The 56,852-nt window shown below is 73.4% G+C and carries 52 protein-coding genes (1 of these 52 running past the window's edge); 32 read left to right on the top strand and 20 right to left on the bottom strand.

The window, feature by feature from the left end:
• From IRQ30_RS14580 to IRQ30_RS14565, 4 genes are all read left to right on the top strand, one after another.
• A protein-coding gene (locus IRQ30_RS14580) for an ABC transporter substrate-binding protein (RefSeq protein WP_193613711.1) crosses the window boundary here: on the top strand, window positions 1-989 show its 3' portion. Its footprint begins 10 nt before the window's first position; the window shows 989 of its 999 coding nt (coding positions 11-999); the start codon falls outside the window, past its left edge; its stop codon occupies window positions 987-989.
• Window positions 986-1,753, top strand: coding sequence for an ATP-binding cassette domain-containing protein (locus IRQ30_RS14575; protein ID WP_193613709.1), 768 nt, complete (start codon window positions 986-988; stop codon window positions 1,751-1,753). Before IRQ30_RS14580 ends, IRQ30_RS14575 begins: the two co-directional genes overlap by 4 nt.
• Window positions 1,750-2,547 carry a class I SAM-dependent methyltransferase gene (locus tag IRQ30_RS14570; RefSeq protein WP_193613708.1) on the top strand — a complete coding sequence of 266 codons (798 nt, stop codon included), beginning with the start codon at window positions 1,750-1,752 and terminating at the stop codon, window positions 2,545-2,547. Before IRQ30_RS14575 ends, IRQ30_RS14570 begins: the two co-directional genes overlap by 4 nt.
• Window positions 2,548-2,691: 144 nt before the next feature.
• Window positions 2,692-3,336: a hypothetical protein gene (locus IRQ30_RS14565; protein WP_193613706.1), complete on the top strand. Its 645-nt coding sequence runs from the start codon at window positions 2,692-2,694 to the stop codon at window positions 3,334-3,336.
• A 115-nt stretch (window positions 3,337-3,451) separates the two neighbouring features.
• Here IRQ30_RS14565 and IRQ30_RS14560 read toward each other — a convergent pair whose 3' ends face one another.
• Window positions 3,452-4,387, bottom strand: a complete 936-nt coding sequence (locus tag IRQ30_RS14560) for an endonuclease/exonuclease/phosphatase family protein (protein ID WP_193613704.1) — start codon at window positions 4,385-4,387, stop codon at window positions 3,452-3,454.
• Window positions 4,388-4,544: 157 nt separating this feature from the next.
• On the opposite strand from IRQ30_RS14560, the gene IRQ30_RS14555 reads away from it, so the two are divergent.
• Window positions 4,545-6,056, top strand: a complete 1,512-nt coding sequence (locus IRQ30_RS14555) for a helix-turn-helix domain-containing protein (protein ID WP_193613702.1) — start codon at window positions 4,545-4,547, stop codon at window positions 6,054-6,056.
• A 254-nt stretch (window positions 6,057-6,310) separates the two neighbouring features.
• Window positions 6,311-10,531: an RCC1 domain-containing protein gene (locus IRQ30_RS14550; protein WP_193613700.1), complete on the top strand. Its 4,221-nt coding sequence runs from the start codon at window positions 6,311-6,313 to the stop codon at window positions 10,529-10,531.
• A gap of 42 nt (window positions 10,532-10,573) precedes the next feature.
• Here the strand turns inward: IRQ30_RS14550 and IRQ30_RS14545 are convergent, their stop codons facing one another.
• On the bottom strand, window positions 10,574-13,474 hold the full coding sequence (locus tag IRQ30_RS14545; protein WP_193613698.1) for a proprotein convertase P-domain-containing protein: 2,901 nt from the start codon (window positions 13,472-13,474) through the stop codon (window positions 10,574-10,576).
• Window positions 13,475-13,721: 247 nt separating this feature from the next.
• On the opposite strand from IRQ30_RS14545, the gene IRQ30_RS14540 reads away from it, so the two are divergent.
• Genes IRQ30_RS14540 through IRQ30_RS14510 form a run of 7 tightly spaced genes read left to right on the top strand, consistent with a single transcriptional unit; the run spans window position 13,722 to window position 18,275 of the window.
• Window positions 13,722-14,969 carry a TadA family conjugal transfer-associated ATPase gene (locus IRQ30_RS14540; protein ID WP_193613696.1) on the top strand — a complete coding sequence of 416 codons (1,248 nt, stop codon included), beginning with the start codon at window positions 13,722-13,724 and terminating at the stop codon, window positions 14,967-14,969.
• A complete protein-coding gene (locus IRQ30_RS14535; RefSeq protein ID WP_193613694.1) occupies window positions 14,969-15,823 on the top strand; it encodes a type II secretion system F family protein in 855 nt (284 codons plus the stop codon). The genes IRQ30_RS14540 and IRQ30_RS14535 overlap by 1 nt, the downstream gene beginning before the upstream one ends.
• Window positions 15,820-16,761: a type II secretion system F family protein gene (locus IRQ30_RS14530; RefSeq protein WP_193613693.1), complete on the top strand. Its 942-nt coding sequence runs from the start codon at window positions 15,820-15,822 to the stop codon at window positions 16,759-16,761. The genes IRQ30_RS14535 and IRQ30_RS14530 overlap by 4 nt, the downstream gene beginning before the upstream one ends.
• 20 nt (window positions 16,762-16,781) lie before the next feature.
• Window positions 16,782-16,976 (top strand): hypothetical protein, encoded by a 195-nt coding sequence (locus tag IRQ30_RS14525; protein WP_193613691.1) that lies wholly within the window; start codon window positions 16,782-16,784, stop codon window positions 16,974-16,976.
• Complete coding sequence (locus tag IRQ30_RS14520; RefSeq protein WP_193613689.1) at window positions 16,976-17,380, top strand: TadE/TadG family type IV pilus assembly protein; 405 nt, start codon at window positions 16,976-16,978, stop codon at window positions 17,378-17,380. Before IRQ30_RS14525 ends, IRQ30_RS14520 begins: the two co-directional genes overlap by 1 nt.
• Window positions 17,377-17,823, top strand: a complete 447-nt coding sequence (locus IRQ30_RS14515; protein ID WP_193613687.1) for a hypothetical protein — start codon at window positions 17,377-17,379, stop codon at window positions 17,821-17,823. The genes IRQ30_RS14520 and IRQ30_RS14515 overlap by 4 nt, the downstream gene beginning before the upstream one ends.
• Window positions 17,823-18,275 carry a pilus assembly protein TadG-related protein gene (locus tag IRQ30_RS14510; RefSeq protein ID WP_193613685.1) on the top strand — a complete coding sequence of 151 codons (453 nt, stop codon included), beginning with the start codon at window positions 17,823-17,825 and terminating at the stop codon, window positions 18,273-18,275. The genes IRQ30_RS14515 and IRQ30_RS14510 overlap by 1 nt, the downstream gene beginning before the upstream one ends.
• On the opposite strand, the gene IRQ30_RS14505 is transcribed toward IRQ30_RS14510, so the two are convergent.
• Window positions 18,219-19,049: an SGNH/GDSL hydrolase family protein gene (locus tag IRQ30_RS14505; protein ID WP_193613683.1), complete on the bottom strand. Its 831-nt coding sequence runs from the start codon at window positions 19,047-19,049 to the stop codon at window positions 18,219-18,221. The two genes, IRQ30_RS14510 and IRQ30_RS14505, sit on opposite strands and share 57 nt — an antisense overlap.
• Window positions 19,050-19,193: 144 nt before the next feature.
• On the opposite strand from IRQ30_RS14505, the gene IRQ30_RS14500 reads away from it, so the two are divergent.
• A complete protein-coding gene (locus IRQ30_RS14500) occupies window positions 19,194-19,778 on the top strand; it encodes a QsdR family transcriptional regulator (protein WP_193613681.1) in 585 nt (194 codons plus the stop codon).
• 12 nt (window positions 19,779-19,790) lie between these two features.
• On the opposite strand, the gene IRQ30_RS14495 is transcribed toward IRQ30_RS14500, so the two are convergent.
• Complete coding sequence (locus tag IRQ30_RS14495) at window positions 19,791-20,705, bottom strand: LysR substrate-binding domain-containing protein (RefSeq protein WP_193613679.1); 915 nt, start codon at window positions 20,703-20,705, stop codon at window positions 19,791-19,793.
• A 135-nt stretch (window positions 20,706-20,840) separates the two neighbouring features.
• On the opposite strand from IRQ30_RS14495, the gene IRQ30_RS14490 reads away from it, so the two are divergent.
• From IRQ30_RS14490 to IRQ30_RS14445, 10 genes are all read left to right on the top strand, one after another.
• Window positions 20,841-22,064 (top strand): CaiB/BaiF CoA transferase family protein, encoded by a 1,224-nt coding sequence (locus IRQ30_RS14490; RefSeq protein ID WP_193613677.1) that lies wholly within the window; start codon window positions 20,841-20,843, stop codon window positions 22,062-22,064.
• Window positions 22,054-23,070 carry an ABC transporter permease gene (locus IRQ30_RS14485; RefSeq protein ID WP_193608245.1) on the top strand — a complete coding sequence of 339 codons (1,017 nt, stop codon included), beginning with the start codon at window positions 22,054-22,056 and terminating at the stop codon, window positions 23,068-23,070. Before IRQ30_RS14490 ends, IRQ30_RS14485 begins: the two co-directional genes overlap by 11 nt.
• Window positions 23,067-24,611, top strand: coding sequence for an ATP-binding cassette domain-containing protein (locus tag IRQ30_RS14480; RefSeq protein WP_193613675.1), 1,545 nt, complete (start codon window positions 23,067-23,069; stop codon window positions 24,609-24,611). The genes IRQ30_RS14485 and IRQ30_RS14480 overlap by 4 nt, the downstream gene beginning before the upstream one ends.
• 40 nt (window positions 24,612-24,651) lie before the next feature.
• Window positions 24,652-25,731, top strand: coding sequence for a sugar ABC transporter substrate-binding protein (locus IRQ30_RS14475; protein ID WP_193613674.1), 1,080 nt, complete (start codon window positions 24,652-24,654; stop codon window positions 25,729-25,731).
• 62 nt (window positions 25,732-25,793) lie between these two features.
• Window positions 25,794-26,336 carry a cupin domain-containing protein gene (locus IRQ30_RS14470; protein ID WP_193613672.1) on the top strand — a complete coding sequence of 181 codons (543 nt, stop codon included), beginning with the start codon at window positions 25,794-25,796 and terminating at the stop codon, window positions 26,334-26,336.
• A complete protein-coding gene (locus tag IRQ30_RS14465; RefSeq protein WP_193613670.1) occupies window positions 26,333-27,463 on the top strand; it encodes a zinc-binding dehydrogenase in 1,131 nt (376 codons plus the stop codon). The genes IRQ30_RS14470 and IRQ30_RS14465 overlap by 4 nt, the downstream gene beginning before the upstream one ends.
• Complete coding sequence (locus IRQ30_RS14460; RefSeq protein WP_338089712.1) at window positions 27,460-28,959, top strand: aldehyde dehydrogenase family protein; 1,500 nt, start codon at window positions 27,460-27,462, stop codon at window positions 28,957-28,959. The genes IRQ30_RS14465 and IRQ30_RS14460 overlap by 4 nt, the downstream gene beginning before the upstream one ends.
• Before the next feature lie 58 nt (window positions 28,960-29,017).
• The gene (locus IRQ30_RS14455) at window positions 29,018-29,524 is read left to right on the top strand and encodes a hypothetical protein (protein WP_193613669.1); all 507 of its coding nucleotides are present in this window, start codon (window positions 29,018-29,020) and stop codon (window positions 29,522-29,524) included.
• Entirely contained in the window at window positions 29,521-30,903 is a 1,383-nt protein-coding gene (locus tag IRQ30_RS14450; protein WP_193613667.1) for a tripartite tricarboxylate transporter permease, read from the top strand. The genes IRQ30_RS14455 and IRQ30_RS14450 overlap by 4 nt, the downstream gene beginning before the upstream one ends.
• A 5-nt stretch (window positions 30,904-30,908) precedes the next feature.
• Window positions 30,909-31,841, top strand: a complete 933-nt coding sequence (locus tag IRQ30_RS14445; RefSeq protein ID WP_193613665.1) for a hydroxymethylglutaryl-CoA lyase — start codon at window positions 30,909-30,911, stop codon at window positions 31,839-31,841.
• Window positions 31,842-31,845: 4 nt separating this feature from the next.
• Here IRQ30_RS14445 and IRQ30_RS14440 read toward each other — a convergent pair whose 3' ends face one another.
• From IRQ30_RS14440 to IRQ30_RS14395, 10 genes are all read right to left on the bottom strand, one after another.
• Window positions 31,846-32,460, bottom strand: coding sequence for a response regulator transcription factor (locus IRQ30_RS14440; protein WP_193613663.1), 615 nt, complete (start codon window positions 32,458-32,460; stop codon window positions 31,846-31,848).
• Complete coding sequence (locus IRQ30_RS24240; protein ID WP_338089711.1) at window positions 32,457-33,578, bottom strand: sensor histidine kinase; 1,122 nt, start codon at window positions 33,576-33,578, stop codon at window positions 32,457-32,459. Before IRQ30_RS24240 ends, IRQ30_RS14440 begins: the two co-directional genes overlap by 4 nt.
• 20 nt (window positions 33,579-33,598) lie before the next feature.
• Complete coding sequence (locus IRQ30_RS14430) at window positions 33,599-34,381, bottom strand: ABC transporter permease (RefSeq protein WP_193613661.1); 783 nt, start codon at window positions 34,379-34,381, stop codon at window positions 33,599-33,601.
• Entirely contained in the window at window positions 34,378-35,322 is a 945-nt protein-coding gene (locus IRQ30_RS14425; RefSeq protein ID WP_193613659.1) for an ABC transporter ATP-binding protein, read from the bottom strand. The genes IRQ30_RS14430 and IRQ30_RS14425 overlap by 4 nt, the downstream gene beginning before the upstream one ends.
• 77 nt (window positions 35,323-35,399) lie before the next feature.
• Complete coding sequence (locus IRQ30_RS14420) at window positions 35,400-36,155, bottom strand: TSUP family transporter (RefSeq protein ID WP_193613657.1); 756 nt, start codon at window positions 36,153-36,155, stop codon at window positions 35,400-35,402.
• Window positions 36,152-37,120 carry a 2-hydroxyacid dehydrogenase gene (locus tag IRQ30_RS14415; RefSeq protein ID WP_193613655.1) on the bottom strand — a complete coding sequence of 323 codons (969 nt, stop codon included), beginning with the start codon at window positions 37,118-37,120 and terminating at the stop codon, window positions 36,152-36,154. The genes IRQ30_RS14420 and IRQ30_RS14415 overlap by 4 nt, the downstream gene beginning before the upstream one ends.
• Window positions 37,117-38,442: an enolase C-terminal domain-like protein gene (locus tag IRQ30_RS14410; protein WP_193613653.1), complete on the bottom strand. Its 1,326-nt coding sequence runs from the start codon at window positions 38,440-38,442 to the stop codon at window positions 37,117-37,119. Before IRQ30_RS14410 ends, IRQ30_RS14415 begins: the two co-directional genes overlap by 4 nt.
• Window positions 38,439-39,926: an aldehyde dehydrogenase (NADP(+)) gene (locus IRQ30_RS14405; RefSeq protein ID WP_193613651.1), complete on the bottom strand. Its 1,488-nt coding sequence runs from the start codon at window positions 39,924-39,926 to the stop codon at window positions 38,439-38,441. The genes IRQ30_RS14410 and IRQ30_RS14405 overlap by 4 nt, the downstream gene beginning before the upstream one ends.
• A 32-nt stretch (window positions 39,927-39,958) precedes the next feature.
• A complete protein-coding gene (kdgD, locus tag IRQ30_RS14400) occupies window positions 39,959-40,873 on the bottom strand; it encodes a 5-dehydro-4-deoxyglucarate dehydratase (RefSeq protein ID WP_193613649.1) in 915 nt (304 codons plus the stop codon).
• Between the two features lie 115 nt (window positions 40,874-40,988).
• The gene (locus IRQ30_RS14395) at window positions 40,989-41,897 is read right to left on the bottom strand and encodes a LysR family transcriptional regulator (RefSeq protein ID WP_227467613.1); all 909 of its coding nucleotides are present in this window, start codon (window positions 41,895-41,897) and stop codon (window positions 40,989-40,991) included.
• Between the two features lie 121 nt (window positions 41,898-42,018).
• Between IRQ30_RS14395 and IRQ30_RS14390 the strand changes: the two genes are divergently transcribed.
• The 5 genes from IRQ30_RS14390 to IRQ30_RS14370 are packed head-to-tail and all read left to right on the top strand — an operon-like array spanning window position 42,019 to window position 46,823.
• Window positions 42,019-43,023, top strand: a complete 1,005-nt coding sequence (locus tag IRQ30_RS14390; RefSeq protein WP_193613646.1) for a Bug family tripartite tricarboxylate transporter substrate binding protein — start codon at window positions 42,019-42,021, stop codon at window positions 43,021-43,023.
• A 46-nt stretch (window positions 43,024-43,069) separates the two neighbouring features.
• Entirely contained in the window at window positions 43,070-43,603 is a 534-nt protein-coding gene (locus tag IRQ30_RS14385; protein WP_193608227.1) for a tripartite tricarboxylate transporter TctB family protein, read from the top strand.
• Window positions 43,604-43,621: 18 nt separating this feature from the next.
• Window positions 43,622-45,169 carry a tripartite tricarboxylate transporter permease gene (locus IRQ30_RS14380; RefSeq protein WP_193613644.1) on the top strand — a complete coding sequence of 516 codons (1,548 nt, stop codon included), beginning with the start codon at window positions 43,622-43,624 and terminating at the stop codon, window positions 45,167-45,169.
• Window positions 45,166-45,561 carry a universal stress protein gene (locus tag IRQ30_RS14375; protein WP_193613642.1) on the top strand — a complete coding sequence of 132 codons (396 nt, stop codon included), beginning with the start codon at window positions 45,166-45,168 and terminating at the stop codon, window positions 45,559-45,561. Before IRQ30_RS14380 ends, IRQ30_RS14375 begins: the two co-directional genes overlap by 4 nt.
• Window positions 45,558-46,823: a glucarate dehydratase family protein gene (locus IRQ30_RS14370; protein WP_193613640.1), complete on the top strand. Its 1,266-nt coding sequence runs from the start codon at window positions 45,558-45,560 to the stop codon at window positions 46,821-46,823. The genes IRQ30_RS14375 and IRQ30_RS14370 overlap by 4 nt, the downstream gene beginning before the upstream one ends.
• Before the next feature lie 2 nt (window positions 46,824-46,825).
• Here IRQ30_RS14370 and IRQ30_RS24235 read toward each other — a convergent pair whose 3' ends face one another.
• A complete protein-coding gene (locus IRQ30_RS24235; RefSeq protein WP_193613638.1) occupies window positions 46,826-47,521 on the bottom strand; it encodes an FCD domain-containing protein in 696 nt (231 codons plus the stop codon).
• Complete coding sequence (locus IRQ30_RS14360; RefSeq protein ID WP_193613636.1) at window positions 47,518-48,639, bottom strand: L-talarate/galactarate dehydratase; 1,122 nt, start codon at window positions 48,637-48,639, stop codon at window positions 47,518-47,520. The genes IRQ30_RS24235 and IRQ30_RS14360 overlap by 4 nt, the downstream gene beginning before the upstream one ends.
• 72 nt (window positions 48,640-48,711) lie before the next feature.
• Here IRQ30_RS14360 and IRQ30_RS14355 point away from each other — a divergent pair, with 72 nt between their 5' ends.
• From IRQ30_RS14355 to IRQ30_RS14345, 3 genes are read left to right on the top strand one after another with little or no spacing between them, the layout of a single operon-like run.
• Complete coding sequence (locus tag IRQ30_RS14355) at window positions 48,712-49,947, top strand: alpha-hydroxy-acid oxidizing protein (protein ID WP_193613634.1); 1,236 nt, start codon at window positions 48,712-48,714, stop codon at window positions 49,945-49,947.
• Window positions 49,948-49,957: 10 nt separating this feature from the next.
• The gene (locus tag IRQ30_RS14350; protein WP_193613633.1) at window positions 49,958-50,866 is read left to right on the top strand and encodes an AEC family transporter; all 909 of its coding nucleotides are present in this window, start codon (window positions 49,958-49,960) and stop codon (window positions 50,864-50,866) included.
• A 21-nt stretch (window positions 50,867-50,887) separates the two neighbouring features.
• A complete protein-coding gene (locus tag IRQ30_RS14345) occupies window positions 50,888-52,375 on the top strand; it encodes an FAD-binding oxidoreductase (protein ID WP_193613631.1) in 1,488 nt (495 codons plus the stop codon).
• Here IRQ30_RS14345 and IRQ30_RS14340 read toward each other — a convergent pair.
• From IRQ30_RS14340 to IRQ30_RS14325, 4 genes are all read right to left on the bottom strand, one after another.
• A complete protein-coding gene (locus tag IRQ30_RS14340) occupies window positions 52,257-54,383 on the bottom strand; it encodes an MMPL family transporter (RefSeq protein WP_193613629.1) in 2,127 nt (708 codons plus the stop codon). The two genes, IRQ30_RS14345 and IRQ30_RS14340, sit on opposite strands and share 119 nt — an antisense overlap.
• 75 nt (window positions 54,384-54,458) lie before the next feature.
• Window positions 54,459-55,121 carry a response regulator gene (locus IRQ30_RS14335; RefSeq protein ID WP_193613627.1) on the bottom strand — a complete coding sequence of 221 codons (663 nt, stop codon included), beginning with the start codon at window positions 55,119-55,121 and terminating at the stop codon, window positions 54,459-54,461.
• Complete coding sequence (locus IRQ30_RS24230; RefSeq protein WP_193613626.1) at window positions 55,118-56,287, bottom strand: histidine kinase; 1,170 nt, start codon at window positions 56,285-56,287, stop codon at window positions 55,118-55,120. Before IRQ30_RS24230 ends, IRQ30_RS14335 begins: the two co-directional genes overlap by 4 nt.
• A 61-nt stretch (window positions 56,288-56,348) precedes the next feature.
• Window positions 56,349-56,852, bottom strand: a 504-nt coding sequence (locus IRQ30_RS14325; RefSeq protein WP_193613624.1) for a PH domain-containing protein, incomplete at its 5' end; no start/stop codon positions are given.

Genomic DNA, 56,852 nt, shown 5'->3' with positions numbered 1-56,852 from the left:
ACCTCCGCCTGCCCGTCCTCGCGCCCGCCCTCGCGCTGGCGCTCGCGCTGCCGCTCGCCGGTTGCGCCGCCGACGCCGACGACGACCAGGAGTCGTCCGGCTCCAGCTCGGCCGTCGAGATCCAGAACTGCGGCCACACCGTCACCGTCGAGGCGCCGCCCGAGCGGGTCGTCCTGGTCAACAACGACCCCGTGGCCAACCTCGAGGCCCTGGGCGCGATCGACCGCGTCGTCGCCATCACCGCGGACCTCCAGGAGGGCCTCTACGACGACGCGACGTACGACGCCCTCGGCTCCCTGGAGCTGCTCTCGACCGAGACCAACGCGACCGGCGGCTCGGTCGTCTCGCAGGAGGCGCTGCTCGGCGCCGCGCCCGACCTGGTCATCGCCCCGGAGAACGCCGTCGACCGCGCCGCGCTGGAGCGCGCCGGCATCCCGCTCTACGTGCCGACCGCCTACTGCAACGACCCGGGCCCCGAGCTCAGCGAGACCGCGACCTTCGACCGCGTCTGGACCGAGGTGCGCGACCTGGGCACGATCCTCGGCGAGTCCGAGCGTGCCGACGAGGTCGTCGCCGACGGTGAGGCCGAGCTGGCGGCCGAGACCGCTCCCGACGCCGGCACGGCGGTCGCCCTCTACGTCTCCTCCGGCGGCAGCGTGCTCTCGCCGTACGGCGGACCGAGCATGGTGACCCCGGTCTTCGAGGCCGCCGGCCTGACCAACGTCTACGCCGACTCCGACGAGCGGGTCTTCGACGTCAACGTCGAGGACGTCCTGTCGCGCGACCCGGGCACGATCGTGCTGCTCTACTCCGGCGGTGACCCGCAGGAGACCCTCGACGCCTTCGCCTCCGCCCCCGGCGTCGATGACCTCGACGCCGTGCGCGACGGCCGCGTCGTCGCCCTGCCGTTCTCCTACACCGACCCGCCGTCGGTGCTGAGCCTCCAGGGCCCCGCGCAGCTGCGCGAGCTCCTCGCCGGCCTCGGGTGATCGAGCTCCGCGGCCTGACCGTCCGCGCCGGCGCGACGGTGCTGCTGCACCCGACCGACCTCACCGTCGCGACGGGCGCCCTGGTCGCGATCGTCGGCCCCAACGGCAGCGGCAAGTCCACCCTGCTGCGTGCGGTGGTCCGCGCGGGGCAGCGGTACGGCGGTCGGGTGCTGGTCGACGGCGCCGACGCGACGTCCCTGTCGCGCCGGCGCCTCGCCAGGCGGGTCGGGCTCGTCGCCCAGCGCGGCGACGCCGACCCGTCGCTCACGGTCGCCGAGGAGGCCGGCCTCGGGGCGCTGGCCCGTGCCGGCGGTCTCGTGGGCCGCCCGCGGCGCACCGACGAGCTCGTCGCCGAGGCGCTCGACCGCGTCGGGCTCGCCGACCGCGCCACCTCGCGGGTCGGGGTCCTGTCCGGCGGCGAGCTCCAGCGGCTCGCGATCGCCCGCGTGCTCGTGCAGGCGCCCGGTCACGCGCTGCTCGACGAGCCGACCAACCACCTGGACCCGCGCCACCAGCTCGAGGTGCTCGGCCTGGTCCGCGACATCGCGCCCACGAGCGTCGTGGTCCTGCACGACCTCGACGCCGCCGCCCGCTGGGCCGACGTCGTGGTCGTCATGGACCACGGCCGCGTGGTCGCGGACGGGCCGCCGGCAGAGGTCCTGGTGCCGTCCGTGCTCGACCCCGTCTACGGCGTGACCACCGCGGTGCACGCCGGCCACCATCCGCACTTCGAGTTCACCCTCCCCACGAAAGGAACGGCATGACCACCACCACCGACACCACGAGGCTCGACACCGCCCGCGACCTGGAGCGCCGCTGGTCGGCGCAGCAGACGGCCTACATCCGCCACCGCGCCGAGCGCTTCGCCACCATCGCCCGCGTCGTCGCCGACGTCTGCTCCGACGTGGCGCAGCCGCGGGTCCTGGACCTCGCGGGCGGCACCGGCTCGCTGGCCGCGGCCGTCCTCGCCGAGCTGCCCCACGCGCAGGTCGTCGTGGTCGACAAGGACCCGCTGCTCACCGCGATCGCCGAGGACCTCGTCCCCGACCGTCCCGGCTCCAGCGTCGCGTGCCTCGACCTCGACGACCCGGCCTGGGTGAGCGACGCCCGCGTCGCCGGCGCGCCGTACGACGCGGTCGTGAGCTCCACCGCCCTGCACTGGCTCCAGCCCGGCGCCCTCGCCCGCGTCTACTTCGAGCTCGCCGGCCTCGTCCGCCCCGGCGGCATCGTCCTCAACGGCGACCACCTGCTCTACGACGAGGCCACCGAGCCCACCCTGCTCGGCATCGCCGCCCGTGACGACGAGCGCGTGCAGTCTGCCGCCTTCGGCTCCGGCGGCGTCGACACCTGGGACGCCTGGTGGGACGCCGCGGAGTCGGTCCCGCACTACGCCGACGCCGCCGCTCGCCGCCGCGAGACCTGGGGGCAGGAGCTTCACACCCCGCCGCCCAAGGTCAGCCTCGGCTTCCACCTCGAGACCCTGCGCAGCGCCGGCTTCCGCGAGACCGGCACCGTCTGGCGCTACCTGGACGACATCGTGCTCTACGCCGTGCGGTGACCCGTACCGGCTTGTTCCCGAACTGTGGACGAATCGTGGAACGGATGTTGCCGGCTCCCGCATAGTGTCTTCCTCAGACCCGCCTACGGACCCGAGACCGTGGGCGGGTCTTTCCATTTCCTCGAGCCGCCCGAGGTCCCCCGCATGCGCCTGCGCACCATCGCCGCGGGGCTGCTGCTCCTGCTCGGTGTGGCGATGACCTTCCAGGGTGGCTCCGACCTCGCGACCGGCTTCGCGATGACGAGAGCGCCGGTGTGCGCGGAGTCCGAGCCCGCCGACGGGTGCCTGCGCGCATCGCCCGGCACGCTCGACTTCGACCGGCACGAGGGCAGGGGAGGGGCCGACCTCTGGACCCTCACCCGCCCGCGCCGGCCCGACACCTCCGTCACCGTGCTGGACTCCCGCGGCCTCGAGGGCGGCCCGGCCACCGCCTACCTCTGGGACGGCTCCGTGGTCCAGCTCGAGGGCGCCGACGGCGAGCGGGTGCCCACCCTCGACTGGGGTCCACGTCGTGCCACCGGACCGCTGGGGGTGGCGCTCCTCGGCCTCGGTGGCGCGCTGCTGCTGGGCGCTCCGCACTGCTGGGCACGCCGCTCGCGTCCCGCCGGCTCCGGCCTGGTGGTCGCCGGCATGAGCCTCGGACTCGTCGGGCTGGCCGGCGGCTGGTGGGCGGCGGCGGTCATGGCCGCGGTCGCGGGAGTGGCGGTGGGCTTCGGCGTCGCGCTGGTGCGACCTGCCCCGACGGGCGGCGGATCCGACGCCGACGTCGACGCCCCACCCGGCGGGTGACGCGCCGAGGCCTCACGAGTCGCGGGAAGCGCTCGTCGGCTCCCCGACCCGACGAACGCCGCCACACGGTCGCCACCCCGACTGCTGAGGCGCGATGCCTCTGGCGCGACTGGGCTCAGCAGGACTGTCCGGCCGACACCTTGAACGTCGCCATCACGGGCTTGTGGTCGGAGGGGAAGTCGTCGTCCGGCTCCGTGCCGGGCACGTCCGCGTAGACGGCGCGGGCGTGCTTGAAGAAGATGTAGTCGATCCGCTTCTTCTTGCCGCCGGACTCGAAGCCGTTGGTGTAGCCGTTGCCCTGGGCCGCCTTGGTCTTCCAGACGTCGTTCAGGCGGCTGGTCAGGACGTTGTACGTCTTGCTGCCGGGCACCCGGTTCATGTCGCCGGCCAGGAACGTCGCGCAGGACGGCCGGCGGATGACGTTCTTGCGCAGGAACCGCGCCTGCTCGTAGGGGACGTCCAGGGTCGTGGGGGCCGCTCCGTTGTAGGGGCACTTCTGGCGCGGCTCCCGGAAGTCCAGGTGCGTGGAGCCGACGACGATCCGCTTGCTGCCGATGCCGATCTTGGCCCCGATCACTCCCCGCTCGTAGCAGCTCACTCCCTCCCTCGGCTGGAGACGTGTCTTGCCCACCTTGCCGACGAAGTCGTAGTTCTTCCGGATCAGGATGGCGTTGCCCCTCCAGTGCTTCCCCTCCTTGTGCTCGATCGGGAAGTAGCTGGCCTTCATGCCGACGAGCTTGGCGAGGTAGACGGCCTGGTTGCACTCCCCGCCCTTGCAGTCGGGGAGGTTCCGATCGACCTCGTTGAGGAGCACGACGGAGGGCTTGTAGTGATTGATCACCCCAGCGATCTTCCCCAGGTTCTCGCCCTCCTTCTCCTCACCGCCGTACTGGATGTTGAAGGTCATGATCCGGACGGTGGTCGCTTTCGCGGCCGCCGCAGGTGCGGGCGGGGCCGCGCTCGTGGGACCAGGCACGGTCGCGACGGCCAGGACCGGGAGCGCGAGAGCGAGGGCGGTCAGGGCGACGCGCAGCGGGCGGCGGTTCTTCACGGGCACTCCTCGAGTCGGATGCGTGATGTGCGGGGTGTGTGGACCTTCTACCCACCTGCCCGCGCCTGAACCCCGCGTCCGCGCGGGGCCACCCGACCTCCCGTGAGCGCCGGGCCGCAGCCCCGCCCCCGGCCTGCGGCCGACGTATGTTTCACCCATGGTCGACGAGGCTCAGCACGAAGCAGGCGGCACGCTGACCCTGCTGAGCGAAGCCGCTGCCCAGGGGAGCTGGGAGCGCCTGGCGGCGATGGTCCCGCCGCCACCGGGGTCTGAGCGCCCCTGGGCTGATCCGCTCGACGGCGTACGCCGGCTGCTGGCCACGCGACTTGCCGAGGAGCCGGCCGACGCTGCTGACCTGGCGTCAGCCGTCGGATGGGGCCTGGCGGAGCAGGGTCGATGGGCGGAGGCGCACGAGTTCGTCCTGGTCGCGGCGCAGGCGTTCGACGGCGTGCGCGCCGAGAAGGGGAGTCCGCGGTCTCGTGCCTGGTTCGACACCATGGCGACGTCCACGCTGGTCGAGTGGCACACGCTCGGCACCACGCGCGCCTTCGACCGGCTCTCCCGCGAGCTTGCGGGGCCCCGGGCTGCCAACAGGATGACCTCCGTCCACGCTCGGGCGCTGGTCGCACTGGGACGCGTGCACCTGGGACGGCAGGAGTCCGGGAGCGCTGTGGTCTCGTTCTCACGGGCGCTGCGCCTCTCGTTCGAGGGCACGCTCGACCGGGCGAACGTCGTGGCCGAGCTGGCGCTCGCGCGGTTCCGGCACGGCGACTGGCGAGGCGCCCGGCAGGACTCCTCCCTCGCCGCGACGCAGGCGGGCTCGACCCCCTACGTCGCGGGCGCCAGCGCGGGGATGGCGGCCGACGCCATCTGGCCCGCGCTCTCCGGTGACGTGGGCACGGCGCGCGACCTCGTCGACCGGGCCCGGAGAGCCGTGACCGAACGACCGAGCGTGGCCGCGGACATCGTCATCCTCCATGCGCGCATCGCCCTCGCCATGAACGCCGGTGACTGGAAGGAGATGGTCCGGTGCCTCGCCGAGTTCGACGACTCCGGCTACCGCCGCATCTACGACCAGGACGAGTGGTTCGCGCTCAAGGCCATCGCGCTGCGCAACGCCGGATCGACGGACGAGCACCGTGAGCTCCTTCTGCGGTGGGAGGGCACCTCGCCGGGCACGAACGCGGCGTACTACTGGGCGCACCAGGGTCTGGCCGCCCACGACGCCGGGCGCGGCGCGGACGCGTTGTCTGCCGCGGCGCGGGCCGGAACGCTGATCAACGACGAGCAGGACGCGCTCGGACGAGGGTGGACGCGCATCGTCATCGGCACGCTCACCTCGTTCCACGGGGACCCCACCTCGGGGATGGATTACTACGAGGCCGCGAGGGAGGAGTTCCGCGGGCTCGGGGCGGACGGGTTCGTCAAGCGCTGCAACGAGATCCTGCAGGCGACGGCGGAGCACCTCGCCAGCCAGTCCACCGACCCGCTGGCTGCGCTGACCGCGAAGCAACGGGAGGTCGCTCGGCTGGTCGCCGAGGGCTACACCAGCGCCGAGATGGCCACCGTCCTGGGGCTCTCGAAGAAGACCGTCGACTTCCACGTGGCCAACATCGTCTCGCGACTGAGGCTGTCCGGCCGCCGGGACATCCGGCGGCTGCTCGCCTGATCAGGGCGTACTAGGACGAAGTACCAGGGTCGTCCGCGTCCCATTCCCCGCGTGTCCACACACACCTAGCGTTGCTCGTCACTGCGTGTCGGCGCAGGACTGAGCGATGAGGCGGAACAGGGATGACGACGGTTCTCGGGGTGGCTTCCCGCTGGGTCTCGAGGACAGGGGTGCTCGTCCTGACGGTCGCCCTGATGCTGGGGGCAGCGGTCGGTTCGTCACCAGCGGCCCAAGCGCAACCCGCGGGAGGGTCGGTGGCCCTCGAGCAGGGCGATCAGGTCACCGCGTGGGGCTCCAACGCCTCCGGCCAGAACGACGTGCCGGCCTCCCTGACCGGCAAGACCGTCACCGACATCAGTGGCAGCTACCACTCCCTGGCCCTGACCAGTGACGGCAAGGTCACGGCGTGGGGTAAGGACGACGACGGACAGGCCACGGTCCCGGACTCGCTCACCGGCTCGACCGTGACGGCGGTGGTCGCCGGAGGCCGTCATTCTCTGGCGCTGACGAGCGACGGGACGGTGACGGCCTGGGGCAACAACACCTACGGGCAGAGCGACGTGCCGAACTCGCTGACCGGCAAGACGGTCACCGCCATCACTGCCGGTGCCTACCACTCCGTGGCGTTGACCAGCGACGGGAAGGTGACCGCTTGGGGGTACAACTACCCCGGGCAGCCCGACGTACCGGACTCCCTGGACGGGAAGGTCGTCACCCTCATCGCGGCCGGGCCCTACCACTCGCTGGCCCTGACCAGCGAGGGAGAGATCATCGGCTGGGGGAACATCGGTGACGGCCAGGCAGACGCGCCGGAATCACTCAGTGGGAAGACCGTGACGGCGCTCGCCGCCGGGCTCCACCACTCGTTGGCCCTCACGAGCGACGGGGTCGTCACCGCCTGGGGGGACGAAGGCCTCGGAGAGATCGACCCGCCGGCATCGCTGACGGGGAAGACGGTCACCGCGATCGCCGCGGGGTGGTACCACTCGTTGGCCCTCACGAGTGAAGGTCAGGTCACAGGCTGGGGGGCCGAATTCTACGGCGAGACCGACGTGCCGGACTCGCTCGCCGGCAGGAGGGTCACCACGATCGCGGCGGCCATCTTCCACTCCCTGGCCGTCAGCTCGGTGTTCGCCGCCGACGCCGCACCGGCCATCGGGGGCGTGCCGCAGGTCGGTGGTGCGCTGACCGCCGTCCCGGGCACCTACAGCATCGCGCCCGACGGCTTCGACTTCGCCTGGGAGGTCGACGGCACCCCGGTCGGGACCGACACCGCGACGTACCGTCCCACGCGCTCGGACGTCGACAAGACGGTCACGGTCACGGTGACCGCGCACCGGGACGGCTACCCCGACGTGGTGACCACCTCCGCCCCCACCGGGCCCGTCAGCGGGGGCGGCCAGGTCACGGCGTGGGGTAGCGACTTCTTCGGTCAGACCACGGTCCCGGACAGCCTCACGGGCAGGACGGTGACGACGGTGGCCGCCGGTGAGAGCCACTCGCTGGCAGTGACCGCTGACGGGCAGGTCACCGCCTGGGGTGAGGACGGTGGGGGTCTGACGACGGTCCCACCCAGCCTGGCCGGGCGGACCACGGTCGCGGTGGCCGCCGGAACGGACCACTCGTTGGCGTTGACCGCTGACGGGCAGGTCACCGGCTGGGGTGATGACGGTGGGGGGCAGGCGACGGTCCCACCCGGCCTGGCCGCGAAGACCGTGGTCGCGATCGCAGCCGGCGCCCGGCACTCCTTGGCGTTGACCGTTGACGGGCAGGTCGCCGTCTGGGGTGCCAACAACTTCGGTCAGACCGCGGTCCCGCCGAGTCTGGCCGAGCAGTCGGTGGTCGCGATCGCAGCCGGCGCCTACCACTCGTTGGCGCTGACCGCAGACGGCAAGGTCACGGCCTGGGGTTGGAACCTGTTCGGCGAGGCCACGGTCCCACCTGCTCTGACTGGGAAGATCGTGACTGCGATCGCCACGGGCGAGCGGCACTCGATGGCGCTGACCGCGGACGGCGAGGTCATCGCCTGGGGTTTCGACCAGTTCGGTCAGGCCACGGTCCCTCCCGGCCTGGCCGGGAAGGACGTGACCGCGATCGCCGCCGGCGCCTTCCACTCGCTCGCGTTGACCGCGGACGGCCATGTCACCGCCTGGGGCGTGAACTCCTCCGGCCAGAACAACGTCCCGGTAGGCCTGGCCGGGAAGAACGTGACCGCAATCGCCGCCGGCACCTACCACTCGATGGCGCTGAGCGCCGCGCTGAACGCCGACGGCGTCCCCACGATCGCTGGGGACGCGCGGGTCGGCCAGGAGCTGAGCGTCACGGTGCCCGGCAACAACGCGGACCCGGATGCCGTCACCTTCCAGTGGTACGCCGACGGCGCCGCGATCAGCGACGCGACCTCGGACACGCTGACGCTGAGCGCCGCACAGCTCGGCACGCACGTCACCGTGACGGTCACCGCCACCAAGGACGGCTACACCTTGACCTCGACGACGTCGGAGCCCACGGAGCCCGTCGTCGCCGGCTCGTTCACCACCGGGCCCGAGGCCGGGATCAGCGGCACCGCGCAGGTGGGGCAGACGCTGACCGCGACCACCGGCACCCCCGACCCGGCGGCGGACTCGTTCGCTTATCAGTGGTTCGCGGACGGTGAGGCCGTCTACGGCGCCACCGGCGAGAGCCTCAAGCTCACCCCCTTGCTGGTCGGGACCTCCGTCAAGGTGGAGGTGACCGCGACGCGGACCGGCTACGCCGATGCGTCCGACCCTTCGGAGGCGGTCGGCCCAGTGGCCGCCGGCGCGTTCACGACGGGTCCGACGGCAGGGGTCACCGGCACCGCGCAGGTCGGGCGGACGCTGACCGCGACGACTGGCACCACCGTCCCGGCCGCAGGCTCCTTCTCCTATCAGTGGTTCGCGGGCGGCCAGCCCATCGACGGCGCCACCGGCGACAGCCTCGAGCTCACGCCGGCGCTGGCCGGGACCTCGGTCACCGTGGAGGTGACCGCGACGCGCGTCGGCTACGCGGACGCGTCGGACACCTCGGAGGCGGTCGGCCCGGTGACCGCCGGAGAGTTCACGACCGGTCCGACGGCGGACATCACGGGATCCGCAGTGGTCGGAGGGACCTTGACCGCCGTCACCGGCACCACCTCGCCCGCCGCGGACTCGTTCTCCTACCGTTGGTTGGCTGACGGTGACCCGGTGCCGGGTGAGACCGGTGCCGAGCTCGAGGTGACCGCGGCGATGGTGGGAAAGATCGTCAGGGTGGAGGTGACGGCGATCCGGACCGGCTACGTCGATGCCGTCGATCTCTCCGCCACGGTCGCCGTGATCGGCCGAGCGCAGTTCGCGACCGGTCCGACGGCGGGCATCACCGGCACCGCGCAGGTGGGGAGGACGCTGACCGCGACCACCGGCACCCCCGAGCCGGCGGCGGAGTCCTTCCGCTACGCCTGGTCTGCCGACGGAGTCCCGGTCTTCGGTGCGGAAGGAGCCACGTTCACGCTCTCGGCCGCGCAGCTGGGGGCGGTCATCACCGTCCGCGTCACGGCCTTGCGCGCCGGCTACGTCGACTCCGCCGATGACTCCGACCCGACGGCTCCGGTGGTGAGCGGGGGATTCACCACCGGACCGTCGGCGTCGGTCAACGGCACCGCCCAGGTGGGGCAGACGCTCACCGCAGGCACCGGGGCGCCGGTGCCCGACCCCGATGCCTACACGTTCGCCTGGTACGCCGACGACACCAGGGTCCCCGGTGCCGAGGCGCCAGAGCTGGTGCTCACGCCGGCGTACCGTGGGCGCCGGATCAGCGTGCAGGTCACCGCGTCGCGAGCAGGCTACGAGGACGCCAGCAGCCGGTCGGCGCCCACCGTCCCGGTGGTCACCGACAGCGCGCCGGGCCTGAGCCTGGTCATCTCGGTCCCGACAACAGGGCAGTACGGCGATACCGGCGTCACCCCCGACGGCGACCCCACCGCGCGGCGAGGAGCCCGGATCACGATCGCCTGGACGAGTGACCGTGCCCAGGCGTTGCGGGCGAACGCCTCGTTGACCGAGGCCATCGCGGCGAAGTACGCCGGGCGCGCGATCCCCGCGTCCGGCAGGGTCTCGGTCCTTCTGGAGCGGGTCGGCTGGCACCGCTACGGGTTGCAGGCCACCAACGAGGCCGGGACCACGACGGCGACCGCAGGCATCGTCGCCGTGCGGCGACCCACCCGGCTCCACGTCGAGGCCCCCACGCGGGCTCGCGCAGGCAGAGCGGTCCGGATCCGCGTCACCGGACTGGGGTTCCTGGAGCGGTTCTACGTCACCGTCGAGGGTGACCGGGTCCGCTTGGGCCAGGCCAACAAGGCGGGCGGCTTCATCCGGCGCATCGTCATCCCGGCTACTACCCGCCCGGGCATGGCCAGGATCAGGGTCACGGGACGATCCACCCATCGCACCGGCGCCGCCACCGTGCGCGTCAGGTGACGACCTGAGCGTCGCCAGGAGAGGCCGGACTCGACGCCCTGGCTACGTCCTCTTCTTCTTGAGGATGGCGGTGCTACGGACGACGGTGCGGTTGCCGGCCCTGTCGAGGCCGGTGGCGGTGTAGCGGATCTTGGTGCCCCGCACCTTGACAGTGGTCTTGCACGAGGCGACGCCGGAGTGGGCGTCGGTGGCCGTGCAGGTGACCTTCGGGACCTTGCGGTAGGTGCGGCCCTTCTTGATCCCCTTGACGGTCACCTTCGGGGCCGTGCGGTCGAGCCTCACGACGACCGTCGCCGATCCCGATCCGCCGTCGGCCGCGGCGATCGAGCGGGTGACGACGGCGCCCCGGGTCGAGGTCGTCAGCGTCACCGGCGCCGGGCAGGCAGTCGTGAGCGCGCTGCCGTCGGCCGCGCACGTGAACGCCACCCGGACCGGGGTGCGGTAGTAGCCGGAGGCGTTCGGCCTCGAGGTGCTGGTCGCCGTGGCGGTGATGACGGGAGTGCTCGGCACGATCTCGAAGGTCTGGGTGGACGGGATGGCGGCCAGGTGGTCGGCGCCGCCGGCCTGGTCGGCGCGGACGACGCAGGTCCCGAGCCCGGCGAGGGTGACGGTGGTGCCCGTGACGGTGCAGGCTCCGTTGGTCGAGCCCGACCCGACCGAGAACGTCACCGGGTTGCCCGAGGCTCCGCCGGCCGCCGCGACGGTGAAGGTGTTGCCGACCCGCGGCCGGGCGGGGGCGCTCGAGGTGAAGGAGACCGTCTGGGGTCCCTGGGTGACGAGGGTCGTGCGCGTCACGCGTCCCGGCGCGAAGTCAGCACCACCGGCCTGCTCGGCCGCGACGACGCAGGTGCCGACGTGGACGAAGGCGACGGTCGTGCCCTCGACCGTGCAGGCGCTGTTGGTGGTGGCCGGGTCGACGGCGAAGGTCAACGGGTTGCCCGAGGCGCCGCCGGTGGCGACGAGGGGGGCCGCGTTGCCGACGCGGGGATCGGCCGGCTCGGGTGACGTGAAGACGACGTCCTGGGCGGTCTTCGCGACGGCGATCGTCTGGGTGGCCAGCCCCGGCCCGAGGTCGCCGGCGCCGGCCTGGCTGGCCGCGACGACGCAGGTGCCGGCGTGGACGAAGCTGACGGTCGTGCCGTCGACGGTGCAGGCGCCGTTGGTCGTCGCGGGGTCGACGGCGTACGTGACCGGGTTGCCGGACTCCCCGCCGACGGCGTCGACCGTGTAGCTCTCCCAGATGTGCGCCGGCGACGGAGCCTCGCTGAGGAAGGCGACGGTCTGCGGGTCGGGCAGCACCTCGACCTCCAGGGTCGCCTCGCCGGGGAGGTAGTCGACGCTGCCTTCCTGGTCGGCGGCGAGCACGCAGGTGCCGGCGTGGTCGTAGGTCAGGACGCCGGCAGTGAGGTTGCAGGCCGCGTTGGTCGTGCTCGGGTCGATGCTGAGGACCACCGGGTTGCCGGTGGCGCCGCCGGTGGCGCCGGGCTCGTAGCTCTGCCCGATCGGGACCGTCGCGGGCTGGGCGGGCACGAAGACGATGGGCTGCGCGCCCTGGGGGACCGTGATCGTCTGGGTCGTCGTCCCGGCCACGTAGGTCTCGTCCTCGGGGACCGTAGCGGCGACCACGCAGCTGCCGACGTGCTGGAAGGTGACGACGGTCCCCACGAGGGTGCAGGCGTCGTTGGTGGTCGACGGGTCAATGCTGAACACCGCCGTGCCGGCCGAGCCGTCGACGGTCGCCGCGACGGCGTACGTCGTGCCGACGGCGGGTGTCGCCGGCGTCGACGCGAAGGCGACCGTCTGTTGGAGCTTGGTCGTGATCGTGACGGACCAGCCGTCCATCGACCCGTTGACGGCGGGGGTGTCGTCGAACACGAACAGCCGCCACTGACCGTTGGGGTCGGTCCCGGCGAACGCGCCGGTGAGGGTGGCGCTCGCTACCTCGACCGGTGCCGGCGGGGGCATGTAGTCGTAGTCGCTGAATCCGACGTTGAACGGTTGGTAGGTGCCGCTGCCGACGCTGGTCGAGTCGGGGATCGGTGCGGCCGCTGCGTCGCTGAAGGTCAGGTCGGCGCTCGTCATGGTGCCGCCGCCGGCGTCGGAGATCAGGAACACGCTCCTGCCGGTCGGGCCGACGAGGAGCACGTCGAGGTCGTCGGGGTTGGCGTGCGTGACTCCGGTGAGGGTCGCCTCCACCGAGGTCACCACGCCGGTCGTGCTCACGTCGACGGTGGTCGGGTACGGCGACGTCGCGAAGGGCCCCGGCAGCGCGATCGGGGCGCCGGCGGAGCTCATGTCGTGCTGTTGGCCGCCGGCGGTCACGCTCAGCGTCCATCCGGCGAGCTGGCCGGCGAGGCCGCTGAAGTCGTCCCGGCCGTAGAGCGACCAGACGCCGCGGGGGTCGGTCCCGCCGAAGGCGGCGGCGAACGTGGTGCTCGCGGAAGGGGCGGGCGCGGGCGCGGGGAACACGTCGTCACCCCCGCCGGTGTCGGAGACGTTCGTCGGCCCGTAGGTGGTGCCGGACACCAGTGGCGCGCTGGTGGCGGCCGGGGCGCCATCGACGAAGGCGAGCGTGCCGTCGATCACGTCGCGCCCGCTGCCCGCGTCGGAGAGGAAGAGTAGGTTGGCTCCGGTCGGCCCCACGAGCATCAGGTCGAGGTCCCCGGGGTAGGTGTGCGTCAGCCCGGTGAGCGTGACCTGCACCGCGGTGATGGTGCCGTCGATGTCGCCGATGTCGATCGAGGACGGGTACGGCGCTGCCACCCCCACCGACGGCTGGTTGGCGATCGAGACGGGGCTCGTGCTGCCGGCGGTGATCGTGGCCGCGGCGCCAGCCACCGGCGTCGCCACGACCTGGGTGACACCGATCGAGGCCATGACGAGCAGCAGGGCGGCTGCACGGCGCAGGCGCGTGCTCGTGCGGGGTCGGCGGGCGCGTGCCATGAGGGCTCCTGACGGAAAGGTGCCGAGCAGGTCCGGCCACTGTGCACTCTGGCCCACGTAGCGGCCGCATGGGGCCAAATCTCCCGATCAGTGGGTGGTCTGGTCCGGACCCAGCCTCCCTGACGTGTCACATCCTCCTCAGAAGTGTGGTTCATCCACAGATTGGCGTCGGGGCATGGCGCAAGAGGCGAGAGCGGGCTTACCTTCGGCGCAGGAACCTGACTCGGGAACGGGGACCGTCGTGGCGATGACGCAGGCTGATGCGCAGGGTGCTTTGGTCGATGAGCTGGACGAGCACGTGCGCGCGCTCGTCCGCCGCGAGGGCGTGGACCCCCAGCGCGACGCGGTCGTCGTACGACGCATCGCTGAGAGCGTGGTGCGCGAGCACGACGAGCGGAGCCTGACCGGTCAGGTGGCGCCCGTGGCCGACGCGGGCGCTGTCGTGGGCGAGCTGGTCGCGCGGGTGTCGGGGTTCGGGCCGCTGCAGCCGTTCCTCGATGACCCCGCGGTCGAGGAGATCTGGATCAACGACCCGTCGCGGGTGTTCATCGCGCGGCACGGCCGGCACGAGCTGACCAACCTGATGCTCAGCCAGGGGCAGGTGTCCGAGCTGGTGGAGCGGATGCTCAAGTCCAGTGGCCGCCGCATCGACATCAGCCAGCCGTTCGTCGACGCGATGCTGCCCGAGGGGCACCGGCTGCACGTCGTGCTGGAGGGGATCAGCCGTGGCTTCTCGGCGGTCAACATCCGCAAGTTCGTGCTTCGTGCGGCGCGGCTCTCCGACCTGGTCGAGCTCGGCAGCCTGACGCCGCGGGCGGCGGCGTTCCTGGAGGCGTCGGTGCGGGCGGGGCTCAACGTCCTGGTCGCCGGTGGCACGCAGGCCGGCAAGACCACGATGCTCAACTGCCTGGCCGCGGCCATCCCCGGCGGCGACCGGGTGGTGTCGGCGGAGGAGGTCTTCGAGCTGCGCTTCCCGCACCCCGACTGGGTGCCGATGCAGACGCGCCAGTCCGGGCTCGAGGGCACCGGCGAGATCAAGCTGCGCGACCTGGTCAAGGAGAGCCTACGTATGCGGCCGAGCCGGATCATCGTGGGCGAGGTGCGATCGGAGGAGTGCTTGGACCTGCTGCTCGCCCTCAACGCCGGGCTGCCGGGCATGTGCACGCTGCACGCCAACAGCGCGCGCGAGGCGCTGGTGAAGATGTGCACGCTGCCGCTGCTGGCCGGCGAGAACATCTCGGCCCGCTTCGTCGTGCCCACCGTCGCCGCGTCCGTCGACCTGGTGGTCCACCTCGGCATCGACCACCAAGGCGTGCGCCGGGTCAACGAGGTCGTGGGCGTGCCCGGTCGGGTCGAGAACGACATCATCGAGACCGAGTCGATCTTCGAGCGGCGCGGGGGCGAGCTGCAGCGGGTCAACGGGATGCCGCCGCGCATCGAGCTCTACGAGCGGGCCGGCATCGACGTCCACCGGATCCTGGGTCAGGACCGCTGATGGGCGCGCTGGTCGGGCTGGGCGTCGGCATCGGGCTGATGCTGGTCTGGTCGGCGGTCTTCGTGCCCCGCCAGCCTCGTCACCCGTCGCGCGCCGACGGTCGGGGCGCCCAGCTGCTCGCGCGCGCCGGACTCGGCGAGGTGTCGCTGGCGGCGTTCGCCCTGCTGTGCCTGGTGTGTGGCGTCGTGGTCGCCCTCGTCATCCAGGTCGTGTCCCGCACGGCGCCCGTCGCCGTGGCGTTCGGTGCGATGGGCGCCTACCTGCCGGTCGCGGTGGTGTCGGGTCGGGCGCGACGCCGTCAGCGGGAGTTCGCCGAGGTGTGGCCGGAGGCGGTGGACAACCTGGCGTCCGCCGTACGTGCGGGGATGTCGTTGCCCGACGCCCTGGCGGGGCTGGCGGTGCGCGGGCCGGAGCCGCTGCGCGACGCGTTCGACGCGTTCGCGCTGGACTACCAGGTGACGGGGCGGTTCGGAGAGAGCCTCGACCGGCTCAAGGTGCGGCTGGCCGATCCTGTCGGAGACCGGGTCATCGAGGGGCTGCGCATCGCGCGGGAGGTGGGCGGGGGCGAGCTCGGGCGCCTGCTGCGGAACCTGTCGGGCTACCTCCGCGACGATGCCCGCACCCGTTCCGAGCTGGAGTCGCGGCAGGCGTGGACGGTCAACGGCGCCCGCCTCGCAGTCGCGGCGCCGTGGCTGGTGCTGCTGTTCATGTCGTTCCAGTCGGAGGTGATCCAGCGCTACTCGTCACCCGAGGGTGCCGTCGTGCTCGGCGTCGGCGCGGTCCTGTGCCTGGCGGCCTACCGGCTGATGATGCGCATCGGCCGCCTCCCCACCGAGAGGCGGATCCTGTCGTGACGCTGCTGCTGTGGGGCGCGGTGCTCGGGGCGCTGGCGGGCGCCGGCCTGGTGCTGGTCGGCTCCCGGGTGCGGGTCATCGGCCGCCCGCAGCTGGCGACACGGGTCCTTCCCTACGTGCGCGACCTGCCCCACGTCGGCCGGACGCCGGCGCTGCGGGTCGCGTCCAGCTCGCCGACGTCCGCCGCGGCCGGCGTCTTCGGGCCGGTGCTGCGCTCGATGGCCGACACCGTCGAGCGCGTGCTCGGCGGCTCGGCGTCCGTACGCCGCCGGCTCGAGCGGGCGGCGATCGACAGGACGGTGCACGAGTTCCGCAGCGAGCAGGTGCTGTGGGGACTGGCCGGCCTGGCGATCGTGGCCGCCTACGGACTGCTCAAGACGGTCACGGACCCCGGCGGTGCCGTGGGTCTGGTGGCGCTCTGCGGAGTCGGGTTCGCGGTCGGGGTGATCGCGCGCGACAACCGCCTCAGCGGCCAGGCGACCAGCCGCGAGCGGCGCATCCTGGCGGAGTTCCCGACGGTCGCGGAGCTGCTCGCGCTGGCGGTCGCCGCGGGGGAGAGCCCGGTCGCGGCGCTCGACCGGGTCGTACGGCGCAGCGGCGGCGAGCTGTCCGGCGACCTCGCCAAGGTGCTCGCGGCGGTGCGCACCGGCGAGCCGGTCTCGACCGCCTTCGACGCGATGGCGGCGGCCAGTGGGCTGTCGTTGGTGTCGCGCTTCGCGCAGGGCATCGCCGTCGCCGTGGAGCGCGGCACGCCGTTGGCCGAGGTCCTGCACGCCCAGGCCGCCGACGTACGCGAGGCCGGGCGTCGCGAGCTGATCGAGGTCGCCGCGCGGCGCGAGATCTTCATGATGGTGCCGGTCGTCTTCGTGGTGCTCCCGGTGACCATCCTCTTCGCCTTCTGGCCCGGCGTCGTGGGCCTCGACCTGACCACTCCTTGATCTCTCGGGAAGGACGCAACATGGAGAACCTCGCAGTACTGATGGCCCGCCTGCACGCCGCCCTCGCGGTGTCACGACGGCGCGACGAGCGCGGCGACGTGCCCGAGTGGGTGCTGGTCACCGTGATGTCCGCGGGCATCGTGGTGGTGATCTGGGGCGTCGCCGAGGGGGCGCTCTCCCAGATGCTGAGGGACGCGCTCAACTCGGTGAAGTAGTGCTCGCCCGGCTCCGGTCGCGCGGCGGGCCTCGGTCCGAGCGCGGTGCGGCCGTCGTCGACTTCGTGCTGGTGCTGCTCGTGCTGGTGCCGCTGTTCCTCGGCATCCTCCAGGTGTCGCTGGTCCTGCTGGTGCGCAACTCGCTCGCCGCCGCTGCGTCCGAGGGTGCCCGGCTGGCGGCGACCGCCGACCGCGATGCGGCCGACGGTGCAGCGCTGACCCGCGAGCAGGTCGAGGCGGCGATCGCCGGGCGGTACGCCGAGGACGTGACGGTCCGCCGGGTGATGGTCGACGGGGCGCCGGTCGTGGAGGTGACCATCCATGCGCGGGTGCCCGCGCTTGGGATCGGTGGTCCCGCGGTCGAGCTGGACGTGCAGGGGCACGCGGTCGAGGAGGCGCCGTGAGCGTGCGCCGTACGCGAGAGGAGGAGGGGAGCGCGGCGGTCGAGCTGGCGTGGCTCGGCATCCTGCTGCTGGTCCCGATGCTGTGGATCGTGCTGTCGGTCTTCGAGGTGCAGAAGGGTGCGTTCGGCACGAGTGCGGCGGCCCGCGCGGCCGGCCGCGCCTACGCGCTCGCGCCCGACGACGCCGAGGGCAGGCGTCGCGCCAAGGCCGCCGCGCGGCAGGCGCTCGCCGACCAGGGGCTGGGCGACGCGCCGCTCACCGTCACCGTCACGTGTGAGTCTGCGGGCACGAGCTGTCACAGCGGGGGAGCGGTGATCACGGTCCACATCGCCTCGCGCGTGGACCTGCCGCTGATGCCCGAGGTGCTGGGTGGTGACCGGCCGAGCTTCGCGCTGGACGCGACGCACACGGTGCCGATCGGGCAGTACCAGGAGGTGGAGTGATGGCCCGGCGCACGATCCGTCGTAGGCGCGACGAGCGGGGCTCCTCGATGGTGCTGATCATCGGCTTCGCCGCCGTCCTGGCGCTGGGCGTGGCCGTCGTGGTCGACGCCTCCGCGGCGTACCTCCAGCGCCAGGGCCTCGACACCCTCGCCGACGGCGCGGCCCTGGCCGGCGCGGACGCCGGCGCGACCGGCCGCGACGTCTACGAGGGCGGCGTGCCCGACGAGCGTCTCGAGCTCACCCAGCCGCAGGCCCGCGCCGCCGTACGCTCCTACCTGCGTGAGGTCGGCGCCTACGACAAGTACCCCGGCCTGTCCTACGACGTCGACGTCGACGTCACCCGGATCACCGTCGACCTGCGCGCCCCCGTCGACCTGCCGCTCAGCGTCCCCGGCTCACCGGACCGGCCGCTCGTCGGTGCCTCCGGGTCCGCCGTGGTCGAGCCCGAGTGAATCGGCGGCGGGTGCGACACGCATCAGCACCGGGCGCTTGGCGCTGCGGCCGTCACCCGACGACCGGCCGCGCAGACGCCGACCGATCCAGGGAGTGGCGTGGTGCGACCACCACGCGGCCTCGGTCCTGAGCGACCGCTGCGGCGGAGGTCCGGGCGGCGGGGACTGCCAGCCGGGCTCCACCTCGAGACCGAGAGCCTCAGCGGCGCCCGTCGCCAGCCGCTCGTGCCCGAGCGGCGAGAGGTGCAGCCGGTCCTCGGCCCAGGCGCGCGGGTCCTCGAAGACGGTGTCCGTCGTCGAGGTGAGCGGCACCACCCCGGACTCGTCGCACAGCCGCTGGTAGATCGCGTTGAGGCGCAGCCGGCGCGGAAGCGTCAGCCGCCCGGCCGGTGAGATCAACGTGATGTCGGGGATCGGGACGAACAGCACCTGCGCCCCCATGGCCCGGAAGGGGAGCACCAGATCGGTGAGCGTCGCTGCGAGCGCGTCGAAGTCGACGCGGGGACGCAGGATGTCGTTCATCCCGGCGGTGACCGTCACCACGTCCGGGGCGAGGGCCACGGCCGCCGCCAGCTGGCGATCACGGACCTGGGCCGCCTGGTAGCCGCGGACCGCGAGGTTGGCGTAGTCGCAGGAGGCGTGGTGGTCGGCCAGCAGGCCGGCCAGCCGGTCGGTCCATCCTCGGGCGGTGCCGTCGGGCCACGGGACGTCACCCACGCCCTCCGACAGGCTGTCACCGATCGCCACATAGGTCACCGCCGTGCTGGTCGTCATGGGAGCAGTGAGCCACCGACCTCCCCCGCTCGACAACCGTGCCCCACAAGGGCAGGGCGACGGCGGCGTCACGACGTGCCGGAGGCGGCGAATCAAGTGGAACACGATCGGCCACCCCTGCCCGGGGTGTAGTTGACTGGACCGGTGAGCGAGGTGGCCGGCCGGCAGGCGCGTCGCGGGTTCTCCGCGGGGGCCGACCGGGCGACCGTCGTGGCGCGGGCGGGGGAGATGCTCCTCGCGGGGGAGACGATCGACGTCCGCAGGCTGGCCGAGGAGTGCGGCGTCGGGCGCACCACGGTCTACCGGTGGTTCGGGAGCCGGAGCGGCCTCCTGGGCGAGGCTCTCTGGACGTTGGTGGACGGGGCCTGGTCGCACGCGCGCCGTACCAGCCCGGGCGCCGGCCCAGTTCACGTCCGGCAGGTGGTGGCGACGTTCCTGACGAGCGTCCGGGACTCCCCGCCGGCGGCCTCGCTGATGATCGACGAGCCGCGGCTCGCGGTGGTCTCCATCATGTCGCCCACCGGGTTCGTCCAGCGCCGCGCCGTCGCCAGGACCGAGCAGCTCCTGCACGACCACAGCCACCTGCCCGAGGACGAGGTCCGGGCGGTCGCCGAGATCATGACCCAGGTCGCGATGACGTACGTCTGGGCCCAGCTGCTCACGGGGGCCTCCGCAGACGTCGCGACGCCTCTCGCCATCATCGACCGGCTGCTGCGACAGACCCGCTGACCTCGTCCGGCGTCAGCCGACCGAGCCATCCAGGCGCGAGGCGATGAGGGCGCGCTCGACGTAGTCGGCGGCGGGTGAGCGGGAGCGGCCGGGGACGTAGGCGAGGCCGAGGGTGCGGTCGACCGTGGGGTCGACGAGCTCCGCGGACTCGAGCCTGGCGAAGGCCATGAGCGGGAGCACCTGGGCGGGGGCGGCGGCGACGCCGAGGCCGGCGGCGATGAGGCCGGCGATGACCGCGATGTTCTGGGCCTCGACGGTGGTCGCCGGGGCGACGCCGACGCGGGCGAAGGCCTCGTCGGTGAGGGCCCGGAGACTGCTGGCGCTGCCGAAGGTGACGACCTGCTCGTCGGCCAGCTCGCGCCAGGTCACGGACTCGCGGCCGTGGAAGGCGTGGTCGGAGCGGAAGGCGACGTGGAACCGGTCCTGGAGCAGGGGGCGGAAGGCGACGCCCTCGGGCAGGTCGTCGGGGACCGTGATCGCGAAGTCCACGCGGCCCGCGACCAGGAGGTCGACCGCGAGGTGGGCCAGGGTGTCGGTGATGTCGACGACGACGCCGGGGTTGTCGCGACGTAGGTCCGCGACCAGGGGCGGGAGCGCCGTGGCCGCCACCGAGGGGAGCGCGGCCACGCGGACGACGCCGCCGAGGCCGTCGCGGAACAGCGCGAACTCCTGCATGCCCTGCGCGTGGCCGTCGAGGAGGCGGCGGGCGATGCGGACCAGCTCCTCGCCCACCGGGGTCAGCACCACGGAGCGGGTGGTTCGCTCGAAGAGCCGCGCGCCGATGCGCCGCTCGGCGTTGTTGACCGCGCGACTCAGCGCGCTCTGGGACAGGTGGGAGGCCTCGGCGGCGTCGGTGAAGCTGTGCGCCTCGGCCACCGCGAGCACCAGGTGCAGCTCGCGCAGGCTCAGGTCGGGTCCCTCGGTCACACGCCGACACTAATGCAACAGGTGCATGGATTCGTGCAAAACGGCCAGTGCGGACACATGAATGGTCGTCCTAGCGTGATGGCCGTCACGGAGCCGGACGGGCTCCGACCCGCTTGACGACCCGAGAGGATCCCCATGGCGCAGCAGAGCCCCGCGACGGCGTCGGCCACTCCCACCACGGAGCGACCGACCGCGGAGTTCCGTCCGCTGGAGGGCCTGCGGGTCCTGGACTTCACCCGGGTCCTGGCCGGTCCCTACGCCACCATGAGCCTCGCCGAGCTGGGCGCCGACGTCGTCAAGATCGAGATGCCGGGGGTCGGGGACGAGACCCGCGCCTGGGGTCCGCCGTTCGTCGACGACTCCAGCGCCTACTTCCACGCCATCAACCGCGGCAAGCGCAGCGTCGTCCTCGACCTCACGACCGACGAGGGGCGCGAGCAGGCCTACGGGCTGATGGAGACCGCCGACATCGTGGTGGAGAACTTCCGCCCCGGCGTCACCCACCGCCTCGGCATCGATCCCGAGCTGGTCACGGCCCGCTTCCCGCACCTGGTCTACGCCTCGATCACCGGCTTCGGCACCGACGGCCCGATGGCCGACCACCCGGGCACCGAGGTGATCATCGAGGCCGAGTCGGGCCTCATGGGCGTCACCGGGATCGACGGCGGCGAGCCGGTGCGCTTCGGCGTCGCGATGGTCGACATCGCCACCGGCCTGGCCATGATCAACGGCATCCTCGCCGCGCTGCTCGAGCGCACCTCCACCGGCCGCGGCCGCCGCGTCGACGTCTCGCTCTACGCGACCGCCGTCAGCGCGCTCGGCACCGTCATCGCCAGTACGTCGGCAGGCGGCGGCACGCCGCGCGCCTGGGGCAGCGCGCACCCCTCGATCGTCCCCTACCGCGCCTTCGCCGCCGCCGACGGTCACGTCGTGCTGGGCGCCACCAACGACGCGATGTTCCAGCGGCTGCAGACCGCGCTCGACCTCGACGAGGCGCTGGGCCGTGAGGCCTGGCAGGGCAACGCCGGCCGCGTCTCCGAGCGCGACGAGCTCGAGGCCGCCGTGCAGGAGCGGGTCGCGGAGCTGAGCCTGGACGAGGTCCTGGAGCGGCTGCGCCGTCACCGCGTGCTCGTCGCGCCCGTGCTGATGCCGCACGACGCGGCCCGCAGCGCCCAGGCGACGGCCCTCGACCTGGTCGACGACGTGGACGGCGTCCTGATCACCCGCTCGCCGCTCAGCACCAACGGCACCCGCCGGCTGGGGCGCGCCCCGGGCCTGGGGGAGCACACCGCCGAGATCCTCGCCGAGCTCGACGCCACCACCGCGCACCAGGGGAAGGACACCGCCGATGTCGACTGAGAGCCTGTCGAAGACCCCGGCGCCGACGTCGTCGACGACCGAGGCCGGACCCGAGCGGACGCCGGCCTGGCGCCGCGCGGTGACCAACCGGCCCGCCATCGCGGTGCTGTTCCTGGTGCTGCTCGTGGGCTACTTCCACCTGCGCCTGCCCGAGACCTACCTGACGAGCGAGAACCTGAAGTCGGTCCTCGTGCAGCAGTCGGTGCTGCTTGTCCTCGCGCTCGGCGTGACGTTCGTGCTGGTGATCGGGGAGTTCGACCTGTCCTTCGCCTCGACGCTGGCGCTCGCCGGCGCGGTGAGCATCCTGCTGATGTCGGACCACGGGCAGTCGCCGTGGGTGGCCGCGGGCGCGGCGATCCTGGTCGGCGCGGGCGTGGGCGTCGTCAACGGCATCGCCGTGGCCTGGGGCCGCGCGCCGGCGTTCATCGCCACGCTCGCCGCCGGCTCCGCCGCGACCGGCCTCGAGCAGCTGATGACGGACAACAACACGATCGCCGAGAACATCCCGATCGGCTACCTCGACCTGACGCTGACCGAGCGGTTCGGCCTGCCGGTCTCCACGTGGATCGCGCTCGCGCTGGTCCTGCTCAGCATCTTCCTGGTGTCCTACACGACCTTCGGCCGCAAGCTGCGCGCCACCGGCCTCAACCCGACCGCCGTCTCGCTCGCCGGGATCTCGGTCAGCCAGGTGCGGCTGGCGGCGTTCGTCGCGCTCGGCCTGGTCGCCGGCCTCGCGGGCGTCTACGTCACCTCGCAGGGTGGCTCGTACTTCCCCAACAGCGGCGCCGGCCTGCTGCTGCCGCCCTACTCCGCGGTGTTCCTCGGCGCGGCCATCGTCGGGCGCGGCCGCTTCGGCCCCGGCGCCACGCTCTTCGGCGTCGCGTTCATCGCGCTGCTGGAGCGCGGGCTGACGATGATGGACCAGAAGGCCGCGGTCATCCAGCTCATCGAGGGCGCCGTGCTGCTCGCCGCGGTGGTGCTCGCGCGCCAGGAGCGCAAGCAGTGAGCGCCCCCGCCACTCCCGTCACCGCCGACACTGCCGGGCAGGAGCTGCTGCGCGCCGACGCGGTCGTCAAGCGCTACGGCCCGGTCACGGTGCTGCGCGGCGCCTCGCTCGACGTCGTCGCCGGACGGGTCGACGGCCTCATCGGCCGCAACGGCGCCGGCAAGAGCACGCTGGTCAACGTCCTCGCCGGACGCGTCCACGCCGACGGCGGCCGGGTGCTGCTCGACGGGCGACCCGTCGACCTGCGCACGCCCGCCGACGCGCTCGCGCACGGGATCGTGGCGGTGCCGCAGGAGATCGTCATGCCGATGGACATGACCGTCACCGAGGTCGTCACCTTCGGCGCGGAGCCCGGACGCGGCGGCGTGCTCGCCCGTCGTACGGCGGAGCGCCGGGTGCGCGAGCTCACGGAGGGCCTCGGCCTCCCGATCGACGTCCGGGCGCGGGTGCGCGACCTCCCGGTCTCCTGGCAGCGCGTCGTGCTGCTCGCGCAGGCGCTGCACCGCGAGGCACGGGTGCTGATCCTCGACGAGCCGACCGCCGCCATGAACGCCGACGACAGCGCGCGCGTGCTGTCGGTCGTGCGCCGGCTGCGCGACCGCGGCCTCGGGATCGTCTTCATCAGCCACCGCTTCGACGAGGTGCAGGAGGCCTGCGACCGGGTCACGGCGCTGGCCGACGGCGAGGTCATCGACGTCATGGACGGCGCCGAGGTCACCCACGACCGGCTGGTCGCCGCCATCACCGGGCCCGAGAGCGCGATGCCCAAGCCGCGGGTGCCCGACACCGCGGCCGTCGTCGCCCTCGACGACCACGCCGGCGCCCTGCAGGCCCGCGACCTGAAGGGCGAGCGCCTCGACGGCCTCGACCTCGACGTCCGGCCCGGCGAGGTCGTCGGCATCGCCGGCCTGCCCGGCTCGGGCGTCGCCGAGGTCTTCGAGCACCTCGCGGGCCGCCGCCGCGCCGCCTCCGGCAGCATCCGCGTCGGTGAGCGCACCGTGACCTCGGAGCGCTCCGCCACCCGCCTGGGCATCGGCCTGCTGCCGGCCTCGCGACGCTCGGCGGCGATGACCACCGAGCCCGTGCTGGAGAACGTCGCCCTGCCGGCACTCGCCGCGTGCGGGCGCCGCGGGGTTGTCTCGACCTCCTCCATCCGCCGCCGCTCGGCCGACATCGTCGACCGCCTCTCGCTGCGTCCGGTCGCCGAGCGCCGGATGGGCCAGCTCTCCGGCGGCAACCAGCAGCGCGTGCTGGTCGCGGCCAAGCTGCTCGCCGGCCCCCGCTTCCTCCTCCTCGAGGACCCGACGGTGGGCGTCGACATCGCCGCCCGGGCCGAGCTGCACGCGCTCCTGCGCTCGCTCGCGGCCGAGGGGCTGGGGCTGCTCGTCGGCTCCAGCGAGCCCGAGGAGCTGCTGGAGATCTGCGACCGCGTCGTCGTGCTGCGCCGCGGCCGGGTCGAGCTGACCAGCCGGGCCGAGGACCTGTCCGAGTACGAGCTTGTCGGGGCGATGACCGGGAGTGCCCCTGCCACCACGGGCTGATCGACCGAGACGCCCTTTTCATCTGACACAGGAGATCGACATGCAGGGAACGTCCAGGAGCCGGGTCAGGACCGCGCTCGCAGCACTCACCGCCCTCTCGGCCATGGCGGCGCTCGCAGGCTGCGGCTCGTCCGAGGACGGCGGCGGCGGTGGCGGCGACTCCGCCGGCGGCGGCATCGAGGGCAAGACCATCGGCTGGGTCGACGGCACGCTCGCCGGCTCCTACCAGCAGCGGCTCTACCAGGCCGGTGAGGCCGCGGTGGAGCACATCGGCTGGGAGATGAAGACCGTCGACACCCAGGGCGACCCGGCCAAGGCCGCCTCCGGCGTGTCCAGCCTGGTGACCTCCGGCGTGGACGCGATCGTCATGTCCGCCGTCACCCCCTCGACCGCCCGCGCCGGTCTGCTGCAGGCCAAGGCGAAGGGCATCCCGGTGCTGATGGTCGGCTCGGCCGTCGACGACAGCCTCGACGAGGACCTCGGCCTCACCTACATCGGCGAGGACGAGGAGGGCCTGACCGGTCCCCTCGCGGAGCTGATGCTCGAGCAGCTGAAGCCGGGCGACCAGGTCGGCATGCTGACGACCACCGCCCTCGCCTCGGCGGTGCAGCGCACGGAGGCCCTGACGGAGGTGCTCGAGGAGGCCGGCGTCGAGGTCGTCGAGCCGCTCGAGACCGGCTTCGACTTCAGCGCTGGGCAGAAGAACGCCGCGACGCTGCTCAACCAGAACCCCGACCTCGCCGCGATCGTCCCGATCTTCGACCTGTGGACCGCCGCGACGCTGAGCGCGATCAAGTCCGCGGACCGCGAGGACGTCAAGGTCTACTCCTACTACTCCGACGCCATCAGCACGCCGCTGATGCGCAAGAACCCCGACCTGGTGCTGGGCCTCGCCGACGGCGACATGATCTCCAGCCCGCTGGTCGCCATCGACAAGCTGCTGGCCTACTTCGACTCCGGCGCCGAGATCACCGACGAGGGCGCCGAGGACTACGAGTACGTCGTGGTGACCCAGGACAACCTGCCCCCGGGCGAGCAGAACGGCCCGGTCTCCCAGGACGAGGCGCTCGCGCCGTTCCTGGAGAAGTGGGCCGACGAGTACGACGTCGCAGCGGAGTGACCCCCTGCGACCAGCCGGGCGGCGCACCGCGCCACCATCAAGCACTGCACCGAGGAGGAACGATGACGAGCCGACGACGCATCATCACCGGCCACACGGCCGAGGGGGAGTCCCGGGTCGCGAGCGACCGTCTGGTCGACCCGCTCACCTCGCCCGGGCTGCCGGGCGTCGAGATGCTGTACCTGTGGGGCACCGACGAGCCCCGCACCTACCCCGACGACGGCGAGGAGCCGCGCTGGACGCAGCACTTCCCGCCCGTCGGGGGTCTCCGGTTCGTCACCTTCACGCTGCCGCCGGCCGGCTTCGAGGCGCCCGAGGGCGCCGACTCGGAGGAGGCCCAGGCCCACGCCCGGGCCTCCTTCCCGGGGCTGCTCGAGACCTACCGGGACGACCAGCCCGGCATCCACACCTCCGACACCACCGACGTGGCGATGGTGCTCTCGGGCGAGGTCGTGCTCGGCACGACCGACGGGGTCGAGACCGTGCTGCACGCCGGTGACACCGTCGTGCAGAACGGCACCGCCCACAGCTGGACCAACCGGTCCGACGCCCCGGTGGAGATGCTGTTCGTGCTCTCGGGCGCCCGGCGGGAGGGCGACGCATGAGCGCCGGGACCGGCCGCGCGGCCGTCATGAGCGACTACGGCGCCGACTTCGAGGTGCAGGAGTTCCCGACGCCCACGGCGACGGCGGGCCAGCTGGTCGTGGAGATCGAGACCGCCACCGTGTGCGGCTCCGACGTCCACGCCTGGCAGGGCCACCTCGCCCTACCCGTCGACCCGCCGCTGATCCTCGGTCACGAGATGACCGGCCGGATCGTGCAGATCGGCGACGGCGCCGAGGTCGACAGCGTCGGCCAGCAGCTGGCCGTCGGCGACCGCGTCGTCTGGGCCCACGTGCCGTGCGGCCACTGCCACGAGTGCACGGTGGAGCGCCAGCCGGTGCTCTGCTCGAAGCGCTTCATCGCCTACCTCACCAGCTGCGCCGTGCCGCCGCACTTCACCGGCACCTTCGCGGAGTACGGGGTGGTGCGCGCGGAGGCCGGTCGGGTGCGGGTGCCCGACGCGGTCGAGTCCGGCTGGGCCTCGGCGGGCAGCTGCGCGCTGCGGACCGTCGTACGGGCCATGTCGCTGGCGGGACCGATCGACACGACCGACACCGTCGTCGTGCAGGGGGCCGGACCGCTCGGCCTCTTCGCGACCGCCATGGCCTCGCTCCACGACCCGCGCAAGCTGGTCGTGGTCGGTGGCCCCGATGACCGGCTCGAGCTGGCGCGGGAGTGGGGCGCCACCGACACGGTGCTCGTCGACCCGGCCGGCGACCCCGCCGACCGCATCGAGGAGGTGCTGCGCGTGACCGGCCGCGGCGCCTCGGTCGCCTTCGAGCTCGCCGGCGCTCCCGGCGCCGTCTCCGAGGGCGTGGCGATGATGGCCCGCAACGGCCGCTACGTCGTCATGGGCACCCTCGGCGGCGACCCGCAGCCGATCAACGTCGCCACCCTGGTGACCCGCGGCATCACGATGGTCGGCTCGATGAGCGGCGAGATCGGCGACTACCACGTCGCCATGCAGCTCCTCGAGCGCTACCGCGACCGCTTCGACTGGAGCCGGATGCTCGGCAACGCCTACGGCCTGCACCAGCTGGCCGACGCCATGGCCGCCATGCGGCGCATGGAGGAGATCAAGCCGGTGATCGACCCGAGACTGCACCCCACGCGAGAGGACCACACGTGAGCACGCACACGACCGAGGCGGGCCTCGGCTCCCTGCACGACGCCCTGCAGGACCACGACGCCGCGCTGCCCGAGCGCTTCCCGCTCGACATCGGCGGCGAGCTCCAGGACCCCGAGCACTGGAACGACGACCTGGACCCGGCGACCACCGACGTCCTGGCCAGCGTGGGCACCGCGTCCCCGGCCGAGGTCGACCGGGCCGTCGCCGCCGCGCGTGCCGCCGCCCCGGCGTGGGCCGCGCTGGCGCCGTCCGAGCGCGGCGCGCGGCTGCGTCAGCTGGGCGCGCTCGTGCGCCGCGACGCCGAGGTGCTGGCGCGTCTCGAGACCCGCGACACCGGCAAGCCGCTCGCGCAGGGACGGGCCGACATCACCGCGGCCGCCCGCTACTTCGAGTTCTACGGCTCCGTGATCGAGGGCTTCCTGGGCGACTCCATCCCGCTCGGGCCACGATCGCTGGCCGTCGTCGAGCGCGAGCCGCACGGCGTCACCGCCCACATCGTGCCGTGGAACTACCCCGCGCAGATCACCGCCCGCTCCGTCGGCGCGGCCCTCGCGGCCGGCAACGCGACCGTCGTCAAGCCGGCCGACGAGGCGCCCCTGGTGGCGCTGGCCTACGCCCGGCTGGCGCGCGAGGCCGGCATCCCCGCCGGCGTGCTGAACGTCGTGCCCGGCGGCGCCGAGGCCGGCTCCGCCCTGACCGCGCACCCAGACGTCGACCACGTCTCCTTCACCGGCTCCGTCGCCACCGGGCGCGCCGTGGCCCGCGCCTGCGCAGACCGCGGACGCCCCTCCCTGCTGGAGCTCGGCGGCAAGTCCGCCCACCTGGTGCTCGAGGGCGCCGACGTCGAGCGCGCCGCCCCGGTCATCGCCCGCGCGCTGCTGCTGCACGCCGGCCAGACCTGCACCGCCGGCACCCGCGTCATCGTGCACGAGTCGCTGCACGGCGAGCTCGTGCGCGCGCTCACGCCGTACTTCACGGACGCGACGATGGGCCCCGGCCTCGGCGACCCCACCGTGGGCCCGGTCGTGTCGGGACCGCAGGCCGAGCGCATCGGCGGCTTCGTGGAGAGGGCCACCGACGCGGGCGCGCGGATCATCGCGCAGTCCCCGACGGTCGACGGCCTGCGCGGCTACTTCGTGGCGCCGACGCTGTTCGACGAGGTCGCCCAGGCCACCGAGCTGTTCTCCGAGGAGGTGTTCGGCCCCGTGCTGGCGGTGACCACCGTCGGGTCCGACGTCGACGCCGTCACGGCCGCGCACAACAGCCGTTACGGGTTGTCCGGCGCGGTGTGGTGCCGCGACATCGACCGGGCCATCCGCACGGCGCGCTCGCTCGACGTCGGCCAGGCCTACATCAACGGCTACGCCCCCGGCGGCGGGGTCGAGCTGCCGTTCGGTGGCTCGCGCGACAGCGGCTACGGCCGCGAGAAGGGCGTGGAGTCGCTGCGCGAGTTCACCCGGACCCGCACGTTGTTCGTCGACGTCGCCGGGGCCTGAGAGCCCGCGCCACCCACCGTCCGCAACCGTCCACGTTCGAGACTCCGCAGGAGACACGTTGAACGACCCATCAGACCGTCGCGCCCAGACACAGGACGACTCCCACCTCGTCGAGGTCTGGGGTGACACCGTCGACGAGCGGCACGTCAAGATCGCCGTCGCCCTCGGGGTGCTGCTGAGCGTCCCGTCGTTCCTCGGCGCCCGCGAGCTCTTCACGTCCACGATGGACAACCAGGACCTCGCCCGCACCTACGCGATGCTCACCGGACTCGCCGCCTGCCTGGTCGCCGCCGTCATCTCGGCGCGCCTCTTCGAGCCGAAGCGCATCGTGACCGAGCGCCAGCTCGACCCGGAGGAGCAGATCGCGGCGGCCATGGAGCTCGCCCAGCTGCCCCTCGGCCTCGGCACCCTGGACGCGCTCAGCGAGTCCGAGCAGGAGGAGATGCGCCGGCTCGGGCTGTACGACGTGTTCGCCGAGGCGGAGCGGCGCACGGCCGCGCAGGCCGCCGGCGACGACGTGGACGCCGGGTCTGCCGCCACGAGCCCCCGGGGAGGCACGGCATGAGCCTCGAGGTGCTCGACGGCCTGACCGCCGCGCTGCTCGCCGGGCTCGCCGGTGCGGTGATCTTCTCGTTGCTCGGCCTGGTGTCCGGCACCGACGAGACCGCCACGCTGGCGCCGCTCACGCTGGCCGTGGTGCTGCTGGGCGTCCCACCGGCGGGGGTCCTGACGTTCTTCATCGCCGGGGCCGCGGCGAAGCACATGACCCACGCGGTGCCGACGACGCTGCTCGGCATCCCCGGCGACACCATGGCGATCGCGGTGATGGAGGAGGCCACCTACCTGCGCCGCCTGGGCGTCCCGCACGTCGCGCTGCGCAAGATGATCTCCGCGGCCCTCATCGCGGCGCTGATCGCCGTGCCCGTGGCGGTCCTCGCCGCCAGCCTGCTGGCGAACGTCGCCGACGACCTCCGCGAGGTCGTGCCGTACCTCTTCCCGGTGATCGCGATCGCGATCGCCTACCTCTCGCGAGGTCGCTGGGCCTCCGTCCTGGCCCTGGTGCCGCTCACCGCCATGATCACCGGGCTCAACAGCTACGTGCTGTCCGAGACCGGCAAGACGCTGGCGATCAGCTTCTTCGTGGGCCTGGCGATCGGGCCGATGATCATCGACCTCGTCGGCCTGTCCTCGCCCCTGACCCGCCAGTCGCTGGTGCGCGACCGCCGCCCGACCTTCTGGCTCGCCCCCGAGGCAGCGGAGCCGGGCCGCCGACGGATGCCGAACCCGCTCACCGTGCTCAACCGCAAGGAGACCCGGGACACCGCCGTCGCCGCCACCGTCACCAGCCTGACGTTCGTCGTCAGCCCGCTGGCGATGGCCATCCTGGTCGGCGACGTCGTGGGCTCCCGCGTCAAGCACGCCTACCAGCGCCTGACCCGGGTGATCTCGGTCCGCAACGGCGTCACCGACTCCACCTACCTCGCCGAGACGCTGATCCCGCTGGTGGCGATCGGCCTTCCGCTGAGCCCGATCGCGGCCGGGGCCGCCGCCCCGCTGTTCAACGCACCGCCGGTCTACACCGTGGGGGGCGACGGGGTCGAGCTGAACAACCTGCACACGATGCTCACCGCGCCGCAGTTCCTGATCTTCGGTCTCGTCGGCGTCGTGCTCGCGGGTCTCGTCGCCTACCCCCTCACGGTCCGCTACGCGCGCGGTGCTGCGCTCTTCGTGGCGCGGCGCCTGAGCCACGAGGCAGTCATCGGGGCCTTCGCCGGTCTCGTGCTCGTCGTGGCGATGTACGAGGGCGGCTTCTACGGCGTCATCGTGATGCTCACCGTCGGCCTGATCGGCGGCATCCTGAACAAGGTGATCGGCATGCACGTGGGCGTCCAGTGCATGGCCTACTACGTGTCGGTGCTCTCCGTGCCGGTCCTGCTCGGGTGAACGGCGTGAGCGACTCCAGCACCCGAGGCCCGCACGTCCAGCGCGAGCCCGGCCTCCCCGAGCGGGTGAACGTCTACGAGGTCGGAGCCCGCGACGGCCTCCAGGCCGAGTCCGGGCTGGTCCCGACCGCCACGAAGGTCCAGCTCGTCCTGGACCTGCGGGCCGCGGGCCTGTCCCTCGTCGAGGCCACCAGCTTCGTCTCGCCCACCTGGGTGCCGCAGCTCGCCGACGCGGCGGAGGTGCTGGCCGGTCTGGGCGACGACCTCACGGCGTACCCGGTGCTGGTGCCGAACCAGCGAGGTCTCGACCGGGCGCTGGCGTCGGGCGCCCGGTCGGTGGCGGTGTTCGTCAGCGCCACCGAGACGTTCGCCCGCCGCAACCTCAACGCCGGACGCGACGAGGCGCTCGAGGCGGCCCAGCGGGTCACGCAGTCGGCGCTCGCGGAGGGGCTGACGGTGCGGGGCTACGTCTCGATGTGCTTCGGCGACCCGTGGGAGGGAGCCGTCGCGGCCGAGACCGTCGCCGACGTGTCGCGGGCCTTGGTCGACGCCGGGGTCCACGAGGTGTCGCTCGGCGACACGATCGGGGTCGGCACCGCCGGCCAGGTCGGCCGGCTGGTCGAGGCGCATGCCTCGGCCGGGGTCGGCGCCGACCTGCTGGCGCTGCACTTCCACGACACCTACGGGCAGGCCCTCGCCAACGTCCACGCCGGGCTGCACGCCGGCGTCACCTGCTTCGACTCCTCCGCGGGCGGCCTCGGCGGCTGCCCCTTCGCCGGGTCCGCCACCGGCAACCTCGCCACCGAGGACCTGCTGTGGATGCTGGCCGGCCTCGGCATCGAGACCGGCGTCGACCTGCCTGCGGTCGTGGCCGTCGGCCGTCGGATGTGCGACCTGCTCGGCCGTCCGCGCTCACGGGTGGCCGCCGCGCTGGCCTGAGCGCTCAGAGCCAGCCGTTGTCGTCGGCGATGCGGACGGCCTCGGTGCGGTTGGCGGCGAGCGTCTTGCCGATCGCCGCGGACAGGTGGTTGCGGACGGTGCCCTCGGAGAGGTGGAGCTGGCGGGCGACGGCCGCCACGGGCGCTCCGCCGCGCGAGGCCCGCAGCACCTCGGCCTCGCGGTTGCTGAGCGGCGACTCCCCGGCGGCGAGGCTGTCGGCCGCGAGGGCGGGGTCGACGACGCGGAGGCCGGCGTGCACCCGGCGCACGGCGTCGGCGAGCTGCGCCGCGGGGGTGTCCTTGACGACGAAGCCGGAGGCCCCGGCCTGCATGGCGCGGCGCAGGTAGCCCGGGCGGCCGAACGTCGTCACCACGAGCACCCGGGTGGTCGGCAGCGCGACGCGCAGGGCGGCGGTGGCTTCGATGCCGTCCATGCGGGGCATCTCCACGTCGAGCAGGGCGACGTCGGGTCGGTGCTCGAGCGCGGCCGGGACGACCTCGTCGCCGGCGCCGACCTCGGCGACGACCTCGAGGTCGGGCTCGAGGCCGAGCAGCGCCGACAGGGCGCCGCGCACGAGCGCCTGGTCGTCGGCGAGCAGCAGCCGGATGGTCCCGCTCATCCGAGCACCACCTGGAGCGAGAAGCCGGGGGAGAGCCGCTGGGTGACGACCGTGGCGCCGATCGCGCCGGCCCGCTCGCGCAGGCCGAGCAGCCCGGAGCCCGGGCCGTCGGAGGTCGAACCGTCGCCCGACCCGTCGTCGCGGACCTCCGCGCCGGTGGCGGAGAGCCGCACCTCGCAGGTGCGGGCACGGGAGTGGCGCACGACGTTGGTGACGCCCTCGCGCACCGTCCAGGCGAAGAGCTCCCGGGCCTCGGTCGGCACGTCGTCGACGGAGCCGGGCAGCACGGCGTCGATGCCGGCGGCCTCGAGCACCATGCGGGCGCGGGTCAGCTCGGCGGGGAGCGTGACGTCGCGGTAGCCCGTCACCGCACGGCGTACGTCGGCGAGCGCGTCGCGGCTGAGCCGCTCGAGGTCGGCGACCTCGGCTCGGGCGCGGTCGGTGGCCACGGAGGAGTCGCTCTGCAGCAGGCGCCCGGCGAGCTCGGCCTTGACGGTGATGACGGTCAGCGAGTGGCCCAGGATGTCGTGCAGGTCGCGGGCGAAGCGGCTGCGCTCGTGGTCGACGGCGAGGCGGGCGTTCTCCTCCTGGACCTGGAGGAGCTGGTGGTTGCGCGACACGATGGTGCGCACCCCCAGCACGGCCACGGAGGCGGCGAGCACGGCGAACACCAGCTCGGTCGGGCTCCGGGAGTCGGTGACCTGGAAGAGCACCATGTCGGCGACGACGAGCGCGGCCACCACCGGTGCCGCCCGGCGCACGGGCAGCACCATGACCGCGTTGACCGCGATGAAGGGCGAGCTGGCGGCACCGGACGTGCCGATCAGGGCGACCATCGCCACGCCCAGCGCGGTCAGCACGCCGAGGTGGGCCAGCGCTCGGGGGAGCCCGGGACGTCCTCGCATCCGGCGACCGTCGCCGGTGCCGAGCCACAGGCTGAGGTAGACCGACGCGAAGACCAGCGTGGCCGCGATGCCCAGCGCGCCCCGCAGCTCGTCGCGGTCGGCCCAGGCCTCGGTCAGCGGCGGGACCAGGAAGAACAGCCAGATGCCGGCGAAGAACGGGGCGGCCCGGCCGATGCCGGCGCCGGCCTGCGCCGGCTCGGTCGCGGTGCTCACGCTCGTCACCGTAGTGCCGCTCAGACCCGTGCGGTGTCGCGGCTCATCCGCCACGCCGCCCCGGCCACGAAGACCACCAGCCAGCCGACCGCGTTGGGCACCGCGCCCCAGGCCAGGTCGCCCGTCAGCGGGGCGCGGCTGATCTCCGCGACGCCGAACATCGGGGTCCACTCCGCGATCCGGTAGACCAGCGAGCTCTCGTCCATGGGGATGAACACGTTGCCGAGGAAGGCCAGGATCGCCAGGCCGGGGCCGAGGACCTGCATGGCGTTCTCACCCGGCATCAGGTAGCCGACGAAGACGCCGAGCGCCGCGAACACCAGCACGCACAGCAGGGTCAGCGCCCCGCAGGCGAGCCAGGTGCCGACCGCCATCAACGGCTTGCCCTGCACCACGCCCACGAGGTTGACCGTCGTGATGGCCACCGCGCCCAGAGCCAGTGCGACCAGCGTCTTCGTCACGACGTACGCCGCCGGGTGCAATGGCGTCAGCCGCAGCTGGCGCGACCAGCCGAGGGCGCGCTCCGCGCCGACCGAGGCGCCGCTGGACGCGGCGATCAGCGCGGCGCCGTAGAGCGCCATGGAGACCAGGACGTAGGCGGCGACGTTGCCGTTGCCGACGCTGTGGTCCCAGTCGGACTGGGTGCCGAAGGAGAGGAACAGCGCCGCCGGGAAGACCAGGCTGAAGAAGAGCGTGCGCCGGTTGCGCAGCATCCGTCGCAGCTCCAGGCCGAGCACGGTGGGGTTGAAGCCGCCGAGCGGCGGCACGCGGCGGCCGGTCGTGGGGCTGGTGGTGGTGCTCATGCGGGACGCTCCTGGGTGAGGGTGAGGAAGGCGTCCTCGAGGCCACGCGCGGTGATCTCGAGGTCGCGGGCGGGGGTGTGGGTGAGCAGGTGGCGGGCGACGGCGTCGCTGTCGTCGGCGTGGACGATCACGTGCTCGCCGCGGACCTCCACCGAGTCGACGCCGGGCAGGTCGTGGAGCGAGGCGAGCACGGCGGGCGACGGCGCCGGCAGGGTGGCGCGGACGATGCGCCCGGACGCCAGCGCGCGCACCTCGGCGCTGGTGCCGTCGGCCACGATCCGGCCCTGGGCGACGAGCACGATCCGGTCGGCGTACTGGTCGGCCTCCTCGAGGTAGTGCGTGGCGAAGACGACCGTGCGGCCCTGCGCGGCGTCGCGGCGCACGGTCGACCAGAAGGAGCGCCGCGCCTCGACATCCATGCCGGTGGTGGGCTCGTCGAGCAGGAGGAGGGCCGGGTCGGGCAGCAGGGCGAGCGCCACGCGCAGCCGCTGCTGCTCCCCGCCCGAGCAGGCGGCGACGACGCGGCCGGCGATCCGGGTGATGCCGGCGTCCTCCATCACGGCGTCGACCGGCCGGGCGTGGGGGAACAGGCTGGCGACGTAGTGGACGGTCTCGCGCACGGTCAGGTCCTGCAGCAGGCCGCCGGACTGCATGACCGCCGAGACGAGGCCGCGGGCGACCGCCTCCCGGGGCTCGAGTCCGAGGACCTCGACGGTGCCGCTGGTGGGCCGGCCGAGGCCGAGCACCATGTCGAGCGTGGTGGTCTTGCCCGCGCCGTTGGGGCCGAGGAAGGCGACGACCTCGCCCGGCTCGATGCGCAGGTCGATGCCGCGCACGGCGTGGACGTCGCCGAAGCTGCGGGTGACGCCGGACAGGAGCAGGGCCGCGGGGCGGGGCTCGAGGGCGGGGGGCCGGACGTCGCCGGCGAGGGTGGTGGTCATGCCTCCAGCGTCGTCGCGGCGGTGCCCCGTCGCCTCGCCCGAGCGTCACGGGTCCGGCGTGACAATTGTCAGGCGGCTCAGGCGAGGAGCAGGTACGCCGCCAGCCCGAGGCCGGCCAGCCCGATGCCGATCCGCAGCGGCTTCTCGGGGAGCACCCGCACGAGCTGCGGGCCGATCCAGCCGCCGACCAGCGACCCGCTGGCGAGGGCGGCCGCGGCGGCCCAGTCGACGGGCGCGACGACCATGTAGGCGAGCGCGGCGACCAGGTTGGCGGTGCTGGTCGTGACGTTCTTGACCGCATTGGTGACCGCCAGCGGCTCGGTGGTGCGCAGGGCCAGCGCGGCCAGCATGATGATGCCGGCGCCCGCGCCGAAGTAGCCGCCGTAGACGCCGATCGAGGCGACCACGAGGTGGCCGCGCCAGCGGCTGGCGGTCGTCGGCTCCCGGCGCCGGGCGAGCGACCAGGCCCGCAGCCGGTCGCCGAGGAGCAGCAGCAGCGCTCCCAGCGCGACCAGCCACGGCACGACCGCCTCGAAGACCGACGGGTCCGTGACCAGCAGCAATGTGGCGCCCACCGAGCCGCCGGCGCCGCACAGGACCATCAGCGTGCGCAGGCGCCGCCACTGCCCGACCAGCTCGCGTCGTGAGCCGATCGTGGTGCCGACCGCGTTGCCGAGCATGGACGTCGTGTTGGTGACGTTGGCGGCCAGCGGCGGCAGCCCGGTGGCCAGCAGCGCGGGATAGCTGATCAGCGACGCCAGCCCCGCGACCGACCCCGTGAGTCCGGCCCCGACCCCGGCGAGCGCGACGAGCAGCGCCTCGCCGGTGCTCACCCGCGGGCGGAGGAGGCGAGCAGCTCGGGCACGGGGGTGAGGAGCTCCCCGCGCGCCAGCCAGCTCTCGAGGTTGTCGAGCGTGAGCCGCACCATCGCGGCCCGGGTCTCGACGGTGCCGCTGGCCAGGTGCGGCAGCAGCACCACGTTGTCCAGGTCGAGCAGGGCCTGGGGGACGTGTGGCTCGTCGGCGAAGACGTCGAGCCCGGCGCCGGCCAGACCGCCGGAGAGGAGAAGGTCCACGAGAGCATTCTCGTCGACGACCGATCCGCGGGCGACGTTGACCAGGAACCCGTCGCTGCCCAGGGCCTCCAGCACGTCGCGGTCGACCAGGTGCGTGGACGCCGGCCCGCCGGAGGTGGCCACCACGAGCAGGTCGACGGCCTCGGCGAGCGCGACCGGCGTCAGCGCGTAGTCGTACGGCGAGCCGTCGACCCGGTGCCGGGAGTGGTAGCTGATCTCGCAGCCGAAGCCCTCGAGCCGCTTCGCGATCGCGATCCCGATGCGGCCGAGGCCGAGGATGCCGACGCGCGCGCCGGAGACCCGCCGGGTCAGGGGGTAGTCGCCGCCGGTGGGCCACGCGCCCCGGCGCACGTACCGGTCGGCGGCCGGCAGCCCGCGCATGACGTCGATCGCCAGCCCCACGGCGGTGTCGGCGACGCAGTCGGTCAGCACGTCGGGCGTGTGCGACACCGCGACCCCGCGCTCCATGGCCGCGGCGACGTCGGTCGTGTCGTAGCCGACGCCGAAGCTCACGATCGCGGTCAGGCCCGGCAGCCGCTCCATCAGCGCCCGGTCGACGCCGAACCGGCCCGAGGTGACGACCGCGGTCACCTGCTCGCCGTGCTCGGCGAGGTAGGCGTCGCGCGCGGCGTCGTCCGTGGGCAGCACGTCGGCGTCGTACGTCGCCACGAGCTGCTCGGCCAGGGCGGGCTTGAGCGCGCCGACCTGCAGCACGCGCGTCATGCGCGCACGAGGCAGGGGAGCTTGGGGTCGAAGCTCCAGCCCGGCACGAGGTACTGCATCGCGATCCCGTCGTCGCGCGCCCCGAGCCCGTGCTCGCGGTAGAGCTCGTGCGCGGCGGCGACCTTGTCGCGGTCGAGGCGGACGCCGAGGCCCGGCGTCGTCGGCACCTCGATCGCACCGTCGCGGATCTGCGGCGGCTCCTGGGTGAGGCCCTGGCCGTCCTGCCAGATCCAGTGCGTGTCCAGGGCGGTGATCTCGCCGGGAGCGGCCGCGCCGACCTGGGTGAACATCGCCAGGGAGACGTCGAAGTGGTTGTTGGAGTGCGAGCCCCAGGTGAGGCCGAAGTCGTGGCAGAGCTGCGCGACGCGCACCGAGCCCGCCATCGTCCAGAAGTGCGGGTCCGCGAGCGGGATGTCGACGGCGTCCGTGCGGATCGCGTGCGCCAGCTGGCGCCAGTCGGTGGCGATCATGTTGGTGGCGGTCCGCAGGCCCGTGGCCCGCTTGAACTCCGCCATCACCTCGCGCCCGGAGTAGCCGCCCTCGGCGCCGCACGGGTCCTCGGCGTAGGCCAGGACGTGGTCCTGGCCCTTCAGCAGCCGCACGGCGTCGGCGAGCAGCCAGCCGCCGTTGGGGTCCAGCGTGATCCGCGCGTCCGGGAAGCGCTCGTGCAGCGCCGTGACCGCCGCGACCTCCTCCTCGCCGGGCAGCACGCCGCCCTTGAGCTTGAAGTCGGTGAAGCCGTAGCGCTCCTGCGTGGCCTCGGCCAGACGGACGACCGCCTCGGGGGTGAGCGCCTGCTCGCGCCGCAGCCGCTCCCAGTCGTCGGCGCCGTCGGGCTCGCGCAGGTAGGGCAGGTCGGTCGCGTCGGGGTCGCCGACGTAGAAGAGGTAGCCCAGCATCGGCACGTGGGTGCGCTGCTGGCCGTCGCCGAGCAGCTCGGCCACCGGCACGCCCTGCTCCTGGCCGGCCAGGTCGAGCAGCGCCGACTCCACGGCGGTGACGGCGTGCACCGTGGTGCGCAGGTCAAAGGTCTGCAGCCCGCGTCCGCCGGAGTCGCGGTCGGCGAAGCGCCGGGCGATCTCGCGCAGCAGCGACCGGTACGTCGCCACCGGCCGGCCGACGATCAGCTCGGCCGCGTCGGCGACGGTCGCCCGGATCGCCTCGCCGCCGGGCACCTCGCCCAGCCCCTCGCGGCCCTCGCTGTCGGTGACGATCACGAGGTTGCGGGTGAAGTACGGCGCGTGCGCCCCGCTCAGGTTGAGCAGCATCGAGTCGTGTCCCGCGACCGGGACGACCTCGACCTGCGCGATCGTCACGGTCATGGCAGCTGGAGGTCGCCGTCGACCAGGCGCGCCAGGCCCCACGGGTTGTCGTCGCGCACGGGCTCGGGCAGCACCGACGCGGGCACGTCCTGGTAGGCCACCGGGCGCTGGAAGCGCTCGATCGCCAGGCTGCCCACCGAGGTGGTGCGCGAGTCGGACGTCGCCGGGAACGGGCCGCCGTGCACCATCGCGTGGCCCACCTCGACGCCGGTCGGCCAGCCGTTGAAGAGGATCCGGCCGACCTTGAGCTCGAGCACCGGCAGCAGCGCGCGGGCCGCCTCGGCGTCGGCGTCGGTCGCGTGGATCGTGGCCGTGAGCTGGCCCTCGAGCCGCTCCAGGTGAGGGATCAGGTCGGCCGCGTCGTCGAAGCGGACGACCACACCGGAGTAGCCGAACACCTCGTCGATGACCGGCCCGTCGAGCGTCGTGGCCTCCACGAGCTGCGGGGCGGGGGCGTCGGTCCCGGCCTCGTCGCCCTGGGCGACGACGCGCACGCCGCCGGCGGTGCGCAGGGCGTCGGTGCCGGAGCGGTAGGCCTCGGCGATGCCCGGGGTGAGCATGACCGCGCCGCTCGCCTTCGCCACGGCCTCGCCGGCGGCCGCGAGGAACGCGTCGCCCTCCGGGCCGGTGGGCAGGAAGAGCAGGCCGGGGTTGGTGCAGAACTGGCCGGCACCCAGCGTGAGGGAGCCGACGTACGCCGTCGCGAGAGCGGTGACGTCGCCGCCGAGCGCGCCCGGCAGGACGACGACGGGGTTGATCGAGGACATCTCGGCGTAGACCGGGATCGGCTCGGGACGGGCGGCCGCGGCCGCGACGAGCGCGAGCCCGCCACCGCGGGAGCCGGTGAAGCCGACGGCCTTGATGCGCGGGTCGGTGACCAGCGCCTCGCCCAGCTCGTAGCCGGGGCCGAGGAGGAAGGAGAAGGTGCCGGCCGGCAGGCCGCAGGAGGCGACGGCGCGGCCGACGGCCTGGGCCACGAGGTAGCCGGCCATCGGGTGGGCCGGGTGGCCCTTGACCACCACGGGGCAGCCCGCGGCCAGCGCCGAGGCGGTGTCGCCGCCGGCGGTGGAGAACGCGAGCGGGAAGTTGCTGGCGCCGAAGACCGCCACCGGACCCAGCGGCACCTGGCGCTGGCGGATGTCGGAGCGGGGCAGCGGTGCGCGGTCGGGCAGCGCGGGGTCGATGCGCACGCCGAGGTGGTCGCCGCGACGGACGACGCCCGCGAAGAGGCGCAGCTGCCCGGTGGTGCGACCGACCTCGCCGGTGATCCGGGGCACGGGCAGGTGGCTCTCGGCCACGGCCGCCTCGATGATCGCGTCCTTGTCGGCCTCGATCTCGCCGGCGACCGCCTCGAGGAAGGCGGCGCGCTGCTCGGGGGTGGTGGAGCGGTAGCCGGCGAAGGCCTCCGCGGCGGCCGTGGTGGCGGCGCTGACGTCGGGCTGGTCGGCGTCGACGCCGGCGATGATCGAGCGGGGCTCAGTCATGTCGTCCTCTCGGGAGGTCGTGCGGTGGGGGATCAGGAGATGCGGGCGATCAGCTCGCCGAGCTCGGCGACCTCGTCCTCGCGCAGGTCCGTGAGCGGCGGGCGGACCGGGCCGGCGGAGCGTCCGATGGCCTTGAGGCCACCCTTGACGATCGAGACGGCGTACCCGGGGGTGCGGTCGCGGATGTCGAGGTAGGGCAGCACGAAGTCGTTGAGACGACGGTAGACCTCGTCGCGGTCCTGGGCGCGCACGGCGTCGTAGAACTCGATCGCCCAGGCGGGCGCGAAGTTGAAGAGGGCGGAGGAGTAGGTGCTCACGCCGAGCTGCAGCAGCGGCAGGGCGAAGGTCTCCGCGGTCGGCAGGCCGCCGACGTAGATGAGCCGGTCGCCGACGCGGGCGTAGGTGCGCGTCATCTGCTCGATGCTGCCGACGCCGTCCTTGAAGCCGATCAGGGTCGGGTTGCGCTCGGTCATCTGGGCGACGGAGACGTCGTGGAAGACGGCGTTGGCGCGGCTGTAGACGACCACGCCGAGACCGGTGGCCTCGCAGACCCGGCTGACGTGCTCGACGAGGCCGGCCTGGCTGGCCTCGGTGAGGTACGGCGGCATCAGCAGCAGGCCGTCGGCGCCCGCGGCCTCGGCGGCCTTGGCCTGCGCGATGGCGTTGTGGGTGCTGCCGGAGGCGGGGGCCAGCACCGGGACAGCCCCGTTGACCTCGGAGACGGCGGCCCGCACGACGCGGTCGGTCTCCTCGAAGGTCAGCGAGAAGACCTCGCCGGTCCCGCCGGCGGCGAACAGGCCCGCGACCGGGTGCTCGGAGAGCCAGGCGACGTGCTTGCGGTAGCCGCCCTCGTCGACCTCGAGGTCGTCGGTGAAGTGCGTGACCGGGAAGGAGAGGAGGCCGCTCTTGAGCTGGGCGGCCAGGTCGGTGGGGGTGTAGTCGGTCACGAGGGTTCCTTCGTCGCGGGGGGAGTGACGACCACCACGCTAGGAACTCCGTCGATGCCTGTCCAAGCCCGTTTTTGCATTCAGCGATGCCCGGAGAGCATCCACCGGAACGGGCTCACGGCACCGCCGAGTCGATCGCGTCCAGCACTCGGCGCACGACGGGGGAGACGCCCCGACGCGACCAGATGGCGTGCAGCTCGACCGGCCGCTCGGGGTCGGCGTCGAGCCGGGTGTCGCCGCCGCCGTGCGCGAGCTCGCGGAACACCACGCCCTCGACGTGGAGCGAGGCGGCCGACGCCGGTGCGAAGGCCAGGCCCCGCTCCGCGGCGGCGAGCAGGATCGCGGTCAGGACCTGGTGCACGCGCTGCTCGATGCGGGGGTGGGCGTTGGCCAGGAAGCGCACGGCCAGCTCGGCGAAGTAGCGCGACTGCTCCGGGTGGTAGCCGATGACGGCCTGCCCGTCGAAGTCCTGCGGCGTCAGGGGACGGTCGAGGCCGGCCAACGGGTGCGCCTCGGGCAGCACGGCCATCAGCGGCTCGCGCACGACGACCCGTGAGGAGAGCAGGGTGGTGTCGAACGGCGGACGGGCCAGGCCGATGTCGAGCTCGCCGCGGCGGATCCCGTCGACCTGCGCCAGAGTCACCCGCTCGGAGAGGCGCACCTCGACGTCGGGCAGCTCGGCGGTGAGGCGGCGCAGCAGCGGGCCGAGGACGGCGATCGCGGAGACGGCGGTGAAGCCGAGCCGCACGATGCCCGCGGCCCCGGCGTCGACGCGGCGGGCCAGGTCGCCCGAGCTCTCCACCAGGTTGAGCATCCGGTAGGCCTCGATGAGGAACGCCGCCCCGGCCCCGGTCAGGGCGACGCGGCGGTTGTCGCGCTCGAGCAGCCGGGCGCCCACCGCCTTCTCGAGTCGCTGGATCTGGCGGGACAGGGGAGGCTGGGTCATCTGCAGCCGTTCGGCGGCGCGACCGAAGTGCAGCTCCTCCGCGACGGCCACGAACACCCGGACCTGGTCGAGGGTCATCACGATACCGAGAGTAGATCACTCCATGCCCAAACGGGCTTGGACGGGCATCGTGGATCGTCCTTAGTGTCAGTCGTCACAAGGAGTACGACCGGAGCACGACCCCCCAAGGAGCCACATCATGCGCAACTCCACCACCACCTGCCTGGCGGCGCTCGCCGGCGTCGCGAGCCTGGCGCTCACCGCCTGCGGCGGCGTCTCCAACACGGCCGGCGGCGGCAGCGACTCCGGCGAGTACCCCCAGGGCGCGGTCGAGATGCCGGTCGGCGCGTCCGCCGGCGGCTCCTCCGACCTGATCAGCCGTCAGATCTCCGAGGGCCTCTCCGACGAGCTCGGCGGCTCCTTCCCGGTGATCAACCGCGAGGGCGCCAACGGCGCCCTGGCCGCGGCCGAGGTCGCGAAGGCGGAGGCCGACGGCTCCACGATCTCGGTGCAGAACGCCTCGCTGTTCGCGATCACCCCCCTCGCCGTCGCGGAGGACGAGGTGACCAGCATCGACGACTTCGAGGTCGTCCAGGGCGTGTCCCGCGACGACTACGTCCTGGTCGCCAGCAAGGGCAGCGGCTTCACGTCCATCGACGACTTCGCCAAGGCCAAGGACAAGATCACCTACGGCACGACCGGTGTCGGCACCGGCGCCCAGCTCGCCTGCGCGCTGACCTACAACGTCAACGACACCGACGCGGAGGCGATCCCCTTCGACGGTGGCGCTCCCGCCCTGACCGCCCTGCTCGGCGACCAGGTCGACACCGCCTGCCTGCAGGTCGGCGAGGCCATCGAGAACATCGAGGCCGGCAAGATCGTGCCGCTGTCGGTGTTCGGTCCCGAGCGCGTGGAGTTCCTCCCCGACGTGCCGACCGCGCAGGAGCAGGGACTCGACGTCGAGGTCTCGCAGTACCGCTTCATGACGGTGCCCAAGGGCACCCCGCAGGACGTGCAGGACGCGATCGCCGAGGCGATGCAGGCGACGTTCGAGAAGGAGGAGTACCAGGCCTTCAACAAGCAGAACAACCTGACGCCCCTGGAGATCTCCGGCGACGAGGTCCTCGCCATGCTGGAGGAGGACAAGCAGCGCTACGCCGACCTGGTCGAGGAGTACGGCATCGACCTGGGCGACGCCAGCTGACGTCCAGCCCCCACCAGCCACGAGACAGCCCAGAGGACGAGGGACCATGAGCGAGCGCGACACCCGCACGGACGGCGAGCCCGACATCCTGGCCGAGCTCCAGGCCGAGGTCGCCCAGGACTTGGCCGACGAGCGCCCGCCCGTCGGCGGTCCGGCCTACCAGGTCGTGGCCGCCCTCGTGGTCCTCGCCTTCGGCGTCGGCGGGGCCGTGCTCGCCCACGGCTACGGGCTCGGGTCGCTGAAGCGGCCCGGGCCCGGGCTGTGGCCCTTCGCGGTCTCGATCGTGATCGCGGTGCTCGCCGTGGTCCTGCTGGTCATCGGACGCACGCTCGACGACGCCGAGAAGTTCACCAAGGCCAGCTTCCTGGTCCTGGCCGGCGGCGCGACCTTCGTCGGGCTCGGCATCCTGCTGCCCACGATCGGCTTCGAGATCCCGGCCGTGCTGCTCGGCATCGTGTGGCTGCGCTTCCTCGGCGGTGAGTCGTGGCGCAGCACGATCGTCATCTCGATCGCCACGACCGCGGCGTTCTACCTGCTCTTCCTGTACGCCCTGAAGATCCCGCTGCCCCACCTGTTCTGATCCCGAGAGGAGACCCCGATGGACTGGAACGCCTTCCTCGACGGCTTCGCGGTCGTGACCGAACCGACCAACCTGCTCTACTGCCTGATCGGCGTCCTGATCGGCATGCTCATCGGCGTGCTGCCGGGCCTCGGCCCCGCCGCGACGATGGCGATCCTGCTGCCCATCGCCTACAACGCCGGCGACCCGGTCTCGGCGATCATCATGCTGGCCGGCATCTACTACGGCGCCCAGTACGGCGGCACGATCACCTCGGTGCTGCTGCGCATCCCCGGTGAGGCCAGCTCGGTGGTGACCGTCTTCGACGGCTTCGCGCTGGCCAAGCAGGGCAAGGCCGGCACCGCCCTCGGCGTCGCCGCCATCGGCTCCTTCTTCGGCGCGACCGTCTCGATCATCGGGCTCACGCTGCTCGGGCCGATCGTCGCGAGCTACGCCCTCGACTTCGGTCCTCCGGAGTACGCCGCGCTCGCGCTGCTCGGCGTCCTGCTGGTCGCCACCGTCGGCAACGGCCACACGGTCAAGGCCCTGGTCGCGGCGGCCGTGGGGCTCCTGCTGGCCACCGTCGGCAGCGACACCTTCACCAGCGCCAACCGCTTCACCTTCGACAGCCTCGAGCTGCAGGGCGGCATCGACTTCGTCGTCGTGGCCATGGGCCTCTTCGGCGTCGGCGAGATCCTCTACAACCTCGAGGAGCGGCACGGCAAGATTCACGTGCCCGCCGCGATCGCCAACATCTGGCCCTCGCGCAAGGACCTCAAGCAGGCCTCGCCGGCCATCGGCCGCGGCTCGGTCATCGGCTTCTTCCTCGGCGTGCTGCCGGGCGGCGGCGCCGTCATGGCCTCCCTCGCTGCCTACGCCGCCGAGAAGCGAGTCGCCAAGGACCCCTCGCGCTTCGGGCGCGGCGCCATCGAGGGCGTCGCCGGCCCCGAGTCGGCCAACAACGCGGCGGCCACCTCGTCCTTCATCCCGCTGCTCACGATCGGCATCCCGGCCAACGCCTCGATGGCGATGCTGTTCGCCGCACTGCTCGTCGTCGGCGTCACGCCCGGCCCGCAGCTCATCGACGAGAACCCCGAGCTGTTCTGGGGCGTCATCAACTCGATGTACATCGGCAACCTGATCCTGCTGGTCCTGAGCATCCCGCTCGTCGGCATCTTCGTGAAGATCCTGCGGGTGCGCCCGGCGATCCTGGCCCCGATCACCGCCCTGATCACGATCCTGGGCGTCTACACGATCAGGAACTCGGTCTTCGACATCTTCCTGATGATCGGCTTCGGCATCCTGGGCTACCTGATGAAGAAGACCGGCTTCGAGCCCGGACCGCTGGTGCTGGCGTTCGTCCTCGGGTCGCTGATGGAGTCGAGCTTCCGCCGCTCCATGCTGCTCTTCGACGGCGACGCCACGGGGTTCGTCACCCGGCCGATCTCCGGGACGATCCTGGCCTTCCTCCTGCTCGTGCTGCTGCTCCCGCTGCTCAAGAGGCTGCTGCGGCGCCGCGTCACCGAGACCACCACGCCTGACCACCACGACCACGACGACCACGACGAGAGAGCTGAGCTGCGATGACCGTCCTCATCGGCTACGTGCCCAACCCTGTGGGAGAGGCGGCCCTCGAAGCCGGCCTCGCCGAGGCCGCCGTCCACGGCGACGACGTGGTGATCCTCAACAGCCCGCGCCGTGGCTCGACGGTCGACGCCGACCTGGTCGACCAGGACACCGACGCGGCGCTGGTCGCCCGGGCGGCCGCCGCCGGCGTCACCGCCCGGGTCGACCACGCCGAGCACGGCTCCGACGTGGTGGCGACCTTCGAGTCCGTCGTCGCGGCGACCGGCGCGCGCCTGATCGTGATCGGGCTGCGTCGCCGCAGCCCCGTGGGCAAGCTGGTGCTCGGCAGCGACGCTCAGCGGATCCTGCTCGAGGCCAGCGTCCCGGTGCTGGCCGTCAAGCCCACCGCATGAGCGCATCGCGCGTCAGCCGGGTCGTCGTGACCCCGGTCGCCTTCGGCGACCCGCCGCTGCTCAACGTCGTCGGCGTGCACCAGCCATGGGCGCTGCGCGCCATCGTCGAGGTGCACACCGACTCGGGCCTGCTCGGACTGGGGGAGACCTACGCCGACGAGACGCACCTGGCCCGGCTGGAGGCCGTCGCCGCGGTGCTGCCGGGCCACGACCCCTACGACCTGCACGGCCTGCGCCGTCTGGTCGAGGGCGTCCTCGGTCGCGAGACCGGCGGGGCCGGCGCGTCCTTCGGCGGGATGCTCGACGTGTCCTCGGCGCTCGCCACGGTCTACTCGCCCTTCGAGGTCGCCTGCCTGGACCTGCAGGGCCGCGAGGTCGGCCGGCCCGTCAGCGACCTGCTCGGCGGCGCGGTCCGCGAGCGGGTGCCGTTCAGCGGCTACCTGTTCTACAAGTGGGCAGGCCACCCCGGTCTGCCCGACGACGCGTGGGGCGAGGCGCTCGACCCCGACGGCATCGTGGCTCAGGCCACGCGCATGGTCGACGGGTGGGGCTTCGGCTCGCTCAAGCTCAAGGGCGGCGTCTTCACCCCCGACGAGGAGTGCGCGGCCGTCGAGGCGCTGCGGGCGGCGTTCCCCGACCTGCCGCTGCGGCTGGACCCCAACGGCGCCTGGACCCCCGAGACGTCCGTGCGCGTGGCCGAGCGGCTGGCCGGCGTCGTGGAGTACCTCGAGGACCCGACGCCCGGCATCGACGGCATGGCTTACGTCGCGGCGCGCACCGACGTGCCGCTCGCGACCAACATGTGCGTGATCGCCTTCGAGCACCTCCCGCCCGCGGTGGCGGCCGACGCCGTGCAGATCGTGCTGTCCGACCACCACCTGTGGGGAGGGTTGCGCGCCTCCTCCCTGCTGGCGGGCATGACCGACACCTTCGGCATGGGGCTCTCGATGCACAGCAACTCCCACCTCGGCGTCTCGCTGGCGGCGATGGTGCACCTGGCGGCCGCCACGCCCAACCTCACCTACGCCTGCGACACCCACTACCCGTGGAAGACCCAGGACCTGGTGACGCCGGGCGTGCTCGACTTCGAGGGCGGCTCCGTGGCGGTGCCGACCGGGCCCGGCCTGGGCGTCGAGCTCGACCGCGACATGCTCGGCGTGCTGCACGAGCAGTACCTCACGTGCGGCGTGCGCCGCCGGGAGGACACCGTCTACATGCGCTCGATCGACCCGTCGTTCTCGCCCAACACCGCGCGCTGGTGACCTCAGGCTGAGCGGCTGCCGCCCGACAGCAGCCGCCGGCGGGTGTTGCCGAGGTGGACACGCATCGCCGCGCGCGCGGTGTCGGCGTCGCCGGCCAGCACCGCGGCGCCGACGTTGTCGTGCTCGCGCCGGACCCGCTCCACGTGGGCGGCGTCGGTGTGCGAGAACTCGTCGGGCAGGCGCGTGCGCGGCAGCATGATCATCATCGGCCCGAGCGAGTCGAGCAGGTCGAGGTAGAAGCGGTTGCCCGTGGCGGCCGCGACCGCGCGGTGGAAGGCGAAGTCGGCCTCCACCGCCTCGCCGGGTGCCGCCACGGAGAAGGCCTCCAGCGCCGCCCGGACCTGCTCCGCGCCCTCGGCCGTGCGGTGGGTGGCCGCGAGGTAGGCGGCCTCGCTCTCGATGCCGAGGCGGAAGTCGAGCATCGCCAGCACGTCGTGCTGGGTGCGGATGGCCGAGGCCTCCACCCGGAACGTCGTGGGCTCCGGCACCGCCAGCACGAACGAGCCGCGTCCCTGGAAGGTCTCGACGAGCCCCTCGGCGCGCAGCCGGGTCACCGCCTCGCGGACCACGGTCCGCGAGACGGCGTACTCGTCGATGAGGTCGGCCTCGGAGGGCAGCTTCTCCCCGGGCGCGAGCGTGCCGTCGAGGATCCGGGACTTCAGACCCGCGACGACCCGCTGGGCGAGCGTGGTGGTCACGCGCCGAAGGTAACCGTGTCCTCGGTGTGGGAGCGCATCGACTCGCTCAGCGTGAAGCCGAGACCCGGGCGGTCGGGCACGAACATCCGGCCGTCGCGGATGTCGATGCGCTCGTCGAAGAGCGGGTTGAGCCACTCGAAGTGCTCGACCCAGGGCTCGGTCGGGTAGGCCGCGGCGAGGTGGAGGTGGATCTCCATCGCGTAGTGCGGCGCGAGCGCGAGCCCCGCGTGGGAGGCAAGGGTGGCGAAGCGCAGGAACGGCGTGATGCCGCCGATGCGCGGCGCGTCCGGCTGCACGATGCCGCGGTAGCCCGCGTCGATAAGCGCCATGTGCTCGGGCACGGAGGTCAGCATCTCGCCGGTGGCGATGGGGGTGTCGAAGGTGCGCGACAGGTCGGCGTGGCCGACGGCGTCCCAGGCGTCGAGGGGCTCCTCGATCCAGACCAGGTCGAACTGCTCGAGCTCGCGGCACATGCGGCGGGCGCGGGCGCGGTCCCACTGCTGGTTGGCGTCGACCATGAGCGGGGTGTCGCCGAGGTGCTCGCGGATCGCGGCCACGCGGCGCAGGTCCTCCTTCCAGTCCGGCTGGCCGACCTTGATCTTGATCCCGCCGATGCCGGCCTCCAGCGAGGCGGTCGACTTCTCCTTGATCTCCTCGACGGAGGCCTGGAGGAAGCCGCCCGAGGTGTTGTAGACGCGGCAGGAGTCGCGGTGGGCGCCCAGCAGCTTGGCGAGCGGCAGGTCGGCGCGGCGGGCCTTGAGGTCCCACAGCGCGACGTCGAGCGCGGCCACGGCCTGGGTGGCGACGCCGCTGCGCCCCACCGAGGCGCCGGCCCACATCAGCGACTCGTAGACCTTGGCGATGTCGGAGGGGTCCTGGCCGATCGCGACCTCGGCGACCTCGGCGAGGTGGCGGTACTGCGCCGGGCCACCGGCGCGCTTGGAGTAGCTGAAGCCCATGCCCTGGTGACCCTGCTCGGTCTCGACCTCGACGAAGAGCAGGACGGTCTCGGTGAGCGGCTTCTGGCGGCCGGTGAGCACCTTGGCGTCGCTCACGGGGGAGGGCAGCGGCAGGACGACGTGGGAGAGCTTGAGGGAGCGGATGCGGTCGGCGGGCATGGGGTGGTCTCCTCGGAGGCGTACTTGTATGATGAGTAGAGAAGTTATCGTACGAGTAGCGAGGAGTCCAGGGTGCGCACGACCTCCGTCCCGACCCGGCGCCGCGTCCCGCGGTGGCGCGACGTCGAGCCCTTCCTCAAGACCCGGCCGGTGCGGGTGGGTGCGGCGGGACGCCTCTCCCGCTCGGTGAGTGTCGACGACCTCGAGCGGCTCGCGAGGCGCCGGGTGCCCGGCGCCGTCTGGGACTACGTGCACGGCGGCTCCGACGGCGAGCTGGCGATGACCCGCAACCGGCAGGCCTTCGACCGAGTGGAGCTGCGGCCCACGGTCTTCGGCCAGGTCGCCCAGCCCGACGTCTCCACGACGATCCTCGGCCGCCCGGCCGCCGCCCCGATCGTGCTGGCGCCCACCGGCTACACCCGGCTCAGCCACCACGCCGGCGAGCGGGCGGTCGCGGCGGCGGCGGCCGAGGCGGGACTGCCCTACACGCTCTCGACGTACGCGACGACGTCGATCACCGACACCGCGCAGGCCGCGCCGGGCGGCCGCAACTGGTTCCAGCTCTACCTGATGAAGGACCGGGCGGTGAGCCGCGAGCACCTCGACGAGGCGCGCGAGCAGGGCTACGAGGCGTTGATGCTCACGGTGGACACCGCCGTCACCGGGATGAAGCGGATGGACAAGCGCAACGGCTTCGCGATCCCGCCGCAGCTGACCGCGCGCACGCTCGCCGGCCTGGCGCGCCACCCAGGCTGGGTGGCGCACATCCTGAGCACGGAGCCGCTGCGCTTCGCGACCTTCCCCGAGGGCTCCACCTACGGTCGCTGGGGGATGTCCAACGAGCTGCGGGAGCAGGCGATCCGACCGCACGACATCACCGTGCTGAAGGAGCAGTGGGGCGGCCCGGTGGTGGTCAAGGGCGTCCTCTCGGTCGGCGACGCGCGTCAGGTGGTGGCCGCCGGCGCGGACGCCGTCGTGCTGTCCAACCACGGCGGCCGCCAGCTCGACCGGGCGCCGGTGCCGCTGGAGCTGCTGCCCGAGGTCGTGGACGCCGTGGGCGACCGGGCGGAGGTCTACGTCGACTCGGGCGTGCGCTCCGGCGGCGACGTCGTCGCGGCGCTGGGCCTGGGCGCGCGCGGCGTGCTCATCGGCCGCCCGTACCTCTACGGGCTGATGGTCGGCGGGCAGGCCGGCGTCTCGGCGACGCTCGACCTGCTGGTGGACGAGCTGCAGCGGGCGATGTGCCTGCTCGGCACGCCGGACGTCGCGAGCATCGGGCGCGAGCACGTGCGGCTGCGACCCGCGTGACGGGCCCGGCATGGGCCTGCTGACCGGCTTCACCACGATCCTCGCGGTCATCCTGTGCGGGATGTGGCTGGCCCACACCCGCGTGCTGGACGCGCGCTCCCAGCGCACGCTCGGCGAGATCGCGTTCTTCGTGGCGAGCCCCGCGCTGATGGTGACCACGATCAGCGAGGTGGAGTTCGCAGGAGCGGCGGCGAACCTGACCGCCTCGGCCGCCTCCCTGGCGGCGGCGTTCGGGGTCTACGTCCTGCTCGCCCGCCGGTGGCGCCAGGGCGTGGGCGTGACCGTGGTCGGCGCGCTCGCGTCGTCGTACGTCAACGCCGGCAACCTCGGCATCGCCATCGCGGCGTACGTCGTGGGCGACATCACCGTGGTCGTGCCGACCCTGCTGGTGCAGATGCTGGTCGTGCAGCCACTGGCCCTCGCGGTGCTGGACCGGCGCGCCGGGCGCGGCTCCGGCGCGCTCGCGATCGTAAGGCGGCTGGTCACCAACCCGCTGACCATCGCCGCGTCGGTGGGCGTGGTCCTGGCGGCCACCGGGTGGGAGCTGCCGCTGGTGGTCGACCAGCCGGTGCGGCTGGTGGCGGGCGCGGCGATCCCCCTGATGCTCATCTCCTACGGCGCGGCGCTGCGGCTCAGCCCGCTGCCCGGGCGCACCGGTCACACCCGCGAGGTCGTGGCCGTCTCGGTGCTCAAGCTCGGCTTCATGCCGGTGGTGGCCTGGGCCGTGGGCACCGGCCTGGGGCTCGACGGCACCGCCCTGCTCGGGGTCGTGCTGACCGCCGCGCTGCCCACGGCCCAGAACATCTTCCTGCACGCGACGCGCTACGACGTCGGCACCGATCTCGCCCGCGAGAGCATCCTGGTGACGACCGTGTGCAGCCTCCCGGTGGCGCTGCTCGTCGCCGTCCTGCTCGGCTGACCCCCTTCACGAGGACCCTCCATGACCACTGCCCCCTCCGCGCCCACCCCCGACCTCCTCGACCGGCTGCGCGAGCTGCTCGGGCCGCGCGGCGTGCTCACCGAGCCCGCCGACGTCGCGCCGTACGTCTCGGACTGGACCGGCGTCTTCGTCGGCACCGCCGCCGCCGTGCTCCGCCCCGCCGACACCGCCCAGGTGGCCGCGGCCGTCACCGCGTGCGCGGCCGCCGGCGTGGCCGTCGTGCCGCAGGGCGGCAACACCGGTCTGGCCGGCGGCTCGGTGCCGGACGCGTCCGGGCAGCAGGTCGTGCTGGTGCTGGACCGGATGCGCCGGGTGCGCGAGGTGGACCCGGTGGCCGACACGATCACCGTCGAGGCCGGCGTGGTGCTGGCCACGGTGCAGCAGGAGGCGGCGGCCGCCGGGCGGCTGTTCCCGCTGTCGCTCGGCTCGGAGGGCTCGTGCACGGTCGGCGGCACGGTGTCGACGAACGCCGGCGGCACGGCGGTGCTGCGCTACGGGATGATGCGCGACCTCGTCCTGGGGCTCGAGGTCGTGCTCCCCGACGGCCGGGTCTGGGACGGGCTGCGGCCGCTGCGCAAGGACAACACCGGCTACGACCTCAAGCAGCTCTTCATCGGCGCCGAGGGCACGCTCGGCATCGTGACCGCGGCCGTCCTGCGGATGCTGCCCGACACCCCGCGCCGCGCGACCGCGCTGCTGGCGCTGCCGTCGGTCGACGCGGCGGTGGCGCTGCTGCCGGTGCTGCGCGAGCACGGTGGCGGCGAGCTCACCGCCTGGGAGCTGCTGAGCCGTCAGGCCCTGGAGCTGGTGACCACGCACCTGCCGGGGGCGCGCGACCCGTTCGAGGGCCCGCACCCGTGGTACGGCCTGGTCGAGCTCGCCGGGTCGGCCGACAGCGTGGGGGAGCGGCTGGAGGAGGCGCTGGCCGCGGCCGTCGAGCAGGACCTGGTCGCCGACGCGGTCCTGGCAGGGAGCCCGGCCCAGCGCGCCGCCCTGTGGGCGCTGCGCGAGGGCGTCTCGGAGGTGCAGAAGTCCGAGGGCCCCTCGCTGAAGCACGACGTCACCCTGCCGATCGCCACACTCGCCGGCTTCGTGGCGCAGGTCGGGCCGGAGCTCGAGCAGGTGCTCCCCGGGGTGCGGCTGGTGACCTACGGCCACGTGGGCGACGGCAACCTGCACTACAACCTCAGCGGCCCGGTGGACGACCCGCTCGCGCTGCGCGCCGCCGCGCCCGCGCTGACCCGCACCGTCTACGACGCCGTGGCCGCGCTGGGCGGCAGCATCAGCGCCGAGCACGGGCTGGGCGCGCTCAAGCGCGACGCCGCCGCCGGCTACAAGTCGGAGGTCGAGGTCGACCTGATGCACGCCCTCAAGGCCGCGCTCGACCCGCGGGGGCTGCTGAACCCGGGCAAGGTGCTGGCGCCGCGACCCGGGGGCGGGCCAGCCACGACGGCGACCACCAGTTCGCGCGGCCCATCAGCGTCATGACGGCTGGCACGAGCAGCATCCTCACCACGGTGGCGTCGACCGCGACGGCCAGCGCCAGGCCGAAGCCCACCTGCTTGACCGGGGAGAACCCACCCGCGACGAAGGCGCCGAAGACCACGACCATGAGCAGCGCCGCGGCGGTCACGATGCGGCCGGTGGCCTGCAGCCCGACGACGACCGCCCGGTCGTTGTCGCCGGTGGCCCGCCACTCCTCGGCGATGCGACCGAGCAGGAACACCTCGTAGTCCATCGACAGCCCGAAGGCGATCGCGAAGACCAGCACCGGGGTGGTGATCGACAGGCTGCCGAGCGCCTCCGTGCCCACCAGGGCGCCGAGGTGGCCCTCCTGGAAGACCCAGACCAGCGCTCCGAACGTCGCCCCCAGGCTGAGCGTGTTCATCACGAGCGCCTTGAGCGGCACGACGACCGAGCCGGTGAACGCGTACAGCAGCACGAACGTCGCCAGCACCAGCACCAGCAGCGCCCACGGCAGCCGCGAGACGATCGCCTCTCGGTAGTCGTCCAGCTCGGCGGCGTCCCCCGTGACGAGCACCGGGGTGGGCGCCTCCATCGACCGGACGGCGTCCACGATGCCGGCCGCGCGTGCGGCCTCGTCGCCGCCAGCCTCCGGCACCAGCCGTACGGCGGTCAGGTGCGGCGCGTCCGCGGGCTGGACGTCCGCCACCCCGGGCAGCTCCTGGAGGCGCCGCACGTAGCCCGCGAGCTCGGCCTCCGACCACTCCTCCTGAGCGACCACCGTCACCTGCTCGGCGAGCGAGTCGGGGAACTGGGCGGACGCCAGCTCGGCCACCGCCCGGCTCTCCGACGACGCCGGCAGGGAGCGCTCGTCGGGCTCGCTGAAGCGTGCGCCTGCGAACGGCACGGCGGCGACGGCGAGCAGGGCCGCGCTGACGAGGGCGATCGCGAGGGGACGCCGGGTCACCAGGCGGGAGAGGCGCACGAACGCGCCGCGGTCGTGGCGCGAGGGCGGGGCCGGCCGGACCCGGTGCCCGGCGACGCCCAGCAGGGCCGGCAGCAGGGTGAGGGCCGCGACGACGTCCAGGACCACCACGGCGAGGCAGGCCAGGCCCATCGAGCGCAGGAAGTCGTCGGGGAAGACCAGCAGCGACGCGAGAGCGGCCGAGACGGTCGCGGCCGAGAACGCCACCGTGCGGCCGGCGGTCGCCATGGTCGCCACGACGGCGGTCTCCAGGTCGAGGCCGGCCGCCCGCTCCTCCCGGAACCGTGAGACGACGAGCAGCGCGTAGTCGACGGCCAGGCCGAGGCCCAGCATCGTGACGATGTTGACGGCGTAGACCGAGACGTCGGTGACGAGGCTGAGCAGCGTCAGGGTGCCGAGCGTCCCGGCGATGCCGGTCGCCGCGACGACCAGCGGAAGGCCTGCGGCCACGACGCCGCCGAAGAGCACCAGCAGCAGGACCAGCAGCACCGGCAGCGAGATGAGCTCGGCCCGGGCCAGGTCCGCGGCTGCCTGCTCGTCCATCTCGGAGTCCATCAGCGTCTCGCCGCCGACCAGGACGGTCGGTGCGTCGGCGGCGCGCAGCACCGACTCGACCTCGTCGAGCGCCTCCCACCCGGTCTCGGTCGGCTCCACGCGCACCGACACCGCGACGGCACGGCCGTCGACGCCGACGGCCTCGGCGTGCGGCCCGGCGCCGGCGGGGAGACCCGTCCACGGGGTGAGCACCTCCTCGACGCCCTCGATCGCCGCGACCCGGGATCCGAGCCGCTCGACCGCCGCCCGGGTCGCGGGCGAGGTGGCCGGCACGTCGTCCAGGACGGCGACGACCTCCGGGCCCTGAGGATCGGCGGCGCGCAGCAGCTGCGAGGCCCGGTCGGACTCGGTGCCGTCGACCGATCCGGCCTCGGAGCTGAGCCGGTCGAAGAGGCCGGGGGACAGGGCGAGGCCGAGCACGACGACGACGGCCCAGGCCGCGAGGACGCGGCGGCGGTGGCGCAGGCAGGTGGTGGCGAGTCGGGTGATCATGCGGCGACGCTAGGTCCGGACGGACCGGTCGCGGATCGCCCGTGGGAGCGGACCGTCCTCCCCCGTGAGAGGGAGTCAGCCGGAGGCGCCCGGCACGACCAGGCCGTGCTCGTAGGCGTAGATGACCGCGTGGATCCGGTCGCGCAGGGCGAGCTTGTGGAGCACGTTCCCGACGTGCGTCTTGACCGTGTGCTCGCTGACCACGAGCCGCTCGGCGATCTGGGCGTTCGAGAGCCCCTGGGCCAGCAGCCCCAGCGTGTCGCGCTCGCGTGCGGTGAGCCGCTCGACCCCGGCGGTGTCGGGGCCGGCCGGCCGGCGACGTACGAAGTCGGCCAGCAGCCGGCGCGTCACCGACGGTGCGAGCAGGGCGTCACCGCCGGCGACGACGCGCACGGCGGAGACCAGCTCGTCGCGGCCGACGTCCTTGAGCAGGAAGCCGCTCGCGCCGGCGTGCAGCGCGTCGTAGACGTAGTCGTCGAGGTCGAAGGTGGTGAGCACCAGCACCCGCACGTCGGGCTGGGCGGCGGTCACGGCCGCGGTCGCCGCGATGCCGTCCAGGTGGGGCATCCGGATGTCCATGAGCACGACGTCGGGCCGCAGCCGCGCGGCCAGGGCCACCGCCTCGCGCCCGTCGGCGGCCTCGCCGACGACCTCCAGGTCGGGCTGGGCGTCGAGGATCATCGCGAAGCCGGCGCGCACGAGGGCCTGGTCGTCGGCCAGCAGCACCCGGACGCTCATCGCGCGACCGCCGCGGACACGGGCAGGGACGCCGTGACGGCCCAGCCTCCCTCGGGGCGTGGCCCGGCCTCCAGCGTGCCGCCGACGAGCTGCACCCGCTCCCGCATCGCCGCGAGGCCGTGCCCGCCCTCGCGCCGCCGGACCGTCCCGCCCACGCCGTCGTCGACCACCCGCACGTGCAGGGCGCCGGCCCGCGAGCCCACCTCGACCGACACGTGGCCGCCGCCCGCGTGGCGCAGGCAGTTGGTGAGCGACTCCTGGACCAGCCGGTACGCCGTCAGGTCGACCGCCGGCGGGAGCGGGTCGTTCGGCAGCCGGACGGCGAGGCGCACGTCCAGGCCCGCCTCGCGGACCCCGTCGACCAGCCCCTGCAGCGCGCTGACGCCAGGCTGGGGCGCCAACGGCGCCGCGCCCTCCTCCCGCAGGACTCCCAGCAGCCGCCGCATCTCGGAGAGGGCCTGCTTGCCGGCGGAGCTGATCGCGTCGAAGGTCGCCGCCGCGCGGTCGGGATCGGTGTGCACGACGACCGGCCCGGCCTCCGCCTGCACGACCATCATCGAGACGTGGTGCGCCACGACGTCGTGCAGCTCGCGCGAGATGCGGTTGCGCTCGGCCGCCACGGCCGCCTCGGACTCGGCGGCCCGCGCCCGCTCCAGCTGGGCGGCGCGCGCCTCGGCCTGCGCCGCGCGGTCGCGGCGGCTGCGCGTCGCCTCGCCCAGCAGCCACGCCGTCGACATCAGGAGCACCGAGACGCTCAGGTCCTCCGCGTCCCACTGCGGCCAGTCGACCACGAAGACGGCGGCGACCCCGGCGACCGCGAAGGCACCGGCTCCGTTGGCCCAGGCGCGCGGCGCGTAGGCGGCCACGGTGTAGAGCGAGACCAGCGCCGCGTAGGGCACGGGCGGGTCCGGGAGGTCGGTGATTCCGTAGACCATGGTGGCCACGCCCGTCGCCAGGGGGGCCACGAAGGGGAACAGCCGCCGCACCGCGAGCGGGGCGCACTGAGCCGCGACGATCCCGTAGGCCCACCACCCGGCCGGGGGGCACCCGCACCCGTCGTCCATGCGGAGCAGCGGCAGCAGCGACAGGACGCCCACGACCGTGGCGACGAACGGGTCCAGCAGCGGGTCCAGCCGCCGGCGCCACGGGTCGAGGTCGATCGTCACCCGGGCAGTCTGGCAGCCCACCGCCCCTGCGCGACTCCCTCGCGCGAGGGATCCTCGGCGCTCAGGCGAGGAACTGGCGCACCACGTGGGGGAGCGTCTCGGCGGCCAGGGCGACGGCGAGCGGCTCGGGGACGTCGATCACGGTGACCGACTGGGGCCCGCCCGCGGTGGTCGCGACCAGCGAGGTCAGCCCCAGGCGGCGCTGGAACCACGTGGCACGCAGGTTCCACCCGATGACGTGGTCGACCTCGAGGTGGTCGCGGCGGCGGGCGAGCGTGCCCGACCGGGCGACGACGTGGCCGTCGGCGAGCGCGTGGCCGAGACCGCGGGCGCGGTCGGCGGCCAGAGGGAGGGCGAGCAGCGGCAGCACCAGGACGGGCAGCACCGACCACCACGGCGCCCCGAGGGCGAGCGGCACCGCGGCCACCGCGGCGGCGAGCACGACCGCCGTACCGACGGCACGGGTGTAGCGGCGCCGCGAGGCGGCGGGACCGTGGCGGGTCAGCTCCGCGCGCACCGGGGCGTCGGTGCCGAGCACGGCCGCCCCGGCGCGCTGCACCACGGC

Origin of the sequence: Nocardioides lijunqiniae (genome assembly GCF_015024225.1) — a bacterium.
Taxonomy (GTDB): domain Bacteria; phylum Actinomycetota; class Actinomycetes; order Propionibacteriales; family Nocardioidaceae; genus Nocardioides; species Nocardioides lijunqiniae.
The sequence above is the reverse complement of the archived record's forward strand: the minus strand, read 5'-3'. Positions and strand labels throughout refer to the sequence as shown.

Coding starts and splice junctions, on each gene's coding strand:
- IRQ30_RS14535 (WP_193613694.1), top strand. CDS start 14,969: ATGGGCGCGCTGGTCGGGCTGGGCGTCGGCATCGGGCTGATGCTGGTC.
- IRQ30_RS14440 (WP_193613663.1), bottom strand. CDS start 32,460: ATGAGCGGGACCATCCGGCTGCTGCTCGCCGACGACCAGGCGCTCGTG.
- IRQ30_RS14565 (WP_193613706.1), top strand. CDS start 2,692: ATGCGCCTGCGCACCATCGCCGCGGGGCTGCTGCTCCTGCTCGGTGTG.
- IRQ30_RS14345 (WP_193613631.1), top strand. CDS start 50,888: ATGACCACTGCCCCCTCCGCGCCCACCCCCGACCTCCTCGACCGGCTG.
- IRQ30_RS14375 (WP_193613642.1), top strand. CDS start 45,166: ATGACCGTCCTCATCGGCTACGTGCCCAACCCTGTGGGAGAGGCGGCC.
- IRQ30_RS14540 (WP_193613696.1), top strand. CDS start 13,722: ATGACGCAGGCTGATGCGCAGGGTGCTTTGGTCGATGAGCTGGACGAG.
- IRQ30_RS14505 (WP_193613683.1), bottom strand. CDS start 19,049: ATGACGACCAGCACGGCGGTGACCTATGTGGCGATCGGTGACAGCCTG.
- IRQ30_RS14425 (WP_193613659.1), bottom strand. CDS start 35,322: ATGACCACCACCCTCGCCGGCGACGTCCGGCCCCCCGCCCTCGAGCCC.
- IRQ30_RS14430 (WP_193613661.1), bottom strand. CDS start 34,381: ATGAGCACCACCACCAGCCCCACGACCGGCCGCCGCGTGCCGCCGCTC.
- IRQ30_RS14545 (WP_193613698.1), bottom strand. CDS start 13,474: ATGGCACGCGCCCGCCGACCCCGCACGAGCACGCGCCTGCGCCGTGCA.
- IRQ30_RS14470 (WP_193613672.1), top strand. CDS start 25,794: ATGACGAGCCGACGACGCATCATCACCGGCCACACGGCCGAGGGGGAG.
- IRQ30_RS14555 (WP_193613702.1), top strand. CDS start 4,545: ATGGTCGACGAGGCTCAGCACGAAGCAGGCGGCACGCTGACCCTGCTG.
- IRQ30_RS14485 (WP_193608245.1), top strand. CDS start 22,054: ATGTCGACTGAGAGCCTGTCGAAGACCCCGGCGCCGACGTCGTCGACG.
- IRQ30_RS14370 (WP_193613640.1), top strand. CDS start 45,558: ATGAGCGCATCGCGCGTCAGCCGGGTCGTCGTGACCCCGGTCGCCTTC.
- IRQ30_RS14405 (WP_193613651.1), bottom strand. CDS start 39,926: ATGACTGAGCCCCGCTCGATCATCGCCGGCGTCGACGCCGACCAGCCC.
- IRQ30_RS14395 (WP_227467613.1), bottom strand. CDS start 41,897: ATGACCCTCGACCAGGTCCGGGTGTTCGTGGCCGTCGCGGAGGAGCTG.
- IRQ30_RS14360 (WP_193613636.1), bottom strand. CDS start 48,639: ATGCCCGCCGACCGCATCCGCTCCCTCAAGCTCTCCCACGTCGTCCTG.
- IRQ30_RS14465 (WP_193613670.1), top strand. CDS start 26,333: ATGAGCGCCGGGACCGGCCGCGCGGCCGTCATGAGCGACTACGGCGCC.
- IRQ30_RS14510 (WP_193613685.1), top strand. CDS start 17,823: ATGGCCCGGCGCACGATCCGTCGTAGGCGCGACGAGCGGGGCTCCTCG.
- IRQ30_RS14335 (WP_193613627.1), bottom strand. CDS start 55,121: ATGAGCGTCCGGGTGCTGCTGGCCGACGACCAGGCCCTCGTGCGCGCC.
- IRQ30_RS14525 (WP_193613691.1), top strand. CDS start 16,782: ATGGAGAACCTCGCAGTACTGATGGCCCGCCTGCACGCCGCCCTCGCG.
- IRQ30_RS14410 (WP_193613653.1), bottom strand. CDS start 38,442: ATGACCGTGACGATCGCGCAGGTCGAGGTCGTCCCGGTCGCGGGACAC.
- IRQ30_RS14380 (WP_193613644.1), top strand. CDS start 43,622: ATGGACTGGAACGCCTTCCTCGACGGCTTCGCGGTCGTGACCGAACCG.
- IRQ30_RS14350 (WP_193613633.1), top strand. CDS start 49,958: ATGGGCCTGCTGACCGGCTTCACCACGATCCTCGCGGTCATCCTGTGC.
- IRQ30_RS14385 (WP_193608227.1), top strand. CDS start 43,070: ATGAGCGAGCGCGACACCCGCACGGACGGCGAGCCCGACATCCTGGCC.
- IRQ30_RS14340 (WP_193613629.1), bottom strand. CDS start 54,383: ATGATCACCCGACTCGCCACCACCTGCCTGCGCCACCGCCGCCGCGTC.
- IRQ30_RS14390 (WP_193613646.1), top strand. CDS start 42,019: ATGCGCAACTCCACCACCACCTGCCTGGCGGCGCTCGCCGGCGTCGCG.
- IRQ30_RS14475 (WP_193613674.1), top strand. CDS start 24,652: ATGCAGGGAACGTCCAGGAGCCGGGTCAGGACCGCGCTCGCAGCACTC.
- IRQ30_RS14490 (WP_193613677.1), top strand. CDS start 20,841: ATGGCGCAGCAGAGCCCCGCGACGGCGTCGGCCACTCCCACCACGGAG.
- IRQ30_RS14415 (WP_193613655.1), bottom strand. CDS start 37,120: ATGACGCGCGTGCTGCAGGTCGGCGCGCTCAAGCCCGCCCTGGCCGAG.
- IRQ30_RS14570 (WP_193613708.1), top strand. CDS start 1,750: ATGACCACCACCACCGACACCACGAGGCTCGACACCGCCCGCGACCTG.
- IRQ30_RS14450 (WP_193613667.1), top strand. CDS start 29,521: ATGAGCCTCGAGGTGCTCGACGGCCTGACCGCCGCGCTGCTCGCCGGG.